At 57.7% G+C, this 57,671-nt stretch carries 53 protein-coding genes (1 of these 53 only partly in view); 30 read left to right on the plus strand and 23 right to left on the minus strand.

Annotation, left to right across the window (positions count from 1 at the left end; genetic code table 11):
* Both FS819_RS22660 and alr read right to left on the minus strand, forming a co-directional pair.
* Positions 1-75: the 5' end (the start) of a D-amino acid dehydrogenase gene (locus FS819_RS22660; protein ID WP_156549499.1), read on the minus strand. It extends 1,191 nt beyond the left edge of the window; 75 of the gene's 1,266 nt are visible here — the first part of the coding sequence; the start codon lies at positions 73-75; its stop codon lies off the left edge, out of view.
* 17 nt (positions 76-92) lie between these two features.
* A complete protein-coding gene (gene alr / locus FS819_RS22665; protein ID WP_156549501.1) occupies positions 93-1,217 on the minus strand; it encodes an alanine racemase in 1,125 nt (374 codons plus the stop codon).
* Between the two features lie 124 nt (positions 1,218-1,341).
* On the opposite strand from alr, the gene FS819_RS22670 reads away from it, so the two are divergent.
* The 12 genes from FS819_RS22670 to FS819_RS22725 all read left to right on the plus strand — a co-directional run bounded on the left by FS819_RS22670 (position 1,342) and on the right by FS819_RS22725 (position 13,124).
* Entirely contained in the window at positions 1,342-1,809 is a 468-nt protein-coding gene (locus FS819_RS22670) for an Lrp/AsnC family transcriptional regulator (RefSeq protein ID WP_174083564.1), read from the plus strand.
* 100 nt (positions 1,810-1,909) lie between these two features.
* The gene (locus tag FS819_RS22675; protein ID WP_156549505.1) at positions 1,910-2,602 is read left to right on the plus strand and encodes a GntR family transcriptional regulator; all 693 of its coding nucleotides are present in this window, start codon (positions 1,910-1,912) and stop codon (positions 2,600-2,602) included.
* Between the two features lie 101 nt (positions 2,603-2,703).
* Entirely contained in the window at positions 2,704-3,306 is a 603-nt protein-coding gene (locus tag FS819_RS22680) for an amino acid synthesis family protein (protein ID WP_156549507.1), read from the plus strand.
* Between the two features lie 14 nt (positions 3,307-3,320).
* Positions 3,321-4,157, plus strand: a complete 837-nt coding sequence (locus FS819_RS22685; protein WP_156549509.1) for an alpha/beta fold hydrolase — start codon at positions 3,321-3,323, stop codon at positions 4,155-4,157.
* Between the two features lie 31 nt (positions 4,158-4,188).
* On the plus strand, positions 4,189-5,109 hold the full coding sequence (locus FS819_RS22690; RefSeq protein WP_156549511.1) for a flavin reductase family protein: 921 nt from the start codon (positions 4,189-4,191) through the stop codon (positions 5,107-5,109).
* A gap of 3 nt (positions 5,110-5,112) precedes the next feature.
* Positions 5,113-6,150: an LLM class flavin-dependent oxidoreductase gene (locus tag FS819_RS22695; protein ID WP_156549513.1), complete on the plus strand. Its 1,038-nt coding sequence runs from the start codon at positions 5,113-5,115 to the stop codon at positions 6,148-6,150.
* Positions 6,151-6,154: 4 nt separating this feature from the next.
* Positions 6,155-7,618: an aldehyde dehydrogenase gene (locus FS819_RS22700; RefSeq protein WP_156549515.1), complete on the plus strand. Its 1,464-nt coding sequence runs from the start codon at positions 6,155-6,157 to the stop codon at positions 7,616-7,618.
* 80 nt (positions 7,619-7,698) lie between these two features.
* On the plus strand, positions 7,699-8,709 hold the full coding sequence (locus FS819_RS22705) for an ABC transporter substrate-binding protein (protein WP_156549517.1): 1,011 nt from the start codon (positions 7,699-7,701) through the stop codon (positions 8,707-8,709).
* 122 nt (positions 8,710-8,831) lie between these two features.
* A complete protein-coding gene (locus tag FS819_RS22710; protein WP_156549519.1) occupies positions 8,832-9,698 on the plus strand; it encodes an ABC transporter permease in 867 nt (288 codons plus the stop codon).
* 1 nt (position 9,699) lies between these two features.
* The gene (locus tag FS819_RS22715) at positions 9,700-10,500 is read left to right on the plus strand and encodes an ABC transporter permease (protein ID WP_156549521.1); all 801 of its coding nucleotides are present in this window, start codon (positions 9,700-9,702) and stop codon (positions 10,498-10,500) included.
* Positions 10,497-11,573 (plus strand): ABC transporter ATP-binding protein, encoded by a 1,077-nt coding sequence (locus FS819_RS22720; protein WP_156549523.1) that lies wholly within the window; start codon positions 10,497-10,499, stop codon positions 11,571-11,573. The genes FS819_RS22715 and FS819_RS22720 overlap by 4 nt, the downstream gene beginning before the upstream one ends.
* A 159-nt stretch (positions 11,574-11,732) precedes the next feature.
* Complete coding sequence (locus FS819_RS22725; protein WP_156549525.1) at positions 11,733-13,124, plus strand: NAD-dependent succinate-semialdehyde dehydrogenase; 1,392 nt, start codon at positions 11,733-11,735, stop codon at positions 13,122-13,124.
* Positions 13,125-13,225: 101 nt separating this feature from the next.
* Here FS819_RS22725 and FS819_RS22730 read toward each other — a convergent pair whose 3' ends face one another.
* The 8 genes from FS819_RS22730 to gbd form a co-directional block, all read right to left on the minus strand.
* A complete protein-coding gene (locus FS819_RS22730; protein ID WP_156549527.1) occupies positions 13,226-14,050 on the minus strand; it encodes an amidohydrolase family protein in 825 nt (274 codons plus the stop codon).
* Positions 14,051-14,070: 20 nt separating this feature from the next.
* Positions 14,071-14,496 carry an RbsD/FucU family protein gene (locus FS819_RS22735; protein ID WP_156549529.1) on the minus strand — a complete coding sequence of 142 codons (426 nt, stop codon included), beginning with the start codon at positions 14,494-14,496 and terminating at the stop codon, positions 14,071-14,073.
* 19 nt (positions 14,497-14,515) lie between these two features.
* A complete protein-coding gene (locus FS819_RS22740; RefSeq protein WP_156549531.1) occupies positions 14,516-15,547 on the minus strand; it encodes an aldo/keto reductase in 1,032 nt (343 codons plus the stop codon).
* Positions 15,548-15,563: 16 nt separating this feature from the next.
* A complete protein-coding gene (locus FS819_RS22745) occupies positions 15,564-16,571 on the minus strand; it encodes an ABC transporter permease (protein WP_156549533.1) in 1,008 nt (335 codons plus the stop codon).
* A 3-nt stretch (positions 16,572-16,574) separates the two neighbouring features.
* On the minus strand, positions 16,575-17,567 hold the full coding sequence (locus FS819_RS22750) for an ABC transporter permease (RefSeq protein ID WP_156549535.1): 993 nt from the start codon (positions 17,565-17,567) through the stop codon (positions 16,575-16,577).
* A complete protein-coding gene (locus FS819_RS22755; protein ID WP_156549944.1) occupies positions 17,564-19,072 on the minus strand; it encodes a sugar ABC transporter ATP-binding protein in 1,509 nt (502 codons plus the stop codon). The genes FS819_RS22750 and FS819_RS22755 overlap by 4 nt, the downstream gene beginning before the upstream one ends.
* Positions 19,073-19,158: 86 nt before the next feature.
* Positions 19,159-20,196, minus strand: coding sequence for a sugar ABC transporter substrate-binding protein (locus tag FS819_RS22760; protein WP_156549537.1), 1,038 nt, complete (start codon positions 20,194-20,196; stop codon positions 19,159-19,161).
* Between the two features lie 41 nt (positions 20,197-20,237).
* Positions 20,238-21,350, minus strand: a complete 1,113-nt coding sequence (gene gbd, locus FS819_RS22765; RefSeq protein ID WP_156549539.1) for a 4-hydroxybutyrate dehydrogenase — start codon at positions 21,348-21,350, stop codon at positions 20,238-20,240.
* Positions 21,351-21,640: 290 nt separating this feature from the next.
* Here gbd and FS819_RS22770 point away from each other — a divergent pair, with 290 nt between their 5' ends.
* The 5 genes from FS819_RS22770 to FS819_RS22790 all read left to right on the plus strand — a co-directional run bounded on the left by FS819_RS22770 (position 21,641) and on the right by FS819_RS22790 (position 27,521).
* Positions 21,641-22,330, plus strand: a complete 690-nt coding sequence (locus tag FS819_RS22770; RefSeq protein ID WP_156549541.1) for a GntR family transcriptional regulator — start codon at positions 21,641-21,643, stop codon at positions 22,328-22,330.
* Positions 22,327-23,859, plus strand: coding sequence for a UxaA family hydrolase (locus tag FS819_RS22775; protein ID WP_156549543.1), 1,533 nt, complete (start codon positions 22,327-22,329; stop codon positions 23,857-23,859). The genes FS819_RS22770 and FS819_RS22775 overlap by 4 nt, the downstream gene beginning before the upstream one ends.
* A gap of 109 nt (positions 23,860-23,968) precedes the next feature.
* Entirely contained in the window at positions 23,969-25,534 is a 1,566-nt protein-coding gene (locus FS819_RS22780) for a GMC family oxidoreductase (RefSeq protein WP_156549545.1), read from the plus strand.
* A 33-nt stretch (positions 25,535-25,567) separates the two neighbouring features.
* A complete protein-coding gene (locus tag FS819_RS22785) occupies positions 25,568-26,365 on the plus strand; it encodes an SDR family NAD(P)-dependent oxidoreductase (RefSeq protein ID WP_156549547.1) in 798 nt (265 codons plus the stop codon).
* 31 nt (positions 26,366-26,396) lie between these two features.
* Complete coding sequence (locus FS819_RS22790; protein WP_156549549.1) at positions 26,397-27,521, plus strand: glycerol dehydrogenase; 1,125 nt, start codon at positions 26,397-26,399, stop codon at positions 27,519-27,521.
* A 24-nt stretch (positions 27,522-27,545) separates the two neighbouring features.
* Here the strand turns inward: FS819_RS22790 and FS819_RS22795 are convergent, their stop codons facing one another.
* The gene (locus FS819_RS22795) at positions 27,546-28,949 is read right to left on the minus strand and encodes a sensor histidine kinase (RefSeq protein WP_070163281.1); all 1,404 of its coding nucleotides are present in this window, start codon (positions 28,947-28,949) and stop codon (positions 27,546-27,548) included.
* Positions 28,946-29,626 (minus strand): response regulator, encoded by a 681-nt coding sequence (locus tag FS819_RS22800; protein ID WP_070148534.1) that lies wholly within the window; start codon positions 29,624-29,626, stop codon positions 28,946-28,948. The genes FS819_RS22795 and FS819_RS22800 overlap by 4 nt, the downstream gene beginning before the upstream one ends.
* Positions 29,627-29,795: 169 nt before the next feature.
* On the opposite strand from FS819_RS22800, the gene FS819_RS22805 reads away from it, so the two are divergent.
* From FS819_RS22805 to FS819_RS22825, 5 genes are all read left to right on the plus strand, one after another.
* Positions 29,796-30,863, plus strand: a complete 1,068-nt coding sequence (locus tag FS819_RS22805; protein WP_197434135.1) for an ABC transporter substrate-binding protein — start codon at positions 29,796-29,798, stop codon at positions 30,861-30,863.
* 252 nt (positions 30,864-31,115) lie between these two features.
* Positions 31,116-32,060, plus strand: a complete 945-nt coding sequence (locus tag FS819_RS22810; RefSeq protein ID WP_156549552.1) for a Bug family tripartite tricarboxylate transporter substrate binding protein — start codon at positions 31,116-31,118, stop codon at positions 32,058-32,060.
* The gene (locus FS819_RS22815) at positions 32,057-32,551 is read left to right on the plus strand and encodes a tripartite tricarboxylate transporter TctB family protein (protein WP_070163282.1); all 495 of its coding nucleotides are present in this window, start codon (positions 32,057-32,059) and stop codon (positions 32,549-32,551) included. The genes FS819_RS22810 and FS819_RS22815 overlap by 4 nt, the downstream gene beginning before the upstream one ends.
* 22 nt (positions 32,552-32,573) lie before the next feature.
* Positions 32,574-34,091 (plus strand): tripartite tricarboxylate transporter permease, encoded by a 1,518-nt coding sequence (locus FS819_RS22820; RefSeq protein WP_156549553.1) that lies wholly within the window; start codon positions 32,574-32,576, stop codon positions 34,089-34,091.
* A 291-nt stretch (positions 34,092-34,382) separates the two neighbouring features.
* Positions 34,383-34,550, plus strand: coding sequence for a hypothetical protein (locus FS819_RS22825; RefSeq protein WP_087729627.1), 168 nt, complete (start codon positions 34,383-34,385; stop codon positions 34,548-34,550).
* 94 nt (positions 34,551-34,644) lie between these two features.
* Here the strand turns inward: FS819_RS22825 and FS819_RS22830 are convergent, their stop codons facing one another.
* The 4 genes from FS819_RS22830 to FS819_RS22845 all read right to left on the minus strand — a co-directional run bounded on the left by FS819_RS22830 (position 34,645) and on the right by FS819_RS22845 (position 38,712).
* A complete protein-coding gene (locus FS819_RS22830) occupies positions 34,645-35,706 on the minus strand; it encodes a DUF475 domain-containing protein (RefSeq protein WP_156549555.1) in 1,062 nt (353 codons plus the stop codon).
* Between the two features lie 396 nt (positions 35,707-36,102).
* The gene (pcaF, locus tag FS819_RS22835; RefSeq protein ID WP_156549556.1) at positions 36,103-37,308 is read right to left on the minus strand and encodes a 3-oxoadipyl-CoA thiolase; all 1,206 of its coding nucleotides are present in this window, start codon (positions 37,306-37,308) and stop codon (positions 36,103-36,105) included.
* A gap of 10 nt (positions 37,309-37,318) precedes the next feature.
* Positions 37,319-38,008 carry a 3-oxoacid CoA-transferase subunit B gene (locus FS819_RS22840; protein WP_156549558.1) on the minus strand — a complete coding sequence of 230 codons (690 nt, stop codon included), beginning with the start codon at positions 38,006-38,008 and terminating at the stop codon, positions 37,319-37,321.
* Positions 38,005-38,712 (minus strand): 3-oxoacid CoA-transferase subunit A, encoded by a 708-nt coding sequence (locus FS819_RS22845; RefSeq protein ID WP_070163287.1) that lies wholly within the window; start codon positions 38,710-38,712, stop codon positions 38,005-38,007. Before FS819_RS22845 ends, FS819_RS22840 begins: the two co-directional genes overlap by 4 nt.
* Positions 38,713-38,863: 151 nt before the next feature.
* On the opposite strand from FS819_RS22845, the gene FS819_RS22850 reads away from it, so the two are divergent.
* The gene (locus FS819_RS22850) at positions 38,864-39,619 is read left to right on the plus strand and encodes an IclR family transcriptional regulator (RefSeq protein WP_156549560.1); all 756 of its coding nucleotides are present in this window, start codon (positions 38,864-38,866) and stop codon (positions 39,617-39,619) included.
* On the opposite strand, the gene FS819_RS22855 is transcribed toward FS819_RS22850, so the two are convergent.
* Positions 39,594-40,520 carry a helix-turn-helix domain-containing protein gene (locus tag FS819_RS22855; protein WP_156549561.1) on the minus strand — a complete coding sequence of 309 codons (927 nt, stop codon included), beginning with the start codon at positions 40,518-40,520 and terminating at the stop codon, positions 39,594-39,596. The two genes, FS819_RS22850 and FS819_RS22855, sit on opposite strands and share 26 nt — an antisense overlap.
* 116 nt (positions 40,521-40,636) lie before the next feature.
* On the opposite strand from FS819_RS22855, the gene pobA reads away from it, so the two are divergent.
* Positions 40,637-41,809, plus strand: coding sequence for a 4-hydroxybenzoate 3-monooxygenase (gene pobA / locus FS819_RS22860; protein ID WP_070163288.1), 1,173 nt, complete (start codon positions 40,637-40,639; stop codon positions 41,807-41,809).
* 8 nt (positions 41,810-41,817) lie between these two features.
* Here pobA and pcaQ read toward each other — a convergent pair whose 3' ends face one another.
* Positions 41,818-42,738 (minus strand): pca operon transcription factor PcaQ, encoded by a 921-nt coding sequence (pcaQ, locus tag FS819_RS22865; RefSeq protein ID WP_156549563.1) that lies wholly within the window; start codon positions 42,736-42,738, stop codon positions 41,818-41,820.
* 92 nt (positions 42,739-42,830) lie between these two features.
* On the opposite strand from pcaQ, the gene pcaD reads away from it, so the two are divergent.
* From pcaD to FS819_RS22890, 5 genes are read left to right on the plus strand one after another with little or no spacing between them, the layout of a single operon-like run.
* Positions 42,831-43,622, plus strand: coding sequence for a 3-oxoadipate enol-lactonase (gene pcaD, locus FS819_RS22870; protein WP_156549564.1), 792 nt, complete (start codon positions 42,831-42,833; stop codon positions 43,620-43,622).
* 43 nt (positions 43,623-43,665) lie between these two features.
* The gene (gene pcaC, locus FS819_RS22875) at positions 43,666-44,070 is read left to right on the plus strand and encodes a 4-carboxymuconolactone decarboxylase (RefSeq protein WP_156549566.1); all 405 of its coding nucleotides are present in this window, start codon (positions 43,666-43,668) and stop codon (positions 44,068-44,070) included.
* Between the two features lie 52 nt (positions 44,071-44,122).
* Entirely contained in the window at positions 44,123-44,863 is a 741-nt protein-coding gene (gene pcaH, locus FS819_RS22880) for a protocatechuate 3,4-dioxygenase subunit beta (RefSeq protein WP_156549567.1), read from the plus strand.
* A 1-nt stretch (position 44,864) separates the two neighbouring features.
* On the plus strand, positions 44,865-45,482 hold the full coding sequence (pcaG, locus tag FS819_RS22885) for a protocatechuate 3,4-dioxygenase subunit alpha (protein WP_156549568.1): 618 nt from the start codon (positions 44,865-44,867) through the stop codon (positions 45,480-45,482).
* A gap of 8 nt (positions 45,483-45,490) precedes the next feature.
* On the plus strand, positions 45,491-46,549 hold the full coding sequence (locus FS819_RS22890) for a 3-carboxy-cis,cis-muconate cycloisomerase (protein ID WP_156549570.1): 1,059 nt from the start codon (positions 45,491-45,493) through the stop codon (positions 46,547-46,549).
* A 168-nt stretch (positions 46,550-46,717) separates the two neighbouring features.
* Here the strand turns inward: FS819_RS22890 and FS819_RS22895 are convergent, their stop codons facing one another.
* Positions 46,718-47,713, minus strand: a complete 996-nt coding sequence (locus FS819_RS22895) for an MDR family oxidoreductase (RefSeq protein ID WP_156549572.1) — start codon at positions 47,711-47,713, stop codon at positions 46,718-46,720.
* Between the two features lie 399 nt (positions 47,714-48,112).
* Here FS819_RS22895 and FS819_RS22900 point away from each other — a divergent pair, with 399 nt between their 5' ends.
* On the plus strand, positions 48,113-50,986 hold the full coding sequence (locus FS819_RS22900) for a DNA translocase FtsK (RefSeq protein ID WP_156549574.1): 2,874 nt from the start codon (positions 48,113-48,115) through the stop codon (positions 50,984-50,986).
* A 225-nt stretch (positions 50,987-51,211) separates the two neighbouring features.
* Here FS819_RS22900 and FS819_RS22905 read toward each other — a convergent pair whose 3' ends face one another.
* From FS819_RS22905 to FS819_RS22920, 4 genes are all read right to left on the minus strand, one after another.
* Entirely contained in the window at positions 51,212-52,258 is a 1,047-nt protein-coding gene (locus FS819_RS22905; RefSeq protein WP_156549576.1) for an ABC transporter ATP-binding protein, read from the minus strand.
* Positions 52,255-53,796 (minus strand): ABC transporter permease, encoded by a 1,542-nt coding sequence (locus FS819_RS22910; RefSeq protein WP_234624708.1) that lies wholly within the window; start codon positions 53,794-53,796, stop codon positions 52,255-52,257. Before FS819_RS22910 ends, FS819_RS22905 begins: the two co-directional genes overlap by 4 nt.
* 235 nt (positions 53,797-54,031) lie before the next feature.
* Entirely contained in the window at positions 54,032-55,021 is a 990-nt protein-coding gene (locus FS819_RS22915) for an iron ABC transporter substrate-binding protein (protein WP_156549946.1), read from the minus strand.
* Positions 55,022-55,341: 320 nt separating this feature from the next.
* On the minus strand, positions 55,342-57,522 hold the full coding sequence (locus FS819_RS22920) for a mechanosensitive ion channel family protein (protein WP_197434116.1): 2,181 nt from the start codon (positions 57,520-57,522) through the stop codon (positions 55,342-55,344).
* Between the last annotated feature and the right edge of the window lie 149 nt (positions 57,523-57,671).

A 57,671-nucleotide genomic window follows, 5' to 3' on the forward strand; every position in this document is an offset into this window, starting at 1 on the left:
TTGATGACCGGCTTTGGCGAGATAATAGGCACTGGTGACGCCGATCACGCCCGCGCCAAGAATGGTAACTTTCATGTCGTTCCCCAATATTCTTATGCGGAAATATAGTCGCGGTGATAGCGATGACCAAGGCTGGTCAGGATTTCATAGGCAATCGTACCCGCCGCTTGCGCCACATCCTCCAAGGTCTGATGTGGCCCGATGACTTCGACGACACTGCCGAGTGTCAACACACCGGGTGGCAGGGCTGAAATATCGACCGTCATGCTGTCCATCGACACCCGCCCGACAATCGGCAAACGGATATCACCATAATAGGCGGCGCCCCGGTCGCTCAAACAGCGCGGCAGGCCATCCGCATAGCCAATGGCAAGGGTGGCCAGCCTGGTTTCCTTGGTGGCCACATAGGTCGCGCCGTAGCCGACGCAGGCTCCGGCTGGTACCGTTCGGGTCTGGATCACCTTCGCATCGACCCGCACCACCGGCTTCATGCGGCACCCTGCCAGATCGCTGGGTACTGCTCCGTAAAGTGCGACGCCGGGGCGGACCAACGCGCCGTGAAACTGCTTGTCGATAAAGATGCCGCCTGAATTGGAAAAGCACAAGGGAATGCCTGGGAATTGCGTCAGTCGCTCGCGCATGACCGAAAATTGAGCGGCATTCTGGCTGCTGGCGCTGTCATCGGCAGAGGCGAGATGGCTCATGATGAAGCGGATGGAGAGGCCGGATAACAGGGAGGGATTGCCCGCGAGAACAGTCGCTTCCTCTGGCGAAAAGCCGAGCCGCGACATGCCGGTATCAAATTGCAGGATGGCGGGCAGGGTCCGTCCAAATTCGCTTGCCGTTTTCGACCAATTGGCAAGCTGCTCTAACGAATTCAACACCGGCATGAAGCCATTTGCCGCTGCAAAAGGTTCTGCGCCCGGCTGCAAACCGTTGAGAATGAACAGTTCGGCACCCCCGGGCAAATGCTGCCGCAGGCGAGCTGCTTCCTGCACATGCGCCACGAAGAACTTCCGGCATCCGGCCCGGCAGAGGGCGGGCGCGACGCGGGCGGCTCCAAGGCCATAGGCATCGGCCTTGACGACAGCGGAGGTTTCGGCCGGGGCGGCTTCAGCGGCCAATTGGCGGTAATTGTCGGCAAGCGCGTCGAGGTCGATTACAAGACGGGCGGAAAACGCATCGGCATTCAGGTCGTGGCTGATAGACATATCCATAACTGTACCCCGTTTTTCTTCGATGATATTGAAACATCCACGAAATTTCCGGGCGGTTTATCGGCAGCTCTTGTGCTTTGTGAATTTTTGCGCAATTTTCTGCGAAGAAAATGAGGATTATTGCGTGAGTGGTATCGACGCCATCGACCGGGCCATTATGCGCCAATTGCAGCTGAATGCGCGCATCAGCAATGCCAGTCTGGCGGCGGCTGTCGGGCTCTCCGCCTCAGCCTGCCTGCGACGTGTCGCACTCCTTGAAAAGCAGGGTTATATCAGCGGCTATACGGCCATTCTCGGCAAGTCTGACAAGGACGATGGCATTGCCGTGATCATCAACATCACACTCGATCGGCAGACAGAGGATCATCTCAACCGCTTTGAGGCCGCTATCCGGAAATATCCGGAAATCCAGGAATGTTTTCTGATGACCGGCGGATCGGATTACCTCTTGAAACTGGAGGTGGACAGCGCCCATGACTTTGAGCGAATCCATAAGGAAATCCTCGCCAAACTACCCGGCGTAGCACGCATCCACTCCAGCTTTTCCATTCGCAATGTACTGAAAACCCGCCATGCCAAGCCTAAATCGTGATGGTGTCATTCCTGCTTGTCATTTTGGCTTTTGGTAGACCATAATACGGGTGAATTGCCTGTTCTTGATGAGCGGTCTGGTTGCCGGGAAGGCTTAAGGAATGACAGAGACCATAAAGGTGGAGCGCCCAACCAAGACGCTCAGGGAACTGGCGCTTGAGAAAGTCCGCGACGCGATCATCAGCGGCTATTTCAAGCCGGGCGACCGGCTGGTCGAACGTGATCTCTGCGCGCAGCTTGGGGTCAGCCGAACCGTGGTGCGCGAAGTGCTGCGGCATCTGGAGTCCGAGGGTCTGGTCAGCAATCCCCAAAGCAAGGGGCCGATGGTGGCACTGCTGGATGTCGATGAAGCCCGGCAGATCTATGAAATCCGTGCGGCTTTGGAAGGCATGGCGGCGAAGCTTTGTGCAGAGAGGGGAGATCCGGCTATCGTGGCTGGCTTGTCAGAGGCGCTGGACGCGATCAAGGACGCCTATGCTCGCCAGGACATGGCGGATGTCTTGAAGGAAACGACGCGATTTTACGAGACTTTGTTTACCCGGATTGACAGGCAGATTGCCTGGGGCGTGGTAAGACAAATGACCGTGCGGATCAACCATTTGCGCTCGATGACCATTAAGACCGATGGCCGGGCGACAGAGGGGCCAGCCCAGATGCAACGGATTGTCGAGGCCATCCGCAATGGCGACGGACCCGCTGCTGAGCAGGCCGCAATTGATCATGTGCAGCGCGCCTCTGAGATTGCCGTCGCTGTGCTTGCTGAGCAGGCCAGATCCGCAGTTGAGATCAAATAATGTTATTCTCTTGAAGAAAAAATAATTCCTGATCGACAAGTCGCTTGACTCTGAAATAGCTTGGCATACCATAATACCAACATTGATATTTGAGGTAAGCTATGTCCCTGCAAATCCGCAAAACTCTTCTGCATGTGGAGACCACTTTAGTGGAAGGAGGCAAGGCCGCGCCCAAGCCGCTGAAACTCTACGCGGCCTTCGCCGTCGTTAAAAATCCCTGGGCTGGACGCGGTTTTGTCGAAGATCTGAAGCCGGAAATTCATCAATGCGCCCCGGTTCTCGGCGAGCTTCTGACTGGTATGATCCTGGAAGCCGTTGGCTCCGGCGAGGCGGTCGAGGCCTATGGCAAAGTTGCCGTTGTCGGTCTTGATGGCGAGATCGAGCATGCTTCGGCGCTGATCCATACGTTGCGGTTCGGCAACCATTACCGCACAGCGGTGGGGGCCAAATCCTATCTCGCCTTCTGCAACACGCGCGGTCCGGCCAATGCGCCGATCATGATCCCATTGATGGACAAGAATGACGAAGGCCGCCGCTCCCATTATTTGACGATCCAGACGGCGATTGCCGATGCGCCAGCCGCTGACGAAATTGTCGTCGGGCTCGGCGCATCTGTCGGCGGAAGGCCCCATCACCGGATTGGTGACCGCTATCAGGATCTGAAAGATTTGGGCCAGGATGTCGCCAACCCGGCCGGCGTATAAGCGGGGGCGATGAGATGGAAATGGCAGCAATGCGTGGCACGGCCCCATCGCCATTTCCGGCGGTCGAGCGCCGCATTACCCCTGATGGAACCGCGTATGTGGAGCAAGGCAGCGGCGAGCCGCTGGTGCTGGTTCATGGCGTCGGCATGCGGTTGGAAGCATGGTGGCCGCAAATGGCAAGCCTTTCCGCCAGCCATCGGGTCATCGCCGTCGATATGCCGGGCCATGGTCAGAGTCTTGCCTTGCCGAAAGGCAGTGAGCTGCCGGATTTCGTTGCCTGGCTCGGTCGGTTCCTGGAGGAAGTCGATCTTGGGCCGGTCAACTTGGCCGGTCATTCGATGGGCGCGTTGATTGCAGGCGGTGCCGTCGCCAGCTTTCCGCAGAAAATCCGGCGCGTGGCGCTCGTCAATGGTGTCTACCGGCGTGACGTGTCTGCTAAGGCTGCGGTTCTTGCTCGGGCAGAGTCGATTGCCGCCGACGGCATTGATATTGAAGGGCCGTTGAAGCGCTGGTTCGACAGCGACGCCGTAAGCCTTGCCGCTCGCGCTCTGACCGAGCAATGCCTGCGGCAAATGAATGTCGATGCCTATGCCACCGCTTACCGTGCCTTTTCCAATGGGGATGAAACCTACGCGGACTGCTGGCCGCAGGTTTCCTGTCCGGCCCTGTTCTTGACGGGTGCCGGCGATCCGAACTCGACGGTTGAAATGGCGCAGGCCATGGCGGGGCAGGCGCAAGAGGGTATGGCCAGGATCGTTCCCGGCCATCGTCACATGGTCAATCTCACGGCACCGCAAGAGGTGCATGACATCATGGCCGCGTGGCTGGCGTTACCGGAGGCACGTCAATGAGTGCCGATAAAACCAACAGTGAGGCGCGCGGATGAGCGAAGCGATAATCGACCCCCGCAGCCTGCGCGATGCCTTCGGCGCTTTCGCCACTGGCGTCACCGTTGTCACCACGTTTGGTTCTGACGGTTCTACCATCGGCTTTACCGCCAATTCCTTCACGTCGGTGTCGCTAGATCCACCTTTGCTGCTGGTCTGTCTTGCCAAAACCTCGCGCAATTTTGAGGTGATGACCAGGGCCAAAGGCTTTGCCGTCAATATATTGTCTGACGGGCAAAAGGACGTGTCCAACACCTTTGCTCGGCCTGTCGAAGACCGGTTTGCAACTGTGGACTGGCAGCTTGGACCCCATGGGTCGCCTGTGTTTTCCGGGACGTCTGCCTGGTTTGATTGCAGTTTGGAACAGGTGATTGAGGCAGGCGACCATGTCGTGCTGCTGGGGCGGGTACGGGCATTCGACAAAAGCGAGTTGAACGGGCTTGGCTATGTGCGCGGTGGTTATTTCACACCGGCCCTTGCCGAAAAAGCCGTCAGCGCCGCAAGCGATGGCCCGCTGCATCTGAGCGCCGTTATCGAGCGTGATGGCGAGGTGCTTCTGGTGGGCGAGGATGGCCGCAGCCTGCCGGGTTGTCATGCGGTTAGCGGCGAGCCGTTGCAGGATTTGAAAGCCCATCTTGAACACCTGACCGGGCTCGGCATTACCATCGGGTTTCTCTATTCCGTCTACGAAGACAAGAGCGAGGCATGCCAGCATATCGTTTACCGGGCCTTTGCCGGTCCCGGCGCGCCGAAATGCGGCAATTTCATCGCGGTTGATCAGCTTGCCGGTGCGGGCGGCTCGGCCACGGCGGATATTCTCAATCGCTTCGCGGCGGAAAGCTCGCTTGGCAATTTCGGCGTCTATGTTGGCAATGAGACGGCAGGCCGGGTTCACTCCATTGCCAGGAAGGCTTGATCCATGAAGTTCTCTCTCTTCGTCCATATGGAACGGCTCGATGCCAGCCAGAGCCATAAAAGCCTCTATGAGGAATTTCTGCAACTCTGCGAGATCGCCGATAAAGGCGGTATGCATGCGATCTGGACCGGCGAACACCATGGGATGGATTTCACCATTGCGCCCAACCCGTTCGTGACCATCGCCGATCTGGCAAACCGGGTGAAAAACGTCCGCCTTGGAACGGGAACGGTGATTGCACCCTTCTGGCACCCGATCAAGCTGGCGGGCGAGGCGGCGATGACCGACCTGATCACCAATGGCCGATTGGATATCGGCATCGCCCGGGGTGCCTATTCCTTTGAATATGAGCGTTTGATGCCGGGCTTGGATGCCTGGACCGCTGGCCAGCGGATGCGGGAACTGATCCCAGCCGTCAAAGGCGTCTGGGCTGGCGACTATGCCCATCAGGGAGAGTTCTGGTCCTTCCCGGCGACTACCTCGGCACCGAAACCTTTGCAGGAGCCGATCCCGCTTTGGGTGGCGGCGCGTGATCCCAATTCCCATGATTTTGCCGTGGCCAATGGCTGCAACGTGCAGGTGACGCCGCTGTGGAATGGCGACGGCGAAATCGAAACTCTGATGCAACGGTTTAACGACGCCTGCGACAAGTCTCCCGATCTGCCGCGCCCAAAAATCATGTTGCTGCTGCATAGCTATGTCGGCTCCAGCGAGGCCGATATCGCCCAGGCAGCCAGGGAGTTGAGCACCTATTACAATTACTTCTTCGCGTGGTTCAAAAACGAACGTCCGATCCACCAGGGCCTGATCGAACGGTTGAGCCAGGAGGATATCGACGCCAACGCTCTGCTGGCGCCCGAGGTGATGCGGGCCAATATGGCCGTCGGCACGGCAGACGAGGTCATCGCCCGGCTGAAACGCTACGAGGCGCTGGGCTATGACGAATTTTCCTTCTGGATCGACACCGGCATGAGCTTCGAGCGCAAGAAAGCCTCGCTGGAGCGTTTCATTGCCGATGTCATGCCAGCCTTTGCGGAGTAAAGCGATGCAGCGTTTCCAGCTTTACATCGATGGCGCCTTCAGTGACGGCGAGGCGCGGTTTGAAAGCCTCGATCCGGCCACTGGCGAGGTCTGGGCCGATATGCCGGAAGCGCGCGAAGCGGATGTGGACCGCGCTGTCGAAGCGGCCCATACCGCCCTCTATGAAGGGCCATGGGCAAAAATGACCGCCACCCAGCGTGGCAAGCTGATCTACCGGCTGGCCGACCTGATTGCCGCCAATGCGCCAAGGCTGGCAGAGCTGGAAACCCGCGATACCGGCAAGATTATCCGCGAGACAAGCTCGCAAATTGCCTATGTCGCAGATTACTATCGCTATTATGCTGGGCTCGCCGACAAGATCGAAGGTTCGACACTTCCCATTGACAAGCCGGATATGGATGTCTGGCTGCGGCGTGAGCCGGTCGGTGTGGTGGCTATGGTCATTCCGTGGAACAGCCAGTTGTTTCTCTCGGCGGTCAAGATCGGTCCGGCTCTAGCGGCTGGCTGCACGATGGTGGTGAAAGCCTCGGAAGACGGTCCGGCCCCGATGTTGGAATTTGCCCGGCTGGTGCATGAGGCGGGATTTCCGCCCGGTGTTGTCAATATCATTACCGGCTTCGGGTCTGCTTGCGGTGCAGCACTCACCCGTCATCCCAGGGTTGCACATGTGGCCTTCACCGGTGGGCCGGAGGCAGCGCGGCACGTGGTGCGCAATTCGGCGGAAAATCTGGCCTCGACCTCGTTGGAACTGGGCGGCAAGTCGCCGTTCATCGTCTTTGCCGACGCCGATCTTGAAAGTGCTGCCAATGCGCAGGTCTCCGGCATTTTTGCCGCCACCGGCCAATCCTGCGTTGCCGGATCACGGTTGATTGTTGAGCGATCGGTCAAGGATGCATTCCTGACCCGGTTGAAGGAGAAGGCCGAAGCAATCCGCATCGGCAGTCCGCTGGATATGGCAACGGAGGTCGGACCGCTCGCCACCCGCCGCCAACAGGATCATGTCGATGCGCTGGTGAAGGCCTCGCTTGCCGCAGGCGCCCGGCTGGTGACGGGAGGGCAGCGCCCGGATGGTCCAGGCAATTTCTATCTGCCAACCATTCTCGATTGCGATGGCGTCAACTCTCCATCTCTGGCGCAGGAATTTTTCGGACCTGTCCTTTCTGTGGTGTCCTTCGAGAGCGAGGCGCAAGCGCTGCATCTGGCCAATGACACAGCCTATGGCCTGGCATCCGGCGTTTTTACCCAAAACCTGACACGTGCTCACCGGATGATACGCGGGCTTCGAGCTGGCGTCGTCTGGGTCAATACCTACCGCGCCGTTTCGCCGATTGCACCGTTTGGCGGCTTTGGCCTGTCCGGCCATGGGCGGGAAGGCGGCATGGCCGCGGTACTGGATTATACCCGCACCAAGACGGTCTGGCTGAAAACCTCAGACGACCCGTTTCCCGATCCGTTCGTGATGCGGTGATAAGAACATGCCCCGGATGGATGGCCCAAAAGAAGCAACCGGCATCCGGGTAAGGCACAATCAAACAAGGACAAGGGAACATGAAAAACACAACCATTATCGCATCGCTGGCTTTGCTTTTGGGCGTCTCCGGTCACGCACTGGCCGCTGACATGGTGTTCACCAGTTGGGGCGGCACCACGCAGGACGTGCAAAAATCCGCCTGGGCGGATAAATTCACGGCAAAAGAAGGCATCAACGTCCTTCAGGACGGCCCGACCGATTACGGCAAGATCAAAGCCATGGTCGAGGCCAAGGGCGTGAACTGGGACGTCGTCGATGTCGAGGGCGACTATGCCATTCAGGCGGGCGACAAGGGTCTGCTGGAAAAGCTCGACTTTAAGACCATCGATAAGACAACGCTCGATCCGCGTTTTGTGACGGATTATTCGGTCGGCAGCTTTTATTATTCCTTCGTGGTCGGCTGCAACAAGGACGCTGTCGCCGCTTGCCCGAAAAGCTGGACGGACCTGTTCGACACCAAGAAATTTCCCGGCAAGCGCACTTTCTACAAATGGTCGGCTCCGGGCGTAATCGAAGCCGCGCTGTTGGCGGATGGTGTGACGCCGGATAAGCTTTATCCGCTCGATCTCGACCGCGCTTTCAAGAAGCTCGACACGATCAAATCCGACATCATCTGGTGGTCGGGCGGTGCGCAGTCGCAGCAATTGCTGGCCTCTGCCGAAGCCCCGTTCGGCTCGTTCTGGAATGGCCGGTTGACGGCGCTGGCCGCGACCGGTGTCACGGTTGAAACCTCCTGGGCGCAGAATATCACGGCAGCCGATGCGCTGGTCGTGCCGAAGGGCACCAAGAACAAGGAAGCGGCGATGAAGTTCATCGCTTTCGCAACCTCGCCCGCGGGTCAGGCCGAGATGGCAGCAGGGACCGGTTATGCGCCTGTGAATACCAAGTCACCGGCGCTGATGGACCCCGCCATCGCCAAGACCTTGCCGGACCAGCAGACCGCATCGCAGGTCAATGCCGACATGGCGTATTGGGCCAAGCATCGTGACGAGATTGGTGAGCGCTGGTACGCTTGGCAGTCGAAGTAAGCCATACTCTAAAGTAAGGCATTTCCGGCACCGTAAACATCCGGTGCCGGAGCGTCCTCAGCGTTGCGGCATGATGCATCCTCCAAATGCACGATGTCGGACGGGTTTCGCAAGGAAACGGCATGGCGTCCCCGACCTCGACCATTGAACAGCCCCATAGAAGCCGGTGGGGTTTCGGCAATAAAGCCGCGACCCTGCCGGCGCTGGTGTTGATCCTGATTTTCTTCGTTCTGCCGGTGTTGGCCTTGCTGACGCGCTCGGTGACGGAACCGGTGCTTGGCCTTGGCAATTACGGCGCATTGCTGGGAAGCGCGACCTATCTGAAAATCTTCTTCAACACGTTTTTCGTCTCGGCCCTGGTCACGGCAATCTCGCTCTTGATTGGCTTTCCGGTCGCCTGGGCGCTGGCGATCATGCCGCAACGATTGGCGTCAGTGATCTTTGCCATCGTATTGCTGTCGATGTGGACCAACCTTCTGGCCCGCACCTATGCCTGGATGGTGCTGTTACAGCGCACCGGGGTCATCAACAAAACGCTGATCAGTCTCGGCGTGATCGATACGCCGCTGGTGATGGTCAACAACCTCGTCGGTGTGACCATCGGGATGAGCTACATCATGCTGCCCTTCATCATCATTCCGCTCTATGGGGTGATCCGCAAGATCGATCCGGCGCTGTTGCAGGCGGCGGCACTGTGCGGCGCGACCCGCTGGCAGGCGCTGGTGACTGTGCTGCTGCCGCTTGCCATGCCGGGCATGGTGTCGGGCGGGTTGATGGTGTTCGTCATGTCACTTGGCTATTTCGTCACACCGTCGCTGCTCGGCGGCACATCCAATATGATGCTGGCCGAACTGATCGCCCAATTCGTCCAATCGCTGGTTAATTGGGGCATGGGCGGTGCGGCGGCGCTGGTGCTTCTGGTGGTGACGCTGAGCCTCTACGCTCTGCAACTGAAGCTGTTCGGTGCAGCCGGTGAGGGAGGGCGCTGACATGCTTTTGAATTTCAACAGCCTTGGCACCTGGAAATGGATTTTGCTGGTCATCACGCTGCTGACAGCGGCTTTTCTCCTGCTGCCGATCCTGTTCATCGCGGCTCTGTCCTTCGGCTCCTCGCAATGGCTGATTTTTCCGCCACCTGCCTGGACCACCAAATGGTATGGCCAACTGTTTGCCGATCCGCGCTGGCTGGATGCGGCGTGGACCAGTTTTCACATCGCTGTCATCGTCACGATCCTGTCGGTGATCATTGGGCTTTGTGCGTCCTTTGGGCTTGTACGCGGACGGTTTTTGGGGCGGGATGCGCTGCGGGCGCTATTCATGACGCCGATGATCCTGCCTGTCGTGGTGCTGGCGGTGGCGCTCTATGCATTTTTTCTGCGCATCGGGCTAAACGGCACGACACTCGGCTTCGTCATTGCCCATCTGGTTGTCGCCCTGCCATTCTCTGTTCTGGCGCTGACCAATGCATTGGAAGGCTTTGATAAATCTATCGAGGATGCAGCGGTGCTGTGCGGTGCCTCGCCGCTCAAGGCGCGGCTGTTGATCACGCTGCCCTGCATTGGTCATGGATTGTTTTCTGCGGCGGTGTTTTCCTTCCTGACCTCCTGGGATGAGGTCGTTCTGGCGATTTTCATGGCAAGCCCGACGCTGCAAACCTTGCCGGTCAAGATCTGGGCAACGCTGCGTCAGGATCTGACGCCGGTGATTGCCGCTGCCTCCACCCTTCTGATCGTCGTCACCATCGCGTTGATGTTGATCACCGCCCTGGTGCGCAAAGGACTGAAAGCATGACGCCTTTTCTGGAAATTCGCGGTATCCGCAAGCAATATGGCCCGGTGGTCGCGGTTCAGTATGTCAATCTTGAGGTGGCAAAGGGCGAGTTCATGACTTTTCTCGGTCCTTCCGGGTCAGGCAAGAGCACGACGCTTTATATTCTCGCCGGTTTCGAACAGCCGAGTGCGGGTGATATGCTGCTATCGGGCAAGAGCGTGTTGCAGACCCCGTCGCACCAACGCAATATTGGCATGGTCTTCCAGCGCTACACACTGTTTCCCCATTTATCGGTCGGTCAGAACATCGCCTTTCCGCTGAAAATGCGCGGCTGGTCTAAGGCTGACATCACCGAGCGTGTCCGCAAGATGCTGCAATTGGTACGGCTGGAAGGCTATGAGGATCGCAAACCGGCGCAAATGTCCGGCGGTCAGCAGCAGCGCGTGGCGCTGGCACGGGCCTTGGCCTATGACCCGCCGGTGCTTTTGATGGACGAGCCGCTTTCGGCGTTGGACAAAAAGCTGCGCGAGGAAATCCAACATGAGATCCGCCGTATCCATCACCAAACGGATGTCACCATCCTTTACGTCACCCATGATCAGGAAGAGGCACTGCGCCTTTCCGACAGGATTGCGGTGTTTTCCAAAGGGGTGATCGACCAAATCGGTACCGGTGCCGAGCTTTACGCCAATCCGGCGACGCGGTTTGTGGCGGAGTTTATCGGTGATAGCGATTTTATGCCCTGCGTGGTGACTGATACCAGGGACGGTAAGGCTGAAATCCGCATTGGTGATCATCTGGCAATCGGAAATATTCCGCTGCATGGAAAAGCACAGAGTGGAAGCAACGCCATGCTGATGCTGCGCCCGGAGCGATTGACCCTGCTTTCGGCTCAAGGACCGGGAACGCTTGCTGCCAAGATTGAAGACATTACCTTTTTGGGTAATACCATTCAAATCGCGCTATTGAGTGAAGGTGGCCATGGCCTATCGGTGCGTCTGCCCTTCGGCCATGCCGCACTGGATGGATTGACGATCGGTGCGCCGGTTGCGCTGGGGTTCGATCCGGCATCAGCGCATGTTTTCGCAGAATAGCGCTTTGGGAGAACCGCTTCCTGAAAATGCTATAACCTACAACTTTTACGATCTTGATTAGGATCAACAGCCAGAACCACCTTCAGCGCTATCATTACCTCATCGACGCGACCGATGTCGGTAATGCGCGCCGCAGCAATGACTGCAAAGGACGGTTCCATGGCTTACGCAACAACCAATCCCTACACTGGCGAAACTCTTATCACTTTTCCCGAAGCAACCGACGCTGCCGTTCAGGCGGCCATTACGGCGGCGGATGCCGCATTTCAGCAATGGCGACAGACATCCTTTGCCGAGCGGGCCAAGGTCATGCATGCCGCCGCCGAAATCCTGCGCGGACAGACGGATGATTATGCCAAGCTTTTGACCCTGGAAATGGGCAAGCTTATGTCTGAAGCACGCGCCGAGGTGGGACTGTCTGCCGACATCCTCGATTACTATGCCGTCAATGCCGAGCGCCTGTTGAAGCCGGAACAGCTTCCCGTCGCCCATAGGGCTGAAGGTGAGGCGATCCTGGTGCATGAGCCGCTGGGCGTGCTGCTGGCCATTGAGCCCTGGAATTTCCCCTATTACCAGATCGCCCGGATCATCGCGCCGCAGCTTTCAGCCGGGAATACCATGCTGTTGAAGCATGCGTCGAATGTGCCGCAATGCGCAGCAGCTTTTGAGCGGTTGATGCTGGAGGCCGGTCTGCCGAAGGGTGGGTTCACCAATCTTTATGCGACGCGGACCCAGGTGGAAATGATCCTCAACGACCCGCGCGTCCATGGTGTGGCTTTGACCGGTTCGGAAGGCGCGGGTGCCACGATTGCCGCACAGGCAGGGCAGGCGCTGAAAAAATCCACCATGGAACTGGGAGGCGCCGATGCCTTCTTGGTGCTGGCCGATGCGGATCTGGAAAAGACGGTGAAATGGGCGGTCTTTGGCCGTCACTGGAATGGCGGTCAGGTCTGCGTCTCGTCCAAGCGGATGATTATTGTCGATGCGGTCTATGATGCTTTTCTGGAGCAATATAAAACCGGTGTCGCCGGGCTGAAAGCAGGTGATCCGTTCGATCCGCAAACAACGCTTGCGCCGCTGTCCTCGCAAGGGGCTGCCGACGAAATCCGTCAAAAGATTGCCGAAGCGGTTTCCCATGGGGCGACGGCCACGGAAGTCGGGCCGCCGGTGCCAAATCAGGGCGCTTTCGTGCAGCCAACCATCCTGACCGATCTGGCCGACGACAATCCCGCCCGTTATTGGGAATTTTTCGGCCCGGTCTCCATGCTGTTTCGCGCCAAGGATGATGATGACGCAATTCGCATTGCCAATGATACGCCCTATGGTCTGGGTGGCTCTATCTTTACCCGCGATACCGCGCGCGGTGTAGCGCTTGCCCACCGGATCACCACAGGCATGGTGTTCATCAACCACCCGACCATGGTCAAGGCGGACCTGCCGTTCGGCGGCGTCAAGCGTTCGGGTTATGGCCGTGAATTGCTGGGCCTCGGCATCAAGGAATTTGTCAACCACAAGCTGATTGATGTCGTGGATATCGATGCACCGTTCTGAATTTAACTTGTAAAATCAAACGCTCACCTCGGTCTGTTTATAAGACCAAGGTGGGCGTTTGACGTTAAGGGACGTTTTGCCCCTTCGTAGAGACATCCGATTCAAACACCGTAAAAACGGCGCGCATTGGTCTCGAAAATCAGTGTGAGATCCTCAGGGCCGAAATGGGCGGACAACAAGGTACGGGCTAGATTGGCAACTTCGCCATAGCTGGCGGCCAGCGTGCAAACCGGCCAATCGCTGCCAAACATCAGCCGGTTGGGACCGAAACATTTGATAACATGGTCCACATAGGGCCGAAAATCGTCAAGCGCCCAATCCGTATTGGCTTCTGTGACCATGCCGGAAACCTTACAGCAGACCTGGTTGAAACCGGCAATTTCCGTCATATGGTCGCGCCAGGGGTCAAGCGAACCCTTGGCAATCTCCGGCTTGGAAATATGATCGACCACGGCCTTCAGATCCGGCACTTGTTTCAATGCCGCGATCACATGCGGTAAATGGCGCGGGAAGGTCAGAATATCGAAAGGCAGGCCGCTATCAGCAATGGCTTTGAGGCTATCGATCACCTTCGGGCGCAGGATATAGGCGTCGTCGGCCAAGCTTTGCAGCATGGGACGGATGCCGATGAAATCAGGATTGGCACGGTAGTGTTTCAGCCGGGCGGCAAAATCATCGGCTCCCAGATCGAGCCAGCCAACAACACCTGCAACAAAATCAGTCTTTGCGGCGATTGTCAGCAGAAAATCGGTCTCTGCCTGGGTTTCCGCCGCCTGAACCAGAATGGTCCGGGTTATTCCGGCCCGGCGCATCTCGCGTTCCAGATCTTTTGGCAGGAAATTGCGATAAATCGCTCCGAGATGAGGCGTCAGCCAGCCGTAATCGCCACGGTCGACTTTCCAGAAATGTTGATGACTGTCGAGCATCCGAAACTTTCCATTCTGGCTTAAGCGGGACGAACCACGCCCTTCTTCAGGATGATATTGCCGTACAGTCGCCGCTCGCCGGTTGAGATCACCGCAAAGGCGGCTTTGGACCGGTCGTAGAAAGCGAAGCGATCGATGAGATCCAGCTCGATTTTGCGATTTTCGGCACGCTCAATCAGTGTTTCGAACTCGGCATAGATGGCAGGCCGCTCGCCCGGCGCGTCCATGACGCCAGCTGGATATTCGACAAAGTCATCAAGCGGCATCAGCGAGAGAATGGCCTCCACCACAGCACATGCGTCGATGCCCGGCATCTGCACCAGACGGTTGGCGGCGGTGATGGCGGGGAAGTTGGCGTCGGCTATAACGATTTCATCGCCATGGCCCATATCAGCGAGGATCGCGAGAAGATCGCCGGTCAAAAGCGGGTTGATGGTTTTCAGCATGGTCGTCCTCCGGGGTAGGTTAATGGCTTATAAGGCCTTCGGCGCGCAGTTGCGCCCAAAGATCCTCGGGAATGTCCTGTTCGAACCAGCCAATATTGGTGGAGATCTGCTCTGCGGTTTTTGCGCCGATCACCACGCAGGTTGCAGCCGGATGGCGCAACGGAAACTGGATAGCGGCGGCGGGTAGCGGCACGGCGAAACTGTCGCAGATGACCCTCAGCCTTTCGGCCTTATCGACAATATCCTGCGGAGCATCGGCGTAGTTGAATTTTCGGCGGCCCGTGGTGGAGGCAAGAATACCGGAATTGAAAACGCCTGCGACCACCAGCGCCATGCCGCGTTTCTGGGCCAATGGCAGAAACTGCTGTTCCGCATCCTGGTCCAGCAACGTATAGCGGCCCGCCAGCATGGAACAGTCGAGGTCAGCTTCTTCGAGCGCATCGCGGATGATCTGCCATTCGTTGACGCCAAGGCCGAAGCCTTTGATGTCACCTGCATCGCGCAATTGCGTCAATGCCCGGAAGCCGCCCCCCTTGGTCAGCGCGGACCAGTGATGCTCGTGCAGATCGGCATGGGTGATGCTGCCGATGTCATGCACATAGAGAATGTCTGGATTGGTAAAGCCCAGCCGCTGCTGACTGTCATCGAAGCTGCGCATGATGCCGTCATAGCTGTAGTCGAATACCTCGCGGAAATCCAAGCCGTTCCACCAGCCTGGATCGAGCGGGTTTTTCGGCGGAGCCGGGGGAAGCTTTCGGCCTGCACGCTGCGTGGTCATCAATCTGCCGACCTTGGTGCTGATCGCCCAGTCTCGTTGTTCGGGATTTTTCTCCCGCAACAACGCTCCAACAAGATGTTCGGAGCGGCCATTGCCATACATGGGGGCGGTATCGAAATAGCGGATACCAGCTTCCCAGGCATGATCCAGCATGGCGGTGGCATCGTCCTTGGAGACCGCTGCATATAGTCCGCCAAGAGGGGCCGTGCCGACGCCAAGCGCAGTGACAGTCAGGCCGGTCTTGCCGATGGGGCGTTTCTCAGTCGCTTTCATACTATTTTCCTTGGCTTTAAATGTGGGCGCGTGTCTTGCGCCTTGCCCCGACAACCGTGGCGACACCGCATAGCAGGAGCAGGCCGCGCACGATCTGGCGTTGCGCATCCGTCCAGCCGAGTAGGGCGGCACCGCTTAAAAGCGTGGCCAGTAGGAGAACGGCGGTGACGGTGCCGATGACATTGGGTTTGCCGTATTTCAGCGCCATGCCTCCCAGCAGAACCGAGGTCAGGCCGTCAATGAAATAGGAACTGCCGATATAGGGCTGACCGGACGAGAGATCGGCTGTCAGCAGGATACCCGCCAGCGCCGACACAAGGCCAGACAGCACGTAGAGCATCAGCAATAACCGGTTGACTGGCACGCCCGCTTCGATCACGGCGGCGCGGTTCTGTTCCATGGCATAGAGATAATGGCCGAAGGTCAGCCTTTCCTGGATAAACCAGGCACCGGCATAGAGAAGCGCGACGATCACCGTCAGCAGCGGTATGATGCCGAAATTGACATGCAGGAGAGAGCCGACAAAGCTGGTGGATGAGAGGGAAATCGATGTGCCAAGCCCGATGGCGGCGGCAATCGATCCGGCCAGCCCGCCCGTGGCAATGGTGATGACGAGGGCCGGAAGCTTGAAGATCGCCACAAGCAGTCCGTTTACCAGACCAAAGACAAGGCCGACCAACAAACCCGCAAGGCAGGCCACCGCCCAGCCTTGGCCTGATGCTACCAGGGCTGCCACGACCATATTGGCAAGCGCTGCAACGGACATGAAGCTGACATCGATTTCACCTGCTGCAATGATCCAGGTCAGCCCCAGAAACATCAGTGCCGCGATGCTGGCCGAGCGCAGCATGTCATTGATGTTACCACCACTGACGAAGCTGGGGCGCAGCCAAGCGAACAGAACAATAAGCAGCACCAGCAGCAGGAATAATCCGTAGCGCAGGAAAAATCCCTGCATGTCCACCCGGCCTGGAGTTGCGGCACTTTGCACAGTCGTCATGGTGATATCCGTTGCGTTTTTCATCCACTATCTCCCGTTTTTACCCGCTGCTTTTCGGCCAAAAATGTCGCCAAGCAGCGTTGTGAGCTTCGGATCGAAAATGCCAATGGCGAGGATCAGCACGGTGCTGACAATGGCGTCACTGTAATAATAGGGAATGGCAAGCAGGGTGAAGCCGTTCAGCATGGCCGACATCAACAGCGCTCCGGCAAGCGTCGCTGGAATGGAGGGGGAGCCAAACAGGGCCGCCCCGAGGTAAACGGCGGCAAAGGCTGGCATCATCAGCTGGTTGCCCGCCGTCACATTGGCTGCCCCCGATGAGGCAACCAGCAGCGTGATGCCAAGACAGCTCAGCGCGCCGCAAAGGCCGAAGGCCGTTAGGATATAGGTCTTCACTCTAATGCCGGAAAACACCGCCGAACGCCGGTTTTCGCCTGTCGCGTAAAAGGCCCTGCCAAAGCGGGTGCAGTGCAGGATAACGAAGGCCACGATGGCCGTTGCCAGCAGGATGACCACGGGCATGTCGAGCGCCAGGAATTTTGAATCGTTCAGGTCGAGGATGCCCGACATGAAGAAATTTTCCGAAATTGATGTGCCGTTGCTGTAGAAATAGGACAATCCGACAGCCACGCCGCCGGTGGCTATGGTGGTGACAATATCGGGCAGCCGTAGATAGGAAATGACCGTGCCGTTGATCAACCCGGCCATCAGCCCGACGCCGATGCCGCCCAGCACACTCGCAGACAAGCTGTAGTCATTGGCAAGCAGCCAGCCGAGTGTCATTGCGCCCAAAGACGCGACGCCTGGAAAGGAGAGGTCAAAGTGGCGAACCACAATGACGAAGGTCAGACCTATCGCCGTCAAGCCATTGACCGACATATGGCGCAGCAGGGCGTGCAGGTTGTTTTCGGTCAGATAGGCGGGAGCGAAGGACTGAAAGACCGCCGCAATCGCGCAAAGCAGGATAAGGAAGGCGGAAAGCCGCAAGGCGAGCGGCGAGGATTTGAACGAGGCAATCATGATCGTGCTCCCATGATTCCGGCAGACAGAAGTTGGTCGCGGCTGGGGCGCTGGTCGGCGACGGTGACAGGGCGGCCTTTGTAAAGGGCGATCATCCGGTCGGCGACGCCATGCACCTCGTCGCAGTCAGACGAAATCACCAGTACACCCGCATGCTGCGACAGTTCCCGCATCAGCGCATAGAGCGTGGCACGTGCGCCGATATCGACGCCGACCGTTGGTTCAACGAAGATATAAATGTCAGCATCGCGGTAGAGCCCCTTGGCGATGACGATCTTCTGTTGGTTCCCGCCGGAAAAGGCGCTGGCCGGGCGGTCCAGTGTCATCGGGTGAAGGGCAACACGGCGGGCCAACTGCTCGGAAATCTTGCGGCTGGAGGAGAATTTCAACAGCCCGCCTAAAAACGAGGCTTTCTTCAGATGCGCTAATGTCATGTTGAAAATCACATTGCGCGACAGGGTAAGGCCTTCGGTGCGGCGGTCGCCGGGAACCAGGAAAATGCCCTTGCGCAGGGCGTCATGCGGGTCTTTCAACGTCACCGGCTTGCCCTTGATGCGGATCGTTCCTGCGTCGGGGCGGATAACGCCGAACAGCGCTTTTGATAATTCATCTGCGCCGGAGCCAACGAGGCCGAAAATACCGAGGATTTCGCCGCGCCGCAGGGTGAAGCTCACGCCGGAAAACAGACCCGGTCTTTCAAGACCCGCGACTTCCAGAAGTGCTTCCCCTGCGGCGCTCGCGGCCTTGGGAGGAAAGATATTGCCCGGCTTTTCATCCAGCATCAGTTCGGGAATGGATATGTTGCCGTCGCGCGCCTCACGGCAGGTGAAGGTGGCAACGCGCTTTCCTGCCCGGAACACGGTGAAGCGGTCGCCGATCTCGAAAACCTCTTCCAGCCGGTGGGTGATGTAGATAATGGCGATGCCTGCCGCCTTCAGGTGCCGCATCAGTTGGAACAGGGATGTCTTTTCGCGCTCGGTCAGCGTCGAGGTCGGCTCATCGAGAATGAGGATGCGGATATCCTCACGTCTGAGCGCATGCAGAATGGCGACTATTTCTCGGTCAACGGCAGGCATTTCGCCGACGCGCTGGTCGAGATCGACTTCGATAGGGAAACGCTTCAGCAGCAAGGCCGCCTCGGTTTTCAGGACTTTGCGATCTATACGGCGGCCAAGACCGGCTTTGGACGATTCTTGACCGAGAAAGATGTTTTCCACGCCGGTGAAGTCATCGACCAGTTCCGGATGTTGCTGCACAGACGCGATGCCGCAGGCAATTGCCGCTGCCGGGCTACCGAGTTCCACCGTCTCCCCGGCGATAGCGATTGTACCCGCATCCTTGGAATAGACGCCGGAGAGGATCTTGATCAAGGTCGATTTGCCCGCGCCATTGATGCCCAGCAGGGCGTGGATTTCGCCGGCATCCAGCGAGAAATCGACATTGTCCAGCGCCTTGACGACGCCGAACCGTTTTTCGATTCCCTTCATGTCGAGAATGGCTGTCATATCCTGCACCCGCGCCTTTCCGGCTGTATTTCTGGCCGGCTTTCTTTATGGAGCCGGCAGGCCTGGTGGCCTGCCGGAGTGACAGATTAAAGCGCGCGCGCCCAGCCAAGCTTGATGGCTTCGCCCGGTTGGTCGTAATTGTCGGGAATGTCCTTGAGTGGCTTCAGACTGTCCTCGGTCACCGCATAGGACGGGGTGATGACGAAGCGCGGTGCCTTGCGGCCTGCGACGACCTCATGAGCATAAAACGCATTCATATAGGCCATTTCGTAGAAGCTCTGGGCCATGGTCATGGCAAAGGGCGAACCGGCCTTGATATATTCAAAGGACTGGCGGCCACCATCGATGCCGGTGATGAACACCTTGCGGCCTGCGGCGCGAATGGCGAGTGTGCCTTCGGAGGCTGCGCCATCCCAGGCACACCAGATGGCATTTAATTCAGGATTGGCCGTCAGGATGTTGTCCACCACCTGACGGGGCGTCGTTGTGCCGCCCAAGGCGAAGGCGATTTCTGAAACGACCTTGATATCCGGAAAGCGGACGAAGACCGACTTTGCGCCCAAGGTGCGCTGGTCCCAGGATTCGTTGGAAGGCAGGCTGACCAGGGCGACCTGTCCCTTGCCGTTCAGCCGTTTGGCAATATATTCCGCTCCGGCTGCCCCGAGGCCGAAATTATTCGACATGGCGGTGGAGGTTACCGTGGTGTTGGGGACGTAGCTGTCGCCACAGAAAATCGGAATGCCAGAGGCAACCGCAGCCTGCACAGCAGGCGAGATCGCGGCGGCATCAGCGGGCGTGATAAATATGGCCGCTGGCTTTGACGCCACGAAGGAAGCGATCTGATCGGCCTGTTTCTTGATGTCGTAATTGGCATCTGCAATGGTCAAGGTTCCGCCCAGGCGCGAAACGGCATCCTTATAGCCATTGACGATATGGCGACCCGATTCCCAGACGGTCCAGCCAAGCGAGGCACAGAATTTCAGATCCTCGGCACCCGCCAGGCGCGGCTTGCTGAGGGCCGCTGCCACGGTGAGGGCTGCGCCTGCACTCAATACGCCACGGCGGCTCAGTTTCAGATCGCCCATAAACCGGCCGCGATCCTTGGTTTCCTCAAAGTCAGACATTGTGTTCTCCTCCCACTCGATTGTTTTCGTTGCCTCGGTTTTCAGGCCGATTCCTGGAGCAACGCCAGGTAATCCTCCCGGCTGGCGAGCCGGGGATTGGTGGCGTGGCAATGGTCTTTCAGGGCTTCTCCGGCGATTTTTTCCATCATAGCGTCGGTCACGCCCATGGCTTTCAGGCCGGAGGGCATGCCGATATCCTGGTTCAGCGATGCCGTGACTTCATCCGGCGCGCCACCCATGATGTCCGCCATCACCTCCCATTTCGCGCCGATAACGGAGCGGTTGAAGCGCAAGACGGCGGGCATCAGCACTGCATTCAACGTGCCATGGTGCAGATTAAGCTCGCGGATCGCGCCCAGCGGATGGGTCAGCGCATGCACGGCACCGAGACCTTTCTGGAACGCCATGGCGCCTTCCAGCGCAGTCATCATCATGTCCCAGCGCGCCTGCCGGTCGCTTCCATTGGCAACCGCCTTTCGAATGGCAGGAAAGCCGCGCTTCAAACCGTCGAGCGCAATCGCATCGGCAGGCGGATTGACGGATGGACCCATATAGGTTTCCAGGCAGTGGGAGAGGGCATCCATGCCGGTTGCTGCGGTCAAAAACGGCGGCAGGCCATAGGTCAGTTCCGGGTCGCAGAGCGCAATGGAGGGCAGCATGTGACCGCTCAATATGCCGAGTTTTCGGCCTTCCCTGGTGATGATGACGGCAGCGCGCCCCACTTCCGAACCGGTGCCGGATGTGGTTGGTACGGCAATCATCGGACAGATGCGCCCGTGGATTTTTGAGGCGCCGCCTTCCACAGCAGTATATTGCGCCAAGGGTGCCGCATGACCGGTCAGAAGCCGGACGGCCTTGGCCAGATCGAGCGAGGAACCGCCGCCAAGACCGACAATGCCGTCGCATCCGGCGCTTTTATAGAGGTCATAAGCCTGGGTGACGGCCTCTTCTGTCGGATTGGCCGGAGTGTCGTCAAACACCGCGGGTGTTTCATCAAACAGGCTGAGGACTTTCGCAACCAGACCAGTCGAAACCAGTCCTTTGTCTGTTGCGATCAGCGGCTTTTTCACGCCGAGTTCAGCCAGCAACGCAGGCAATGTTGAAATTGCGCCTTCGTTGAATTCAATCCGTGTCAGATAATTGATTGTCGCCATGATCCGCTTGCATCCATAGTTTGTCAGCCGAAGTGAGACACAGATCTCCCGTCGCCATTGCATCACGCAAGGCGCAAACAGTGTCGGCCAGAATCGTCATTCCCAAATTTTGAAAGCGCCTGCCGGCCTCCTCGCCAGCTCGGTTTAGTCCTCCTGGCTGCGGGCTGAAAATTTCACTTGCACCGCCAACCAATATATGAGTTATCTAAGTCAGATGATTATTCGCCTGTCAACAGGCTTTCGAAAACTTCTCTATAGGCGATAAAGTGCCCGAAATTGTTGAGATAGCGATGCGCACGGATAAGATGAAGACAATTCCAAAGGCTGAACAGATATATTGGTTGTTGCGTCAAGCCATCGTCCATCTGGAGATGCAGCCTGGGGCAATCATCTCGGAAAAAGATCTATGTGCGGAATTCGGTGTGTCGCGCACCCCGGTTCGAGAGGCCTTGCAGCGGCTGGCGGATGAGGGGCTGGTGGATGTGTTTCCCCATTCCGGCACCTATGTCAGTCGTATTTCCTTCACTGTGGCGGAAGAGGGCTTTGTCATTCGCCGGGCGCTGGAAATCGAAAGCGTCAGAAAGGCCGTGGCCAATGTGACCGATCGCGACGTCGCGCAACTGAAGTCGATCATCTCGCAGATGCAGGCCATTCTCGATAGCAATCAGCTGGAAAAATATCTGGATTGCGACGATGCCTTTCACAGCGCCATTGCCACGATCAGCGGCTATCCACGCATCTGGAAGTTCATCACGCTTGCCAAGGTTCATCTCGACCGTATGCGCCAGCTCAGCGCACCTGTGCCGGGCCATCTGGCTGTTGTGACCGAGCAGCACGACACAATCGTGCGGGCGCTGGCTAGCCGCAATGCCGATCAGGCCGAACTGGCCATGCGAATCCACCTGGATTCCTCCTTCGCCGTCATGGCCAAAATGCATGAGGACCAGGGCGCGCTTTTTGATGGAAAGGAAGGACCATGACAGTGACTTCGGTTTCTTCGCCGCTGCTCAGGCTGAATTTGCGTGACAATGTGGCCGTTGCCCGGTTGACTCTGGAGCCGGTGGCGCTTCCAGCGCTTGGCGGCGTGCAGCTTTCGGCCCGGATCACCCAGGGTCACAAGGTTGCCATCACGGCCCTTCAGCCGGGACAGGCCATTATCAAATACGGCCAGATCATCGGCTTCGCCACGCAACCTATTGCGGTTGGTGATCATGTCCACACTCACAATATGGCGATGGGGGATGTGGAACTGGCCCACGAATTTTGCGTGGACGCGCAGGAGCCTGTTTTTGTGCCACAGCCCGCGACGTTTATGGGTTATCAGCGGGAAAATGGTGAGGCCGGTACGCGCAATTACATCGCCATCGTCTCTTCGGTGAACTGTTCCGCCACCGTGGCCAAGGCCGTGGCGCAGCATTATGCCCAGCCGGGCATGCTCGGTGATTTCGCCAATGTCGATGGGGTGATTGCGCTGACCCATGCGGGCGGCTGCGCCATCAATACGGCGACGGAGGGTTATCTCTATCTCACGCGCACGCTGGCCGGATATGCCACCCATGCCAATGTGGGCGGTGTGGTGATGATCGGCCTTGGCTGCGAAACCAACCAGATACCAGCTTTGCTTGCCGCTCATGGCCTCAGCGAGAGCGGCAGATTTCACACGTTGACCATTCAGGCAACCGGCGGCACACGCAAATCCATCGAAGCAGCGATTGCAGCCATCGATTCAATGTTGCCCGCCGTCAATGCCTTAGAGCGCACGCCGCAACCGGTGTCGAAGCTGAAATTGGCGCTCGAATGCGGCGGATCGGATGGTTATTCCGGCATTTCCGCCAATCCAGCGCTTGGCTATGCCGCCGATCTGCTGGTCCGCCATGGTGGTACGGCATGTCTGGCTGAGACGCCGGAAATCTACGGTGCCGAACATCTGTTGACCCGGCGGGCAAAAAGCCCTGATGTGGCCCAAAAGCTGCTGGAGCGCATCGAATGGTGGCGTGATTATGCGGCGCGGGGCAGGGCCGAGCTGAACAACAATCCATCCCATGGCAATAAGGCCGGTGGGCTGACCACAATTCTGGAAAAATCGCTGGGTGCGGTGGCCAAAGGCGGCACGACCAGGCTCAACGCCGTCTATGAATATGCCGAGCGCATCACCGAACCCGGTTTCGTCTTCATGGATACGCCCGGCTATGACCCGATTGCTGTGACCGGTCAGGTGGCGGGCGGCTGCAATGTCATCTGTTTCACCACCGGGCGCGGTTCGGTGTCCGGTTTCAAACCGGCGCCATCGCTGAAGCTCGCCACCAACACGCCAATGTATGAGCGGATGCAGGAAGACATGGACCTCAATTGCGGCACCATCGTCACCGGCGATGAGACGGTGGAGGCGGTCGGGCAGCGGATTTTCGAGGCTGTGGTTGCCACCGCGTCGGGCGAGCGGACAGTGAGTGAGATCTACAATTACGGTGACAATGAATTTGTCCCCTGGCAGGTCGGGGCGATCATGTAACACCAACGAGCATTGGAGCAAGTTCAAGCCTTGGTAGAAATGCGCCTTTCGGGGGGAAAGGCATTCATTCAGACGCAGGTGCAGCCAAAGGCAGGCACGGGAGAGAGACATGAGTGAGTTGAAGCGATTTTACGACGTGATCATTATTGGCTCGGGCGTCGGCGGCGGCGCGCTGGCGAACCGGTTGGCAGAAACGGGCCGCAATATCCTGATGATCGAGCGCGGACCACGCTTGCCGCGTGAAGACGATAATTGGAGCGTCGATGCGGTCTTCCACCAGAAGAAATATGCAACGACAGAAGAATGGCGCGACAAGGACGGTCAGTCTTTCCGCCCCAGCACGTTTTATTATGTCGGCGGCAACAGCAAATTCTTCGGTGCGGCCACCCTGCGCTTTCGCCGGGAAGATTTTGAGGATTTGGCCCATGAAGACGGCGTCGCACCTGCCTGGCCGGTTTCCTACGACGAGTTCGAACCCTATTATGCTGTTGCTGAACGGTTGATGGGGACGCATGGAACGGCGGGCATAGACCCGACCGAGCCGCCGCGCTCCGGCCCCATGCCACATCCGGCCATCGGCCATGAACCGGAAATCGCCTTCTTCGAAAAAAAGCTGAAAGAAAGAGGCCTGCATCCCTTTCCGCTGCCGATTGCCATTGATTACCATCAGGGCGGCAGCTGTATCCGATGTCGGACCTGCGACGGCTTTGCCTGCAAGCTGGGCGCCAAGGGAGACGCCGAAGTGCGCCTCGTTAATCCGGCGCTCGCCCGTGGCAAAGGTAAAATCGAGCTTGTTACGGAAGCCTTTGTGCATCGGTTGCTGACCGATCCGACTGGCAAGAGAGTGACCGGCGTTGAACTGACCCATGGGGGTGAAAAAAAGCGGATCGAAGCCGATCTGTTCGTCTCCAGTGCAGGGGCGATCAATTCGGCAGCCCTTTTGCTGCGATCAGCCAATCAGGCCCATAAGCGCGGCATCGGCAATAGCATGTCCGACCAGCTCGGCCGCAATTACATGGCGCATAACAATACCGCGCTGATGGCGATTTCACCCTTCAAGAAGAACCGCGTCATTTTCCAGAAATCCATGGCGATCAATGATTACTACCTCGCCAATGCCGAAAAGCCTTATCCACTTGGCAATATCCAGGGGCTTGGCAAATTGCAGGGGGGCATGCTGACCGCCGGTGCGGCCTGGGCGCCGGAATGGTTGATGTCATTGTTCGCCGACCGCAGTGTCGATTGGTGGCTGATGTCGGAGGATCTGCCCGATCCTGAAAACCGCGTCACCGTCGATCCGGATGGCCGCATCCGTTTGAGCTACACGGCCAATAATCTCAAATCTCACAATGAACTGGTCAAGGTCTGGTCGCGGCATATGCGCTCGCTGGGCTATCCGCTGATCATTACCAACAAGATGGATATCAAGGTATCCATGCATCAATGTGGCACTGCCCGTTTCGGCAAGACGCCAGAGACATCCGTGTTGGACACGCATTGCAAGGTTTGGGACGTCGATAATCTCTACGTCGTCGATGCGTCCTTCCTGCCGTCCTCCACTGCCGTCAATCCCTCGCTGACCATTGTCGCGCAGGCGCAGCGCACCGCTGAACATATCCTCGCCCGCTGGGGCGAAAGCACCGTTACGCCACAGGCTTCGCAGACCGTGGCCTGACTGGAAAAACAAGACAGATAGGGAGGAGCCTACATGTCAAACACAGCATCCGATTACCGCCATATGTTTGATCTGACCGGACGCAAGGCCATTGTTACCGGCGGGTCGCGAGGCATTGGCAAGGGGCTGGCCGAGGCGCTGGCCGCCCATGGCGCCGATGTCGCCATTGTCGTGCGCTCGACGCTGGACCGTGCCGAAGAACTGGCCGCCAGTCTCAGGACACAAGGGCGCGATAGTTTCGCCCTGCAAGCCGATGTCGCGCAAGAGGCGGATGTCGAGCGCATGACGCAGTCTGTGGTCGATCGGTTCGGGCGCATCGACATTCTCATCAACAATGCTGGTATTGTTCTGCCAGCCGCAGCGGAAAATTGCAGCCTGGATCAATGGCGCCAGACGATGGCCGTCAATCTGGACGGCGTTTTCCTTGCCTCCAAACATGTTGGACGGCAAATGATCGCGCAGAAAAGCGGATCGATTATCAATATTGGTTCGATGTCGGGCCGGATCGTCAACTGGCCGTTCCGTCATGCCGCCTACAATGTTTCCAAGGCTGGCGTTCATATGTTGACCAAGGCGTTGGCAACGGAATGGGCCGAACACAATATTCGCGTCAATGCGATTGCGCCGGGCTATATTCGCACGGAACTGACCGATGATGTGCTGCGGGAACATCCCGATGTCGTCAGGGATCATTGGGCAAAAGGTGCCGTGCAAAACAGAATCGGTTCCGTCGAGGAACTGGCTGGTTCGGTGGTTTATCTGGCCAGCGACGCCAGTTCCTTCACCACAGGTGAAATCATCACCATTGATGGCGGCTTGACGCTGCGTTGATCATTGCATTTTTCGAAAAAGGATAAAGACCATGACGTCAAGAGGCTATGGCGGACCGCTGCGGTATGTTCAAGGGCCGGGTGTCATCGATGAGATCGGGCTTTACATCGCGCCGCTGTCAAACTCGGCACTGATCGTCATCGATGGGTTTTTCTGGGATACTCTTCGCCCGGAAGTGGAGAAAAACCTTGATGCCCATGGGGTGAAAAGCCACTTCATGAAATTTTGCGGCGAATCCACGGATAAGGAAGTTGAGCGCGCCGTGGGCCTTGGCAAAACCGCTGGCGCTGGTGTCATTATTGGGATTGGCGGCGGTAAGGCGCTCGATACAGCCAAGATTTCCGCACTTCATATTGGTGCGCGCACGGTGACGGTCCCGACCATCGCTTCGACGGATTCTCCGACCAGTGCGCTTGGCGTGATTTACAGCGAGGACGGCGTCTATGACCGGGTGGTGCGGTGCGGCCGCAATCCGGATGTTGTTCTGGTCGATAGTGCCTTGATCATCAAGGCGCCCGTCCGCTTTCTGGTTTCGGGCATGGGGGATGCTCTATCGACCTGGTATGAGGCGCGGTCTAATTTCGAAAGCCATTCGAACAATTATATCGGCGATGGCTATGCAACAACTGCGGCGGGGGCAGCGATTGCCCGGCGTTGCCATGAGGTCCTGATGCGCGATGGGCGGGCTGCCTATGCTGCCGCCATTGATGGCAAACTGACGCCAGCGGTGGAAAATATCATCGAGGCCAATACGCTTTTGAGCGGTCTTGGGTTTGAAAATTGCGGTGTCTCCGGCGCGCACGGCATCCATGATGCGCTGACCGTGCTGGAGCCGACCCATCATTTCTTCCACGGCGAAAAAGTCGCCTTCGGTATTATCGGTCTGTTGGTGCTGGAAAATCGGTCGCTGGACGAGATCAACGAGGCGATCGATTTCTGCCAGGACCTGAAATTGCCGACCATGCTTGGCGATCTCGGGTTGGAGACGGTGACAGCGGAAGACCTGCTGAAAGTCGGTGAGATTGCCATGGCCCCAGCCAGCGTCATTCACTCCGTTCCGGTGAAGCTTAATCCGCGTCTGATTGCAGACTGCATCTGGACAGCGAGTAAACTGGCCGAGACCCGCAAGCAGTCGAGAATGGGGAGGATGCTTTGATTCTCCTGCAGGATCTTCTAACGCTTATGCGTGTGCTGCTTTTGCCGCCTTGGGAAATGTGACCGATACTGTCAGGCCGCGCCCCTCGGATGTGTCTTGAAGCGTGAGTTTGGCGTTAAAGAGATTGGCTATTTCCTCAACGATCGGCAGGCCCAGTCCGAGACCCGGGGAGGGGTTCTGCTCTCCCCGGGCGAACCTTTGGCGCACGATGTCGCGCCGTTCGGGGGCGATGCCCGGACCATTGTCTTCGACGGACAGGATCACGTTCTGCGTATCCTCTCGGATGCGCACCGTGACTTCCGCGCCATGCCCGGCATAGGCCAGGGCATTGGCGATCAGATTGCTGAGTAACTCCCCGATCAGCAAAGGTTCAGCTAGCACGAAAGCAGGACCGTCCTGGCCCTCGAACCCAAGATCGATGCCGGCATCGGCGGCGCGTGGCACATGTTCGGCGGTGATCGCTTGTGACAGATGAGCAAGATCGATCCGGGGCGGTATTTGCCGATCGTTGGAGCCAACGGCATCGACACGGGCCATCAACAGCAGTTGCGCCAGAATATGCTCAGCATGGGCAAGAGCCTCATCGCCCTTGCGCGCCGCTGACTGTGCATCCTCAATGTTTGTGGCGCGGGCAGAAAGCGCCAGTTGCGTGCGAATGATCGCCAGCGGCGTTCGCAACTGGTGGCTGGCATTGCCGGTGAAATGACGAAGCGCATCCAGCGCCGATTGTAGCCGGACCATGAAGGAATTGACGGTTTCAACGAGGTTTTCGACTTCGCGGGGAACGGATTGCTCGATAGGATGCAGATCGTTCGGACTGCGCTCGGAAATGGCCTCTCCCAGCCTGTAAAGCGGGCGTAGAGAATAGGTGACGGCGACCCAGACAATGGCGCCAGCACCGGCGATCATCAATAGCAGTCGCAGCGCTGAACGCAACAGAATGGCCTGGGTGAGCTGATTGCGCGCAATTGTCGTCTCAGCCACGGTGACCACGAAGGGAAGAGAATCGATGCCGGTCGAGGCCGACCGTTGCAGGGCCGCGATGCGGATCGGCTCGTCGCGAAAAGCTGCGTCCATATACACAGCCGATTGCCCCTGGAAATCAGAAACGGTCGGCAGGTTCTGGTAGCCGGTGATGAAACTGCCCCCTGGACCATCGACGCGGTAGAAGACCCGGTCCTGCGCCCCTGATGTCAGCATTTCCAGCGCGACATAGGGAATATCGACCGCCAACTCACCATTTTCAGAAACAATGACCCGTTCAGCAATCGCCAAGGCCGACCCGGCCAGAACCCGGTCGGAGACGGTATCGGCAGTTTTGACCGCCTCGTAATAGGTGTCGATCAGAGCGACTGCGCCAATGAGTGCAGTCGATAGCAACAGCCAGCCCAGCAAACGACGACGGAGCGAGTAGGCGACCCCGGTCATGCCGTCTCGGTCATGGTTTTTTCGAGGTAATAACCGATGCCGCGCGCAGTGCGCACGGTAAGACCGTGAGGGGCTAGCCGTTTGCGCAACCGGCTGGCATATTGCTCTATGGCATTGGCGCTGAGATCGTCGTCAAAGGCGGCCAGCGATTGGATGATGGCTTCCTTGGCCACGACTTTGCCTGCCCGCATGAACAGCACTTCCAGCAGTCCGAGTTCCCGGGCGGGAATGTCGAGGGGCACGCCTGCTGCCGAAAAGCTGCGCGAATTCAGATCGAGCGAAACCGCTCCGTAGCTGATCATTGAAGATCGCAGGCCAGCTTGGCGGCGTAACAACATGCGCACACGCGCTTCGAACTCGCCGATATCGAAAGGCTTGATCATGTAGTCGTCAGCGCCGAGATCCAGGCCTTTGACCTTGTCTTCCGGTGTGCCGCGCGCCGTCAGGATCAGGATTGCCACCTTGTCATGGCGGGCGCGCACGCAGCGCAGCACCTCTATGCCGTCCATTTCCGGCAGGTTGAGATCCAGAATGACAAGATCGAAGTTTTCCGTCGCAATCGCGGCGTCGGCAGACGCGCCGTCGCTGACGGTATCGACCGCATAGCCGGTGCCGCGCAGAATGGCAGACAGGCCGTCGGCCAGAGCCTTATTGTCTTCAACGAGCAAGATGCGCACTGGGGAATGTCTCCTCACTCATTGCTCTAGCACTTTATATTTGATCTGGAATACGATGAATTGCTGAAAATGACACTTCGCATTCCAATTCGGGGTCTTTTGAAGCATTTATGCTATGGTGCCGTCCATGATGCTTGTGAACAACGCTGGGCTGCGGCATGATCCGTTTATGCGTTTTATCATCTTCATTTCAATCCTGCTGGGCCTTGCGTTTCCAGCCGCTTCCGGGCCCGTCTTGTTCCCTGCCTTGTCAGGCGATGCAAAAGCCCCCGAGCTGCTTGTCTATTCTTCGCTTGATGAGCCGATGGCAAAGCAGATCATTGCAGGCTTCCAGGCGAAAAATCCCGATATCGCGGTGCGCTACGAGGATATGCTGACCAGCGAAATCTATGACCGGATCGTCCGGGAAACCGATGCGGGCAAGACGACAGCGGATTTTGCATTTTCATCGGCGATGGATCTGCAAGTCAAGCTCAGCAATGACGGCTATGCCCAACGCAGTGACCTGCCGATGAGCGCCAGCTGGCCCGCCTGGGCAAATTGGCGCAATACCGCGTACGCGCTGACATTCGAGCCTGCGGTTTTCGTCTATCACAAGCCGAGTTTCGCCAATCAGAAGCCGCCCTCGACGCGGGCGGAATTCGTGGACTACCTGAAAAGCCAGGGAAATGCCGTTTTTGGCCGGATCGGCACCTACGATATTGAGCGTTCAGGGGTCGGCTTTCTGTTCATGGCTCGTGACCAGGAGCAGTTTGGAGATATCTGGTCGGTGATCCGCAGCATGGGCACGGCGGGCGTCAAGCTCTACTCCAACAGTTCAGCCATTCTGGAGCGGGTCGCCGATGGACGATTCGTGCTGGGCTATAATATTCTGGGCTCCTACGCCGCCGACTGGGCGTCGCGCCATCCCGATGTCGGCATTGTATTGCCCAAGGATTATACCGTGGTGATGTCGCGAATCGGGCTCGTGCCACAGGCGGCCGCATCGCCGGAGCTTGGTCGGCGCTATCTGGAATTCTTCATGTCGAAGGAAGGGCAGGGCATTATGGCGCGCGAGCTGCATATTGCGGCGGTCAATCCGGATGTTGGCGGCGAAAACACCGCCAATACCATGCAATCCCTGCTGGGCGCACAGCTGCGGCCCGTCCCCGTCAGTCCCGGCTTGATGGTCTATCTCGATCAGGTCAAGCGCATGCGTCTCATCGCCCGCTGGAACGAGGTTTTACGGCTGCAATAACCCATTCAATTGTGGGGTGTGCGCCGCCGTTTGATAAAATGCAGTGCAATGTCAGCTCGATGACAGCTTTGTATGGTGCGTTCCAGGTCTTGATTATCCGTGGAGGCGGATGATTACGGCTTGAGGGAGGATACTCAAGGGATGGACGAGCACGGTGTCTTGCCGCAGCTCGCAGGAGGGTCCCGTGAAATACTCTTCCTTCGGCATCGACGAACACTGCGCATCGAAGCGCACTCGCAGGAGGAAATTACTTTGAAACAGTTCATTCTCGCCACCATCCTGGCCGGAGCCATGGCACTGCCGGCTGCTGCGACTGATTACACCATTATCGCACCTGCCAATCCCGGCGGCGGCTGGGACCAGACTGCCCGCTCCCTCCAGACTGTCATGCAGAAGGAAGGCATCTCGAAGCGGGTTCAGGTCCAGAATGTGCCTGGTGCCGGCGGTACCATTGGTCTTGCCCAGTTTGCCAGTCAGCAAAAGGGCAAATCCAATGCCCTGATCGTCGGCGGCTATGTCATGGTGGGCGCAATCCTGACCAACAATGCACCCGTCACATTGAAGGATGTCACACCGATTGCCCGCCTGACCGGCGAATATGAGGCGGTCGTGGTTCCTGCTTCCTCACTGATCAAGAATGCTGCGGATCTGGTCGCCGCGCTGAAGGCAGATCCGGCCAAGGTGTCCTGGGCTGGCGGTTCTGCCGGCGGTGTCGATCATATCGCGGTTGGCCTGATCGCCAAGGCCGCTGGGGTCGATCCGACCAAGATCAACTACATCGCCTATTCCGGCGGCGGCGAAGCATTGGCGGCTATTCTGGGAGCACAGGTGACCGCTGGTATTTCCGGCTATGGCGAATTTGAATCCCAGGTCAAGTCGGGAACGCTGCGGCTGATCGCCATTTCGAGCGCGGAGCGTATTGCCGGTATCGATGCGCCGACATTGAAGGAATCCGGTCTCGATGTCGTGGTTGAAAACTGGCGCATGGTAGCAGCCGCTCCTGGGCTGTCGGCCGAACAGAAAGCGGCTGTTTCTGCCGATATTGATAAACTGGCCAAGTCTGAGGGCTGGAAAGACGTGCTGAAGACCAAGGGCTGGCAGGATACCTATCTGGCTGGCGATGCCTTCAATGCGCAGCTTGACAAGGATATCGCCGCGACCTCGACAATCCTCAAAGATATCGGTCTGGTGAAATGAGCAGTGGCTTGACCCCCTTGAACAACGAGAAGCGCCGCCCCGATTGGGCGGCGCTTGCAATCGCGGTCTGTCTCGTTGCCATCGCCGGTGTCATTCTGTGGGACTCTGCCCGGCTTGGCGCTGTTGCAGGCTATTCGCCCGTCGGGCCTGCGACCGTTCCCTATGCCATCGCGATCTGTTTGATCGGATTGGCGATCTGGACCGTGTTCGAGGCATGGCGCGGTGAGTTTCCAGAGCGCGAAAAGCAGGAAATCGCCCCGGTGATATGGGTCGTGGGTGGTCTTGCAGCGCAGATGCTTCTGCTCGATGTTGCGGGCTTCTCCATTGCGACCGGCCTGCTTTTTGCTGCTACGGCCAGGGCCTTCGGCAAACGTAAATTGTGGTTCTCGATACCGATAGGCATAGCGCTCAGCCTTGCGGTCTGGCTGGTCTTTGCTGGCCTGTTGCAATTGTCGCTGCCCGCCGGGCCGCTGGAAAATCTGTTTTTCTGATACCCGACAGGGACTTACCTTCATGAGTACATTTGAATTCCTGATGCAGGGTCTTGTCGTTGCAATGCAACCGATGAACCTGTTCTATGCCTTGATCGGGGTGACGCTTGGCACCGCCGTTGGCGTGTTGCCGGGTATCGGACCCGCATTGACCGTGGCGCTGCTGCTGCCCGTGACCTACCAACTCGATCCTGCTGGCTCGCTGATCATGTTTGCTGGCATCTATTACGGCGGCATGTATGGCGGCTCGACCACGTCGATCCTACTCAATACGCCGGGCGAAAGTGCCTCGATTGTCACGGCGCTGGAGGGCAACAAGATGGCCCGGGCCGGGCGCGGCGGGCCCGCTTTGGCAACGGCTGCCATCGGCTCTTTCGTGGCCGGGCTTCTGGCCACGATTGCTCTCGCACTTGTCGCCACGACCATCGTCAAGCTTGCCCTGGTGTTTGGCCCGCGCGAATATTTTGCGCTGATGGTGCTTGCCTTCGTGACCGTGTCCTCTGCGTTTGGTGACTCGGCATTGCGGGGGCTGACCTCACTTTTCATTGGTTTCACACTGGCTATTGTCGGCATCGACCAGTTGACGGGTCAGACCCGAATGAGTTTCGGCGTGCCGGATCTCTTGGATGGGGTCGAGGTCACGACTCTGGCGGTTGCCATGTTTGCCATTGGCGAGACCTTGTACATTGTCGCCCAGGGGAATCTTGGTCCCGATAAAGTCGAAGCGGTGAGAGGATCGGTCTGGATGAGTGCTCAGGATTGGGCACGGTCCTGGAAGCCTTGGTTGCGCGGCACAGCGATCGGGTTTCCGATTGGGGCCATGCCGGCTGGCGGCGCTGAGATTGGCACCTTCCTGTCTTACGCCACTGAAAAAAAGCTGACGAAATATCCTGAGGAATTTGGCAATGGTGCCATCGAAGGTGTGGCTGGTCCGGAAGCCGCCAACAATGCTTCGGCGGCAGGAACGCTGGTGCCGCTGTTGACGCTCGGCTTGCCGACCACGGCAACGGCGGCCATCATGCTGGCGGGTTTCCAGCAGTTCGGCCTTCAACCTGGCCCCTTGCTGTTTGCCACCAATCCGCAACTGGTCTGGGGTCTGATTGCCAGCCTGCTGATTGCCAATTTCATGCTGCTGGTTTTGAACTTGCCGCTGATTGGCCTCTGGGTAAAGCTGCTGACCATCCCGAAGCCCTGGCTTTACGCTGGCATCCTGCTGTTTGCCACACTCGGCACGATTGGCGCCAATCCCTCGGTGTTTGAGCTTGGCATGTTGCTGGCGTTCGGAATTCTTGGCTACGTCATGCGCATCTTCGGTTATCCGATTGCGCCTGTCGTTATCGGCCTCATTCTTGGGCCACTGGCAGAACAGCAATTGCGTCGGGCACTGGCAATAGGGCAGGGCGACTTCACGGTGCTCTTCATGTCGCCGATTGCTGTTGGTCTTTTCCTCATTGCCGCAGCGGCCTTCTTCATTCCGCTGATTATGAGGATTCGTGGAAGAGGGCAGGTTCTGTCGCAGCTTGCTGCCAACGAAGATTGAGTTTCAGTCCGGGCGAAAATGAACAGCCAACAGCCCCCTGCGCCATTATGGCGCGGGGGGCTGTTCCGTTTCATTCGGGCTAATTCTCTGCAACTCTCTCTCAAAATCGGCGGATTCAGGTCTTTTCGGGCGTAAAACAGGGCACGTCGTTGAATGTATCCATAAAATCAGATGGGTAAATCAGCCTGATCTGTTCAGGTTGCATGGCTACAGTGCGTTTGTGTGCATTGAAACAAGCTAATGGAAGGTCCATCTTTGCTTTGTAAGATTTAACAAGGAAAGAGAACGAAAATGGCTTCCCTCCCCCGTAAAGGCTTTATCGGTCGTGCCATCGCCGTGTTCGGCGCAGCAACCGCCGCTGCCGCGGCTGTAGATGGGCATCGCCAGCCGCGTGACCGTGATCTGCGTCTTCTGGGTATCGATCCCCTAAGCTTCCGCAATATCAAGCGCGCTGACTGAGTTTTTTCATATCCGCATGCAAAAGCCCGCCAGTTGTTCAAACTGGCGGGCTTTTTGGTTCGTGAAAAGCTCTTATTTATTCCGTAAAGGCTTTTCAGTCGTTCTGGTGTTCGCGTTTGTTGTAACGGATCGATGACCAAAGCGAGATGCCGATCAGTGCCGCACCGCCGAGACCGGTAACCACTTCGGGAATATGCACCAGCGTCTGGCAATACATGATCACCGAGAGGATCAGGATCGCGTAGAAGGCGCCGTGTTCCAGATAACGATATTCCGCGAGTGTGCCTTTTTCGACCAGCATGATCGTCATCGAGCGAACATACATGGCACCGATGCCGAGGCCGATGGCGATTACGAACAGGTTTTGTGTCAGGGCAAACGCACCAATCACACCGTCGAAGGAGAAGCTGGCGTCGAGCACTTCGAGATAGATGAAAGCGCCCAGGCCACCTTTGGCCGCCGCACTCATCGTTTGCTGCGATGCGTCGAGCAGTCCGCCGACCAATTCGACCGCCAAGAAGGTCAACAGGCCATAGATAGCGCTGTAAAGGAAGGTAATCGCTTCCGCTCCCTCCAGGAACGACGAAAACAGCAGGATCAGCACCAGGACGAAGGCAACTTCAATGCCCTTGATGCTTGCGTATCTCGCCATATGCTTTTCGATAAAGGCGATCCAATGGACGTCTTTTTCCTGATCGAAAAAGTAGTTGAGACCAACCATCATCAGGAATGTGCCGCCGAAAGCAGCAATCGGCAGATGCGCTTCATTCATGATTCTGGCGTATTCCGCCGGTTCAGCAGCTGCCAGTTTCAGTGCTTCGATTGGGCCGATCTGTGCCGCGATAGCGACGATTGCCAGCGGAAACACGATCCGCATGCCGAAGACGGCAATCAGGATACCCCAGGTCAGGAAGCGTTGTTGCCAGACCGGGGTCATTTCCTTCAGCTTGTTCGCATTGACAATAGCATTGTCGAAGGACAGCGAGATTTCCAGAACGGCAAGGACGGTGCAGATGAAGAACACACTGGCCATGCCGCCAAGCGTGCCTGTCATGTTCCAGCCGAGCCAGGCACCGAGTGCAAGACCTGCAATTGTGACGATGAAGGCCCATTTGAAATAGCTGAGAACGGAATTGGAAGGGGTTGCCGTGCTCATGCCCGCACCTCCAAAACACGAGGGAAGAGCGGGGTGGCACGCGAACGAGCACCGGCCATGCCGAAACGATCGCGCGAAAAACACGTGAATGGAATTGTCATTACATTATAATCCGCCGGCCATGATTGCTGGCGGTACCGACATCACGAGAGCGCCGTAAACTCTCGCCAGAGGGGCCCGGCACCATAAGTTCACTCCGCACAGACCGATGTCTGGCAATGCGGCAGCATATGTTAACTACCAGCCATGCGAGCAAGGTCAAGTGCTGTTGTGTAAATGCCAACAACCATCGCACAGATAGGCATTCGTAACGTCTGATGAAACGGCGCTAAAGATGAAAAAGGTGGAGAAAGCATCCTCCACCTTCATCTGTCGTCTTGCCGGTTAGATACCGGATTACACCCGCTCCAGCGCCACTGCGATGCCCTGGCCCACGCCAATGCACATGGTGGACAGCGAGTAGCGTCCGCCGCTGAGCGACAATTCCAGCGCTGCCGTGCCGGTTATGCGTGCGCCGGACATGCCGAGCGGATGGCCGAGGGCAATCGCTCCGCCATTGCGGTTGACCCGTGGATCGTCATCGGCAATGCCAAGCTGGCGAAGGGTTGCCAGTCCTTGAGAGGCAAAAGCCTCGTTCAGCTCGATCACATCCAACTGTTGTTGAGTGAGGCCGAGCCGGTCCAGCAGCTTCTGGCTGGCGGGGGCCGGGCCAATACCCATCACCCGGGGCGGCACACCGGCAGTCGCGCCGCCGAGAATACGGGCAATTGGCGTCAGGCCGTATTTGCGTGCCGCAGCTTCGGAGGCGATGATCAGAGCGGCGGCACCATCGTTGACGCCGGACGCATTGCCGGCGGTTACCGTGCCGCCTTCCTTTTTGAAAGGCGTGCCAAGCTTTGCCAGTGTTTCAATCGTCGTGGCGCGGGGATGCTCGTCCTTGTCGACAATCACCGGGTCGCCCTTGCGCTGGGGAATGGTCACCGGGGTGATTTCCTGGCCCAGGCGGCCATTGGCCTGCGCTTCCGATGCCTTGTTTTGGCTTCTGACGGCAAAGGCGTCCTGGTCTTCGCGGGAGATCTTATAATCTTCCGCAACGTTTTCGCCGGTTTCCGGCATGGAATCGACGCCATATTGCTTTTTCATCAGCGGATTGACGAAGCGCCAGCCGATGGTGGTGTCATAGATTTCGGCATTCCGGGAAAAGGCAGTCTCTGCCTTTGGCATGACGAAAGGCGCCCGGCTCATGCTTTCGACACCACCGGCAATCATCAATTCCGACTCGCCTGACTTAACGGCGCGGGCCGCCGCGATCACGGCATCCATGCCTGAACCGCACAGCCGATTGATGGTCGTGCCGGTTACTGAGACCGGCAGGCCTGCCAGCAGCAGTGACATGCGCGCCACGTTGCGGTTATCTTCACCGGCCTGGTTGGCGCAGCCGAAGATCACGTCATCGACCGCTTCCCAGTCCAGATTGGTGTGCTTTGCCAGGAGAGCCTTGAGCGGCACCGCGCCAAGGTCATCGGCGCGAACCGAGGAAAGTGCGCCGCCAAACCGGCCGATGGGGGTGCGGATATAATCGCAGATAAAAGCTTCGGTCATCGGGGTCTCCTCAAAGCGCGGGTACTGTGAGATCGGCAATTGGCCCATCGACATGCAGCTTTGCGCCGGTCATTGCCTGCAATTCGTCCAGCGTCATGGCGGCGAGCATTTCGCGCACCACGAAATGGCCCTTGGCGATATCGATCACCGCGTGGCTGGTATAGACACGGGTAATGCAGCCGACGCCTGTCAGCGGGAAGGTGCATTTGTCCAAAAGCTTGAACTCGCCCTTTTTGCTGACATGTTCGGTGATGACGAAAACCTGTTTTGCGCCATGCACCAGATCCATGGCGCCGCCCACGGCAGGCACACCCTTGCTGCCGACCCGCCAATTGGCGAGATCACCATTTTGCGCGACCTGATAGGCGCCGAGAATGGCGACATCCAGATGGCCGCCGCGCACCATGGCAAAGCTGTCGGCATGGTGGAAAAATGCAGCGCCCGGCTTCAGCGTCACTGCCTTTTTGCCTGCGTTGATCAGATCCCAGTCTTCCTCACCTTCCGCCGGTGCTTCGCCGAAATTCAGGATGCCGTTTTCCGTGTGGAAAATCGCCTGACGGCCCGGCGGCTGGTACTGCGCCACCATTTCGGGAAAGCCGATGCCGAGATTGACATAGGCACCGTCGGCAATGTCCTGCGCGGCGCGCCAGGCGATCTGGGCATTGGAGAGCTTGATGTCTTCGCGAGTGTCTATTGTCATGCGTAGGCCACTCCGGCGCGGATCAGCGCTTCTTCCTGTTGCGGGTTGGCGACTTCAACGACGCCATCGATGAAAATGCCGGGCGTAACGATGATTTCGGGATCGATCTCGCCGGGGGCAACAATCTTGGAGACCTGCACGATGGTTTTGGTCGCCGCCATGCACATCAACGGATTGAAATTGCGACCCGCCTTGCTGTAGGTCAGGTTGCCATGCAGATCGCCGAGATGGGCTTTGACAATGGCAAAATCCGCCTTCAGCCAGCGTTCCTGCACGTAATGACGGCCATCAAACTCGGCAATCACCTTGCCCTCGGCAAGTTCCGTACCGTAACCGGTTGGCGTATAGAAAGCCGGAATTCCAGCCCCGCCAGCGCGAATACGCTCTGCCAGCGTGCCTTGTGGCACCAATTCCAGCTCGATTTGTCCCGCCAGATACCGGTCCGTGAAGGCACGTGGATCGGACGAGCGCGGAAAAGAGCAGATCATCTTCTTGACCATGCCCGCATCAATCATTGCGGCGATGCCGATCCGGCCATTGCCTGCATTGTTGTTGATAACCGTCAGGTTTTTCGGCCCCTTGTCGATCAGGGCGTGAATGAGTTCGATAGGCGCGCCGGAGCCGCCAAAGCCGCCGATCATGACGACGGCACCATCATTTATACCGGCAACGGCGTCTGCCGTGCTGGCGATTGTCTTATCCATGGGATTCTCCCGTTTGCGATTGCGCCAGAGAAAAGTCAGGCGCGCCTCCGACAAGAAAGATAGGACTGGAGCGATCACCTCGCAACAAGTTTGTGCGATAATTGACATTTGTTCGAATATCGCACAAACTAGCGCGACTGAGGAGAGCATGATGCGCGAAACGGATATCATGGGCGGGTTTGCCAAAGGCCTGAAGATCATCGAGGCTTTCGAGGAGGCAGCACCGCGCCTGTCCATTGCGGAAGCAGCAAAGTTGTCGGGCCTAGACCGGGCAACTGCCCGCAGATGTCTGCTGACGCTTTCTCAGTTGGGCTATGCCGATTATGACGGTAAGTTTTTCTCCCTGACACCAAAGATCCTGCGGCTCGGTCATGCCTGGCTCTCGGCGACCCCGTTGCCTGCTATTCTCCAGCCGCATCTCGATCAGCTCAGTGAAAAAGTTGGGCAGAGTGCGTCGGCGAGCGTTCTCGATGGCACAGAGATCGTCTACATCGCCCGCGCCTCACAACGGCGCGTCATGTCGATCAATCTTATGCCGGGAAGCCGCTTGCCAGCCTATTCTGCCTCTATGGGGCGGGTTTTGCTAGCCGGAGTGAGCGATACGGAGGTTAGGGCCGTTCTGGAGGCGTCGGTGTTGAAGGCCAATACGGTGTTCACCCGAACTGACCCGGAAGACCTTATTGCCGAAATTGCCCATGTGCGCCGTCAAGGCTATGCCATCATCGATCAGGAGCTGGAAATCGGCCTTTGTTCTATTGCGGTCCCGGTTTACAATAGCCGGGGCCAGATGGTGGCGGCTATCAATATCGGTGCGCCCGCCGCCCTTATTCCCGCATCGGAAATGGCTGAGCGCTATCTGCCGGCGCTGCTGGCGACACAAGCTATTCTGAAGCCGTTACTTCGCTGATCTCTGCCTGCGCGCGGTCGCTCAGGTTTTGGAGTTTCTGCCGTTCCGCCAGGCGCCAGGCTCGGGGCGTCAGGCCGGTTTCCCGGGTGAAAAAACGGGTAAAATAGGCGGGATCGGTAAAGCCGTGGTTGAGTGCGATAGCCTGAATACTGGTTTGGCTGAAGATCAACTCCTGCTGGGCGATTTCCAGCTGCTTGCGAGCGATCAATTGTTGCAGGGTTGCGCCGGTTCCAGCCTTGGCAAGCCTGTTCAGATGGGTGGGTGAAAGGCCCATTTCCCGTGCGTAGAAGGCCGCGGTTTTGTGGCTGCGAAAATGAGCGGCAATCAGTGCGGTAAGCTTTTCCATTCGCCGGTCATTGGCCGTTAGCGTCAACCGATCTGAAGAGGCGTCCGGTGCGGCCTGCCTTGCCAGCAGAAGCACGACGGTCGCAAGATAAGCCTCAAGTAACCCGTTGCGCCCCGGCTTTATGCCAGCATATTCTTCGGCGATCCGTTCCATCAATAGGCCGATTTCGGATGCGCACGGCTCGCCTTCTAAAGGCATATGGAGAGGCAGAGGCAAAGCCTGTTTCAGACTGGTTCGAACGGCAAGCGGTAGGGCGGCTGGCAGAACGGTGATAATCATGCCCTTGATTGCACGCGAAAACCGAAATCCATGGCTAAACAGCGGTGGAACGACGATGGCGGCTGGTGGGGTAATGCCGATCACTTCGCCGTCCAGCGTGGCATCTCCCTGGCCCTCCGAAATGTACAGAATTTGCAGAAAATTCTCGTGTCGGTGGAGGTCGATCTCGAAGCGATACAAACTGCTGCGGGAAAAAAGTGTTTCGCAATGCAGCAAAAACTCACCGGAAACCGCGGTTTTTTCGCCATATAGCTTGTAAGTGGGTATCGCGGCCATGGTTTCAGCATCCTTCATTCATGGTCGAATAGTGCAATTTTTGGATTGAAAAGTCCATTGAGCTGAAGGGACGAAACGGTCAGTTTCTTGATCAGGAGCAAATTCGGGAGGATATCATGCGTACTCAAGTCGTCATTATTGGCTCAGGCCCTTCTGGCTTGTTGCTGGGGCAATTGTTGCATCGCAAGGGCATAGAAACCGTCATCATCGACCGCGTCGGCCGCGACTATATTCTTGGCCGGGTCCGCGCCGGCGTGCTGGAACAGGGTATGGTGGGCATGCTGGAAAAGGCCGGTGCTGCCGATCGCCTCCATCGCGAAGGTCTGCCGCATGACGGTTTTTCGTTGGCATTCGATGGGCGTGATCACCGCATCGATCTCTTTAATTTGACCGGCGGCGACCGGGTTATGGTCTATGGCCAGACCGAAGTGACCCGCGATCTGATGGACCAGCGCGATGCAGCCGGTGCCTTGACCATCTACGATGCCGCAAACGTTGAACCGCACGATTTCTCGGGCGAAAGCCCCTATGTCACCTATGAGAAAGACGGCGTCAGCCACCGGATTGACTGCGATTTCATCGCTGGCTGTGACGGGTTTCATGGCGTTAGCCGCAAATCGGTGCCCCAGGGCGCCATCAAGGAATTCGAGCGGATCTATCCATTCGGCTGGCTGGGTGTGATGGCCGAGGTGCCACCGGTGGCCCATGAGTTGATTTATGCCAACCATCCGCGCGGCTTTGCGCTGTGTTCCATGCGGTCCAACACCCGTAGCCGCTACTATGTGCAGTGCCCGCTGGAAGACAAGGTTGAAGACTGGAGCGACGACCGGTTCTGGGATGAGTTGCGCCGCCGTCTTCCGGCAGAGCATGCCGAAGCCATGGTGACCGGGCCATCCTTCGAGAAATCGATTGCGCCTCTGCGCTCTTTCGTCACTGAGCCTATGCGGTTCGGCCGATTGTTCCTGGCCGGTGACGCCGCCCATATCGTGCCGCCGACTGGTGCCAAGGGGCTTAATCTTGCTGCCAGCGATATCCACTATCTCAGCGAAGGCCTGATTGAATTCTACGCCGATAAGTCCAGCGCCGGGATTGATGATTATTCGGTTCGGGCGCTGGCGCGCGTCTGGAAGGCCGTGCGGTTTTCCTGGTGGATGACCACCATGATGCACCGTTTTCCTGATACCGGCGATTTCGGGCAGCGCATTCAGGAAGCCGAGCTGGATTATCTCGTTCACTCCCGTGCCGCATCTACGTCATTGGCTGAAAACTATGTCGGCTTGCCTTACTGATCAGGCAATCAAGGCATAATGGCTGCTGCCGCATCACGGATTGCTTGCATAAGCAGTGATTGCGGCAGCGTTGCCATGGCGTCGGCGCGGACGGTCAAGCCAACCGGACCGCGTGTCGGGGAGCAATCTATCGGCAGGGCGCAAATCGTCCCTTCTGCGATGTCGCCCGCCACGACACCCTCGGAAATCACCCAGATGGCATCACTGATTTTCAGAAAGGCTCGGCCAAAGGAATCGGAGACAGTTTCGATCTGGTTGGGCAGGGTGGCTACACCATTTGCGATCAGGAAATAGTCAACCAAGGGGCGGATGATCGAGTTGCGGGTTGGCATCAGCACTGGAAACTCACGCATCCGCTCAAACGGTGCCGTTTCGCCCGTCAGCAATGGATGGCCGGACCGGACGACGAAAACCACGGGTTCCGAATAGAGATGCTCGAAGGAAAATCCTGCCATTTTCTCAGGTGCTGCTAATCTGCCAACCACGAGGTCCAGTTCTCCAATGCGCAATTGTTCGAGCAGGACTGAATTGTCGCCGGTGACGATCTTGATCGGGCTTCCGGTATTTTCCGTCAGGAACGCGGTCATGGCCTGGGGCATGATGCGGGTGGCAACAGTGGGCAAGGCACCGACCCGCACCGGCGGCCCAGCCTTGGCCGCTTCTTGGGAAACCGAATCAACTGCATGGCGCAAGGCCGCCAGCGTTGCGCCCGCATGGCGCAGAAAGACCTCACCATAGCGCGTGATGCGGATGCCGCGTCCCTCGCGCTCAAACAGGCTGACCCCTAAGATTTCTTCCAGCTCACGAACCGTTTTGGTGACCGCAGGCTGGCTGACATGCAATAAATTGGCGGATTTCACCACGCTTTTCTGGCGCGCAACCTCGACAAAGGTTTGAAGATGGCGAAACTTGATGCGCTGGTCGATCATATCTCTCATAACCTGAGGGTTATCAATGGCGGCGATAATGTCATTTTACTTAACCGATTTGCTGTCGCAAGATCAATTTCGGAGGATACGGTATGAAATTTTTAAAGACGACGGATGCGGTTATTCACTACAACACGGTTGGCCTAGAGAGCGGCAAGCCGGTGATTGCGTTTGCCAATTCACTCGGCACGGATTTCCGGATCTGGGACGAGGTTATGGATCGGCTCCAGGATCGTTACGCCTTTGTGCTGCATGACAAGCGCGGTCATGGCCTGTCGGATCTCGGCAATCCTCCCTATTCGATGGCAACGCATGTCGATGACATGGCCGCATTGTTGGACCATCTTTCGTTGAAGCAGGTGATTGTCGTTGGGCTTTCTGTCGGCGGCATGATTGCGCAGGGGCTTTACGCCAGCCGTCCGGATCTGGTGCGGGCGCTTATCCTCAGCAATACCGCCCATAAGATCGGTTCTGCTGAAATGTGGAACAACCGGATAGCGACCATTCAAAACAACGGTATCGGGTCCTTGCTTGAGCCGATTATGGAAAGATGGTTCACGGCACCGTTCCGCACGACGGATAATTCGCTTTATGCGGGCTGCTGCACGATGTTGCTGCGTCAGCCAGTAGAAGGCTATTGCGGTACATGCGCTGCACTGCGCGATGCCGATTTCACTGAGCAAGCACCGGCCATCACCGTTCCAACGCTTTGCGTTGTGGGTGACGAGGATGGCTCGACCCCGCCGGCTCTGGTGCAATCTCTGGCGGACTTGATTGCGGGCAGCCGGTTTTCGGTCGTGTCTAAGGCGGGTCATATCCCCTGCCTTGAGCAACCGGACGCCTATGTTGCGGCCTTGCTGCCATTTTTGGATGAGTTAGCCTGACACTGAAGGCAAGATACAAGATAGTTGCGGAGACAGAGCAGACATGACGGACAAAACAGACACGGCATCAGAGGCGCATCGGCGCGGTATGAAAACCAGGCGTTCCGTGCTGGGTGACGCCCATGTGGATCGGGCAACAGCGGCGGCAACCGCCTTCGATCAGCCCTTCCAGACGATGATTACCGAGGGTGCGTGGGGAACCGTGTGGTCGGGCGACCAGTGGTCGAAACGCGAGCGGTCGATGGTAACAATTGCGCTTCTGGCGGCACTTGGTCAGGACGAGGAAGTGGCGATGCACATTCGCGCCACGGTCAATACCGGGGCAACCCGCGAGGATATTCGCGAAGCGCTGATGCATGTGGCGATCTATGCGGGCGTTCCGGCCGCAAACCATGCGTTCAAGATCGCCAAGGGCGTTTACGCGCAAATGGATTCCGAAGCAGCCTGAGCTATAACTGGCACCACGAAGCCTGCGACGGAGAAACTTGAGGAGGAAAGACATGAAAAATTCCCTACCGGAAACCGGGCCATTTTTTGCCCGTGACCGGGATATGCATCCGGTGGCCTATGCCCCCTGGTACAAGACCAGTGTGCTGCGCTCACCGCAGCGGGCGCTGATTTCGCTTGAAGGCACAAAGAGCGAAATTACCGGACCGGTCTTCGGGCACAGCCTGTTGAACGAGACCGATAACGATCTGATCCTCAACTATGCCAAACCAGGCGAAATGGCGATTGGCCAGCGCATTCTGGTGCATGGCCGGGTGCTGGACGAGCGTGGGGTCGGTGTAAACGGTGCCCTGGTCGAATTCTGGCAGGCCAATGCCGGTGGGCGTTATCGTCACAAGAAGGAAACCTATCTGGCAGCGCTCGACCCAAATTTCGGTGGGGTAGGGCGTACCATCACCGATGAGAACGGCTATTACTGGTTCAAGACCATTAAGCCCGGTGCCTATCCCTGGCCGAACGGCGTCAATGATTGGCGCCCGGCGCATATTCATTTTTCCATTTTCGGTCATGGTTTTGCCCAGCGGTTGATCACCCAGATGTATTTCGAAGGTGATCCGATGATCTGGCTGTGTCCGATCGTCAAAACCATTCCGGATGAAGAGGCGATCAAACGCCTGGTGGCGCCGCTTGATATGAATGCGGCTATCCCGATGGACATGCGCGCCTATAAATTCGATATCGTCTTGCGCGGACGCCGTTCCACATTGTTTGAAAATCGCAAGGAGGGCAACTGATATGGTACAGCCTCTCGGTTACCTGAAGGAATCGCCCTCGCAGACGGCGGGTCCGTACGTTCATATCGGTTGCACACCGAATTTCTCCGGCATTGAAGGCATCTTCAAAGAAGATCTTGGCTCCGGTCCGCTTTATAACGACAAAACCCGTGGCGAGCGTATCACCATTCGCGGTTATGTTTATGATGGTGGCGGGAATGCACTGAAAGACGCGCTGATTGAAATATGGCAGGCCGATAGCGATGGGCTTTACAACAGCCCGTCCGAAACCGGCGGCAAGGCCGATCCGAATTTCCTCGGTTGGGCTCGTTGTCCAGGCGATATGGCAACCGGGGAATTCGTCTTTCACACCATCAAGCCGGGCAAGGTTCCCTTTGCTGGAGGGCGTTGGATGGCACCGCATGTGACCTTCTGGGTCGTGGCACGCGGGATTAATATCGGCTTGCAGACACGCATGTATTTCCCGGAGGAAGAGGCGGCCAATGCCGAAGATCCGCTTCTGGCGCGTATCGAGCACAAGGTGCGTATTCCGACACTGATTGCCAAAAAGCAGGGCAATGATTACGTGTTCGATATTCACCTGCAAGGCGAAAACGAAACAGTCTTCTTCGATATCTGATTGGCATCATGAGCATTTCCCCATTTGAACACCCCTTCCTCTCCGGCCTGTTTGGCGATGAGGCTTTTGCGGCCTTGTTTGCCGGGCAGGCAGATATTGCCGCCATGCTGTCCTTTGAGGCGGCGCTGGCCACGGCTCAAGGTGAGGCCGGGGTGATTGAGCCGGGGGATGCCACGGCGATCCAGTCGGGCCTTGCCCGTTTCACAGCGGATCTCGATGCCTTGAAAACGGCCACGGCACGCGATGGCGTGGTCATTCCCGAATTGGTCGGCCAGATGCGCAAAGCTGTCGGCGGGACAAGCGCAGCAAAACTGCATTTTGGCGCGACCAGTCAGGATGTCATCGATACCAGCCTCGTGCTGCGTCTGAAGATGGCGGCGGGACTCCTCGACGAGCGGTTGGCGGCATTGATCGCTGGGTTCGAGCAGTTGGATGCCGCTTTTGGGCAGAGTGCTCTGATGGGCCATACCCGCATGCAAGCGGCCATCCCGATTACGGTCTCAGACCGGATCGCTGCCTGGGCTGGACCTTTGCAACGGCACCGCTCCCGCTTGCAGGCTTTGCTTGGCGATGGTTTTGCCCTGCAATTTGGAGGTGCTGCGGGAACATTGGAAAAGCTCGGCGACAAAGGCCCTGCGGTGCGCGCCAGACTGGCCGAACTGCTTGGCCTTGAGGATGCGCCGCAATGGCATAGCCAGCGCGACCGGATCGTCGCCTTTGCCGATCTTCTGTCGTTGATTTCAGGCAGCCTTGGCAAATTTGGCCAGGATGTGGCGCTTCTGGCGGAAATGGGCGGTGAAATTCAATTGACCGGCGGCGGCGGCTCCTCGGCCATGCCGCATAAGCAAAACCCTGTCGGTGCGGAAACGCTGGTAACGCTTGCCCGTTTCAATGCCGTACAGATTGCTGGCCTGCATCAAAGCCTTGTGCATGAACAGGAACGCTCTGGAGCCGCCTGGGCCTTGGAATGGTTGCTGCTGCCGCAGATGGTTGTGGCGACGGGGGCCGCCACAAAAACCGGTCTGCAATTAATCGGCGCCATCGCCCGGCTTGGTAAACCTGCCTGATATCCGGCGGAACAGTGAAACCCGCCGTTTGCCTAATACGATGACTCGTTGAAGAGTGCTCATCGGATTCCTTCTGCAAATATCTCAAACGGTGCAAGCATTTGAGATATTCGCAATGCCTACCAAGGCTAGGATGTGCGAGCATCTTCGAGCCTTGGTATAAAATGACTATTTCGTCACATCGATCACCACCCGGCCACGGGTTTTTCCAGCAAGGATCGCCTCAGCCAGTGTGGGTAAATTGGACATTGGTTCGATGGTTGTCATAGCTGCCAGGTGGTCGCGGTTGAGGGTTTTATCGAGAAACTCCCAGGCGCGAATACGTTTTTCCATCGGCGTCATGACGGAATCGATGCCAAGCAGGGCCACCCCACGCAGGATGAATGGCATGACTGTGGCAGGCAGGTCGGCACCGCCAGCCAACCCGCAGGCTGCAACGGCACCATTGTAGACCGTTTGGGCGATGACATTGGCAAGTGTGGTGGAACCAACGCTATCGATTGCACCGGTCCAACGTTCTTTTTGTAAGGCACCGGCCTTTTGCGCCAAATCAGCTCGGTCAACGAATTGGCTGGCCCCAAGCGCTTTCAGGTAATCATGGGTTTCAGGCCTGCCAGAGGATGCCGTTACCTGATAACCCCGCGAAGCCAAAAGGCTGACGGCCATGGAGCCAAGGCCACCGCCAGCCCCTGTCACCAGAACCTCACCATTTCCCGGCTTAATTGCCTCCCAATCTTCCAGGGCTAACACGGCCAGCGCTGCGGTATAGCCAGCCGTGCCGATGGCCATCGCATCTTGCAATGAGAAGCCTTCAGGCAGCCGCAGCAACCATTCCGGTTTGACCCGCTGGTAGCGGCTATAGCCGCCGCCTTCGGTTTCAGTCATGCCAAACCCGTTGACGACCACGCGGTCACCGGGTTTCCAATCCGACGAGCGCGAGTCCACCACCGTTCCGGCAAGATCGGCACCGGCGATGATAGGCGTGCGCCGGGCAATCCGACCGGCGCCCGTAAAGGCCAATCCATCCTTATAGTTTAAGGTCGAATAGGCAACTTCCACCAGCACATCGTGATCGGCCAGATCCGCCAGCGTCAATTGCCGAAAGACGCCTTTTGGCTTGCCCTCGACGGTATCGATGACGATTGCGGTGAATGGTTCGGTCATGATGGTCTCCTCGCTATCCGTGCCGTGGAATCTGCCATGTCCAGTCCGGCCTGGCTACTGCCGATTCGTCTAAGCTGATGGGGAAACCAGTGGCATTCCTTCGAGAACGATGAAGAATGGGGTGGTCCCCGTCGCCCTGCTTCTCGCCAGACGAATTAAATGGGTGCGCAGGCCTAACCGAGGCGAAAAAATTTCTGACTGCGATTATCCCCTGTTTTCAAGGCGCTGAAGGTGGGCTTTGATCTGTGCTCTTCCTGTCACTCATTGAAAAACAATGGGTTATACGCGGGGTTTCGCAAGGCTTTGCCCACATATGATGCGGCTTGGAAAGGAGTGATTAACCTTTATTTTTTACTTCTATAGGGGACAAGAACCATTCCAAATGAACTGTTAGGCATCATGCGCGTTCCAACACAGAATAGTCCCCGTTCTTCCGATCAGACCGGTCATGACGATCCGCAGTCTGGTGTGGTGCCTTCTGCCGATCAGGCGCGTCTGGCCGGTCCGAACGGACCGCTGGAGCCATGGCAGTCTGCCTTCGTCTTGGGGCCGAATGTGCGCTTTACCCGCACACCGGAAGCCGCCATTAACAAGCGCCGGGAAGCTGAGGCCGCAGCCGAGCAGGCGGCGGTGGTTGCTGCCCTGCAGAAAGCTGTCGATCAGGCTCGCGTATCCACGCCTGCCGCTACCTCGTCTCCTGATCTGGCGTCCAGCACGGCGATGCCCGCCTCTGCTGCTGCTATTGGTGCTGATTCCACTGCGCAAAATGCCAGCTTTTTTGGATTGCCGAAGACGGGCAGTCCGCTCATCGTGCCGCGCCGTGCGCCGCCGCCTAGGCCGGTGAATGCGCGTCCGCCGCGGCCCGTTGCAGAGGTGCCCGTGGCTGAACCTGTTCAGGATCATGAGTCTGCCCAGGCTGAGGTGGTTCAATTGCCGCAGATCGTAATTGCCCCACAATTTTCGCCGGAGACGCTGGTGCGGCCCTTGCCGAATTCACAGAGAATCGAATCTATCGGTGCGGAACTGGCGCAATTGCCGGAGGCGCTACGGTTGCGTCAGGCGGCGGCAGCTATGCGCATGGCAGAGAATATCGAGTTGAACCTGCGCAATGAGAGCCTGTCGGTCGCCGCTGCTGAGGAAAACTCCGCGGGTGAAGCGCAGGCGGCGCCTGTTGTCGCTACAGCGCAGCTGTCGGTGTCCGATTTTGCATTTTTCGAAATGCTCTCCGATCCCTTCGATCTATCCACCGAAGTGGAGGCTGCCCCGGTTGTTTTGGCGCCGGTATGGACGCCTATTCCCGCAACGGAACCCGCATCACAGCCGGTTAGCGGCTCGGTGGCTGCGCTTTATCGGGAGATCCGGGTGCGCCATGGCGCGGAACAGGCCATTTCCGTGCCTGCTCCTGCAATCGTTGTCGAAGAGAATGCTGAGCAGCCTGTTCTGCCTGCACCCGTCGTGGAGCATGTTGTTGAACTCGCCGCAGAGCCCGAAATTGTTGCTGACGTAGCAGAAGCGGCTTCTGTCGATCTAGCCCCTTGGGAAGAGCCTGCTCAGCCGGTGGAAGTCGTTCCAGACCTTTCTTTTGTTGAAGCTCAACCGATCGTTTTGGCGCCTGTGGCGGTCGCTCGTCCCGTTTCGGAAGCCATCAGGGCCAATCGCGCCATTGGCGGCTTGGAAATGAACCGTCATCATCCCTTCGATGGTGATTTCGTATTCCCGTCGATCAGCCTGTTGCAGGAGCCGCCGGCTGCCCGTGCCGAGGCCATGTTGCCGGAAGCGCTGGAGCAGAGCGCCGGTTTGCTGGAAAGCGTGCTGGAAGATTTCGGCATTCGCGGCGAGGTCATCGACGTGCGCCCCGGTCCTGTCGTGACACTGTATGAATTTGAACCGGCTCCGGGCATCAAATCGTCGCGGATCATCGGCCTTGCCGATGATATCGCCCGCTCGATGTCGGCGCTCTCGGCCCGTGTTGCCGTCGTCCCCGGTCGCAATGTCATCGGCATCGAATTGCCCAACGCTGTGCGAGAAACCGTTTATCTACGCGAACTGATCGAATGCGAGGATTATTGGGAAAGCCGGTTCAAGCTGGCGCTTTGCCTCGGCAAATCGATTGGCGGCGAACCTGTTATCGCTGAACTCGCCAAGATGCCGCATCTTCTGGTGGCAGGCACGACGGGTTCAGGCAAATCGGTGGCGATTAACACGATGATCCTGTCGCTGCTCTACCGGCTAAAGCCGGAGGAATGCCGTTTGATCATGGTCGACCCGAAAATGCTGGAGCTCTCTGTTTATGATGGCATTCCGCATCTTCTGACCCCCGTCGTGACCGATCCGAAAAAGGCCGTCATGGCGTTGAAGTGGGCGGTTCGCGAAATGGAAGACCGCTACCGCAAGATGTCGCGGCTCGGCGTGCGCAATATCGATGGCTATAACGCCCGTGCTGCCCAGGCGCGCGAGAAGAACGAGGTGATTACCGTCAGCGTCCAGGTCGGATTTGATCGTCATTCGGGCGAGATCCTCTATGAGGATCAGGATCTCGACATGTCGCACATGCCCTATATCGTCATTATTGTTGACGAAATGGCCGACCTGATGATGGTGGCGGGCAAGGAAATTGAAGGCGCAATCCAGCGTCTGGCGCAGATGGCGCGCGCTGCGGGCATTCACCTGATCATGGCGACCCAGCGGCCGTCCGTTGATGTCATCACCGGCACGATCAAGGCGAATTTCCCGACCCGGATTTCCTTCCAGGTGACATCCAAGATCGACAGCCGCACCATTCTGGGCGAGCAGGGTGCGGAACATCTGCTGGGCCAGGGTGATATGCTGCACATGGTTGGCGGTGGCCGGGTCTGCCGCGTCCACGGTCCGTTCGTCTCGGATGCCGAAGTCGAGCAAGTCGTGGCGCATCTGAAAACGCAGGGTCGTCCTGAATATCTCGGCACGGTGACCGAGGAAGACGGCGGCGAACCCATGGCCAGCGCACCGGCCGTTGAAGAGGCTTACGACCGCGCCCCGGTTGGCGGTGGTAGCGATGAGAGCGATGAGGTCTATGAAAAGGCCGTCAAGGTGGTACTGAGGGATCAAAAATGCTCTACCTCCTATATCCAGCGTCGTCTTTCGATTGGCTATAACCGCGCCGCTTCACTGGTGGAACGCATGGAGCGAGAAGGTCTGGTTGGTCCAGCAAATCATGTCGGCAAGCGGGAAATCATTGCCGGTTCTTCATCTGATCCAGTTGGGAGCGGCATAGGTTTTGATGACGTCGATTGACGTGAGAGACCGATGACGACTGCGTCATTCCTGATGATGGAGATGATGAGAGTTTGTCAGGGAAAAATGGAACCCGGTTTTCCCGAAAAGACAAACGAAAACAAAACAACCTAGGATCTGTCTGGTTCAATCTGAACCTGACAGATCCTAGGCGCAGAATGCATATCAACGCCGTGCCTCAGACAGAGGCACGGCGTTTTGCATTTTAACAGCTAATCATACGGCTTATTCTGGCGGCAGGACGTGGGCGCTGCCGATGACGGTCAAATAGGAGAGATCGCCCGGCATTGGCAGATCAAGGCGCGACATCCTCACGGAAAGGGTTGGCGTTGCCGCATCGTTACCCTGCAATTGCAAGGTCACCGTGCCGCTCGCACCGGAAAACTCGACATCCAGCACCCTCACTGGCCTGCTTGCATCTGTCATCACCGGTTTGATGCAGATCTGTTCCGGGCGTAACATGATATCGCCGTTGCCGGTGTTGTCGTCTTCCACCGGGATTGCTCCAAGCGCACAATTGGCTTTCCCGGCTGCAAATATTGCGGGAACAACGATGGCTTCGCCCAGGAAAAGCGCCGTTTGGCGGTCAATTGGGCGCTCGTAAAGGTCTCTGGGGGCGCCAGCCTGCACCAGCTTGCCGTCACGCAAGACTGCAAGCTGATCAGCGAAGGACAGTGCCTCTGTCTGGTCGTGGGTGACGAGAATGGTGGTGATCCCGGCTGAGGCAAGCAGTTTCGACACTGCCTTGCGCATGGTTTCCCGCAAACCCGTGTCCAGTGCGGAAAACGGTTCATCCAGCAACATTAATCGTGGTTGACGGCCAAGAGCGCGCGCCAGTGCCACCCTTTGCTGCTGGCCACCTGAGAGTTGATGAGGACGCCGGGCCAGCATGGTGGGATCGAGCTCGACCATTTCGGCCAAATTCCTGATCCGCTCATCGCGGTTCTTCAAGCCGCGTTCAAATCCGAAGCCGATATTGTCGGCAACACTCAGATGAGGAAACAGCGCGCCATCCTGAGAAACGATGCCGATGCCGCGCTTATGGGCAGGCTGCATGAAGCCCGGCTCAGCCTGAAGCGCGCCGCCAAGGCTGATCCGGCCCGAATCTGGCATTTCAAAGCCGGCGATCAGCCGCAAAAGCGTTGTTTTTCCCGAGCCGGAAGGTCCGACAATGGCGGTGCGACTGCCGGCGGGAATAGCCAGCGAAACATCGTTCAATGCCTGCACATGACCATAGTGTTTGCTGACGGATTGAATATCGAGAAAAGTCATTGGCCAGCCGTGCGTTTGGATTGCGACTGCAAAAGCAGGGTAAGGGGCAGGGAGAGGACCACCATCATCAGGGCGAAGGGCGCCGCTGCCACATAGTCGATTTCGCTGGTCAGTGACCAGAATTTGGTGGCAAGCGTGTCGACGCCATTGGGGGCGAGCATCAGCGTAGCGGTCAGTTCATTGGTGATGCCCATGGCAACCAGCGCGATACTGGCGGCGGCTCCGGGGGCTGCCAGCCGCATCGTGGTCAGCCAGACAGCCTGAGTCGGGTTTTTGCCAAGGCTCATGGCGGCCCTTTCCAGCTCCACCGGCGCTTGCGAAATGCTGGAGCGCAAACCAACCATGGCACGCGGCAGGAAAAGCAGGATATAGGCAGCGATCAGCGTTGCGAATGTCTGGTAGAAGGGCAGCGCGACTCGAACGGTAATGGTCACCAATGCCAATGCCACGACGACGCCGGGCAGAGAGCCGACGTAATAATGGCAGGCCTCCAGCAGCTTTTGCAGGCGTCCGGGTGCGCGCACCGACAACCAGGCCATCGGTGCTGCGGCCAGCATTGAGAGAATGCCGCCGGTCAGTGCCAGCACGATGGTCTCAAAGAAGGCGGCGCTGACCATGTCATTCTGCCAGACCCGCAAACCGCCAATATAGAGCCACCGCAACAGTGTGTAGACAGGAACGCCAAGCGCCAGCGCCGTCACGCTGAGCAGCAGCAACAAGGCTGGAACGACAAAGCCGCCCAGCTCGTGACGCGGAGACGGCCGGATGGCGCCGGAGCCGACACGTGCATAGCGTTCGCTGCCCCGCAAAAGCCCGTCAAGACCCAGGAGCAGCAAGCAGCAGAACACCAGAACGCCGCTCAGCATATTGGCGGCGGGGCTGTTATAGGCCGATTGAAACTGGTCGACGATGGCGGTCGCAAAGGTGTCGAACCGGATCATTACGAACAAGCCGTATTCGGACAACAGGTGCAGCGCCACGAGCAATGCGCCCCCGAGAATGGCCAGACGCAATTGCGGCAAGACCACGCGGAAGAACACTTGCCACGGTCCAAGGCCTAGGGAGGCTGCGGCATCCTCGATGGCCGGATCGAGCCGACGAAGAGAGGCGGCAACAGGCAGGTAGAGAAACGGGAAATACGCGAGCACCGAAATGAACACAGCGCTCCACAGCCCATGCATGCCGGGTGAAATGCCGATCCAGGCATAGCTGTGCACGAAAGCCGGAACAGCAAGCGGTGTCACCATCAGCCAGGACCAAAGCCCGGCCCAGGGCAGGCGTGTCCGCTCGATCAGCCAGGCGAGGGCCACGGCAAGCACGATGGTAATGGGAATGGTTGCTGCTTCCAGCAGGACCGTATTGATCAGCAGGTCGCCGACACGACCGCGAAAGACCAGGGCTTTCACCGTCTCCCAGCCGACATCGACTGTGACCCAGGCGATAAAACCAAGTGGCACAAGGCTGAAGGCGGCGACGAGACCGGCAATCGCCAGCAGACCGATATGCCCGGCGGGCCGGTGCTGGCGCCCTGCCGTTATCTTTGTCTGCGCTTTTGGCGCTGTTTGCCTATTGTCCTGCAACAACGGTATTCGATCTTCTTGTTATGGCAATATCGATGCGGGCGGTGTCTGGAAAAGCCAAAATCACTCTAAAAAAGGCAATCGCCGACTGGCGATTGCCCTAAGCCTTTCTTGAGGGAAAGACAATAGTTTCGAAGTGAAGGAGACGCCTTGCAGTCGGCGGGGCCGGTTGCCGTAATAGGTGCCTTCTGTTTTAGAGAATGCCGGCTGCCGTCATCATTTCAGTGACCTTCTTGCTGTTCAGCTTGGTCGGCTCAACCTTCGGAGCGTCCAGATCCTTGATCGGCACCAGCTTGGCATTCGATTCCGCACCCTTGCCCACGGCATATTCATAAGACGTGCCGGTTTTCAGGATCGCCTGACCTTCCTTGCTGGTGATGAATTTCAATAAGGCCTGGGCATCCTTCATATGTTGGGTGGACTTGATGATGCCGCCGCCGGAAATGCTGAGAAAGGCGCCCGGGTCCTGATGCTTGAAATAATGCAGTGCCACGTTACCGCTGTTTTCTGCGGTCTTGGCCTGATCGCCGAACCAGTAATAATGATAGATCACCGCGCCTTCGACTTCACCGGCATTCACAGCCTTCATGGCAACGCTGTTGCCCTTGTAGAAGGTCGCATTTTCCTTCAAGGCCTTCAGCCACTTGGCGGTCGCTTCCTCACCCTTCAGCTCCAGGAGAGCGCTGACGATGGCCTGGAAATCCGCACCGGAGGGAGAGGCTGCCCAACGGCCTTTCCACGCCGGATCGGCAAGATCGAGCAGGGATTTCGGCAGCTTGTCTTCGCTGAGCTTGGTCTTGTCATAGGCAAACACCGTGGAGCGGGCGGCAATGCCGACCCATTGGCCATTGGCGGGGCGAAACTCTTCCGGAACCTGCGACAGCGTATCGGCATCAACAGGAGCAAACAGCCCAGCTTGATCAACCAGCGCCATGGCTGGTGAATTTTCCGTCAGAAACACATCGGCGGGTGAGGCTTCGCCTTCCTGCAAGAGCTGATTGGCAAATTGCATGTCGCTGCCCTGGCGCATCGTGACCTTGATGCCCGTCTGCTTGGTAAAGGCTTCGACCCATTCCCGGCCCAGGCTTTCATGCTGGGCATTGTAGACCACAATGCCATCGCCATCGGCGGCGAAAGCCGGTGCAATTGCAGTCGTGGTGAACAGGGCGGAAAGAACAGCCATAGCGCTCAAGCTAGAAATACGAGAGATTTTCAAGTCAGTCTCCTTGTCGAAGGGCAGAAGGAAGTCACAAATCTGACCCTTGGTTAGGTAAGCTGAGTATTGAAGTCAAGTTACTCTCGGTTGGAAGGTCTGCGGCTGCTGAACGGTTTAGCTGTATCTTCTGTCTAAAATGACGGTTGCCAACGCCTATTCGCATGGGAATGAAGGGCCTGACGACCGTTGTCGCATTACGGTTGCAATCAGTCTTGCATTTCTGATCACGATGAATTGTACCCTGCAGAAGGGAACCGTCGATTGGAGAAGGTTAATCCAAACGCCTATCAAGGCGCGTTGGCGGCTTTTGCGGATAGGGTTGAGGCCGCAGCGGCATCATTGATCGCCGTTCCATCGGAGCGCACGACAACAGCATTGGAGGCCAGATTGAGACCAGCCGCCTTGAATGCTGCGAGCAGACGCTTGATGCCTTCGCGCTTGATCAGGCTGGGATTGCCGGGCCGACACGTGAACTTGAAGCGGATGACCATGGAATTTTCGTTGACCTCTTGAATGCCTTGCATCTTGAGAGGAATGAGAAAATCACCCGCAAATTCCGGCTCTTCCAACAGGGATAGACCAACTTTCTTGGCAGTCTTGCGGATCATTTCCAGATCGGCGTCGCGGTCGAAGCGCAATTCGAATTTAATCGTGCCCCAATCGCGACTGTAATTGGTAACGGCGGCGATCTGGCCGAACGGCACTGTATGCACAGGGCCATTGTGGTGGCGTAAACGAACCGAGCGCAGGGAAATCTGTTCAACAGTGCCCTGTAGCTTGCCGACATCGATATATTCGTCGATCCGGAAGGCATCTTCCGCCAGGAAGAAGATGCCGGAAACGACATCCTTGACGAGGGCTTGCGAGCCGAATGATACGGCCAGGCCAAGCACACCGAAGCCCGCGAGAAGCGGTGCCACGTTCACACCGAGGGAGGTCAGGATGACGAGAAACGCGACCGCCAGGACGGCCCCCATGACCAGATTGCGCACGACAGGCAGAACCGTCGACAATCGGCTGGTGGTTTTCTGTTCTCCATCATCCTCGTGACCCGGCAGTTTGACAGTATTGACTGGTGAAATGGTGTCAAAAAACTTCCAGAGGAAGCCGCAGACAAAGGCGCTGCAGACAATGGTAATGCCAAATTGTTGCAAATGATTCAGCCAATAGGAGGCATCCACCCCCGCATTGGCCAGAAGCGGTTGCCACAAGATGACGGTGATGTGAATTCCAATCAGCCAGATTGCGCCGGAAAACGGGATGCGCAACGCCCAGAGCAGGACCGAGTGGAAACCCGGACCATAGACGGCTTCCCGTCGTATTGCCAGATATTGAAACAAGCCAGAGACACCGCGATGCAGGATGGGAATCAGTATGAACACGATTTGGCTGATGCCCGACACGCGCACCCAGAGGACGTTTTGAGCCGTGCCGGCGACCAGAAGACCGAGCAGCCATATAACAATTGTGGAGACGATATAGAAATTGGCGATGAGATTGCCGGTAATACGCTGCCATCCGTTGGCATGGCCGGAATGAGAATTGGCGATGTCGCTCCGTCCGACGATAAACCAGACCAGCAGATAGGCGGTGATGATGGTGGAACTGAGGAACAGCCAGCCATCCACCGCCATCGGGGCTAGCCCGCGGGCGTCGGCAAGATTGAGGCTGCTATGGGTAAAGCCGGACAGAAAGCCGAAGCCGACCATCATTTTTAGGTGCCAGGATGCGTCGGCAATATCGAATAACGGTTCGAATCCGTTGATTTTGGCGAAGAGCAGGCGGCCGAAACTGGCAAAGATCGCGGTCGTCATGGCAATATGAATGAAGCTGGAGGTTACCTCTTTGCCAAATGAGCCGGAGACCATGCCCATATTGGCGCCATTGCGCGCCAAAACCACGAAGATGACGACCGCAAGCAGATCTCCAGCAAGCCGCAGGACTGCAAATAAGGCCTTGGCAAGTGGCCCACGATCTGGACCAAGACGCGGCATGAGCCGTGCGAACGCCGTCAGGAACACGGTGGCCGTCGCGAGCCCGGCAACGATCGCGCCGGCGGCCGTCAGGCTGAGTTCCTTCATCCCCGTTTGCTCTTCATGCAAAGATTGCATGCTGTTGCTAAACGCCGCTGGCAAGCTTTGCAGGCCGGTCAATGCGACGGTCCCGCCGCGCCGAAGGGCAGTTGCCACTTCCCCGTAGGCAGCCGTCATCATGTCGGCTTCCATGGTGGCGGAACCCGTCTGCGGAGTTTGGGCAGTGGTTACTTCAGGTGATGGGGACGATACAGGGGTGGTTGCGGGTAGGGCTTGCTGGGGCACTAGATTGTTCTGTTCTGCTGCAGCTTTGGCCGGAACCTTAGCGCTGTCTTGCGCGGCAACCCCTGACATTAATCCAATGGAAAGGCTTGAGAGGAGGAGAATGGCGATGATCAGGCCGGTATGCCGGCACTTTGCGATAAGCTGTGTCATCTCTTCCCCCCGGCGTTTAGCCATCCGGCTATGCTATGCCTTGGGAAGTATTAGCGCGATTTTCTGAAAAATCAGCAAAGCCATCGCGATGTGATCGGAATTTTCATGCAAAAATGGCGCGAAACCGAGTCTCGCGCCATTTTCCAGTT

The organism is Allorhizobium sp. Av2 (genome assembly GCF_021462805.2).
GTDB lineage: Bacteria > Pseudomonadota > Alphaproteobacteria > Rhizobiales > Rhizobiaceae > Allorhizobium > Allorhizobium vitis_G.

Bases quoted from the DNA above. Each gene is read 5' to 3' on its own strand.
- alr (WP_156549501.1), bottom strand. From the start codon at position 1,217: ATGGATATGTCTATCAGCCACGACCTGAATGCCGATGCGTTTTCCGCC.
- FS819_RS22675 (WP_156549505.1), top strand. From the start codon at position 1,910: ATGACAGAGACCATAAAGGTGGAGCGCCCAACCAAGACGCTCAGGGAA.
- FS819_RS22680 (WP_156549507.1), top strand. From the start codon at position 2,704: ATGTCCCTGCAAATCCGCAAAACTCTTCTGCATGTGGAGACCACTTTA.
- FS819_RS22685 (WP_156549509.1), top strand. From the start codon at position 3,321: ATGGAAATGGCAGCAATGCGTGGCACGGCCCCATCGCCATTTCCGGCG.
- FS819_RS22690 (WP_156549511.1), top strand. From the start codon at position 4,189: ATGAGCGAAGCGATAATCGACCCCCGCAGCCTGCGCGATGCCTTCGGC.
- FS819_RS22695 (WP_156549513.1), top strand. From the start codon at position 5,113: ATGAAGTTCTCTCTCTTCGTCCATATGGAACGGCTCGATGCCAGCCAG.
- FS819_RS22700 (WP_156549515.1), top strand. From the start codon at position 6,155: ATGCAGCGTTTCCAGCTTTACATCGATGGCGCCTTCAGTGACGGCGAG.
- FS819_RS22705 (WP_156549517.1), top strand. From the start codon at position 7,699: ATGAAAAACACAACCATTATCGCATCGCTGGCTTTGCTTTTGGGCGTC.
- FS819_RS22710 (WP_156549519.1), top strand. From the start codon at position 8,832: ATGGCGTCCCCGACCTCGACCATTGAACAGCCCCATAGAAGCCGGTGG.
- FS819_RS22715 (WP_156549521.1), top strand. From the start codon at position 9,700: ATGCTTTTGAATTTCAACAGCCTTGGCACCTGGAAATGGATTTTGCTG.
- FS819_RS22720 (WP_156549523.1), top strand. From the start codon at position 10,497: ATGACGCCTTTTCTGGAAATTCGCGGTATCCGCAAGCAATATGGCCCG.
- FS819_RS22725 (WP_156549525.1), top strand. From the start codon at position 11,733: ATGGCTTACGCAACAACCAATCCCTACACTGGCGAAACTCTTATCACT.
- FS819_RS22730 (WP_156549527.1), bottom strand. From the start codon at position 14,050: ATGCTCGACAGTCATCAACATTTCTGGAAAGTCGACCGTGGCGATTAC.
- FS819_RS22735 (WP_156549529.1), bottom strand. From the start codon at position 14,496: ATGCTGAAAACCATCAACCCGCTTTTGACCGGCGATCTTCTCGCGATC.
- FS819_RS22740 (WP_156549531.1), bottom strand. From the start codon at position 15,547: ATGAAAGCGACTGAGAAACGCCCCATCGGCAAGACCGGCCTGACTGTC.
- FS819_RS22745 (WP_156549533.1), bottom strand. From the start codon at position 16,571: ATGAAAAACGCAACGGATATCACCATGACGACTGTGCAAAGTGCCGCA.
- FS819_RS22750 (WP_156549535.1), bottom strand. From the start codon at position 17,567: ATGATTGCCTCGTTCAAATCCTCGCCGCTCGCCTTGCGGCTTTCCGCC.
- FS819_RS22755 (WP_156549944.1), bottom strand. From the start codon at position 19,072: ATGACAGCCATTCTCGACATGAAGGGAATCGAAAAACGGTTCGGCGTC.
- FS819_RS22760 (WP_156549537.1), bottom strand. From the start codon at position 20,196: ATGTCTGACTTTGAGGAAACCAAGGATCGCGGCCGGTTTATGGGCGAT.
- gbd (WP_156549539.1), bottom strand. From the start codon at position 21,350: ATGGCGACAATCAATTATCTGACACGGATTGAATTCAACGAAGGCGCA.
- FS819_RS22770 (WP_156549541.1), top strand. From the start codon at position 21,641: ATGCGCACGGATAAGATGAAGACAATTCCAAAGGCTGAACAGATATAT.
- FS819_RS22775 (WP_156549543.1), top strand. From the start codon at position 22,327: ATGACAGTGACTTCGGTTTCTTCGCCGCTGCTCAGGCTGAATTTGCGT.
- FS819_RS22780 (WP_156549545.1), top strand. From the start codon at position 23,969: ATGAGTGAGTTGAAGCGATTTTACGACGTGATCATTATTGGCTCGGGC.
- FS819_RS22785 (WP_156549547.1), top strand. From the start codon at position 25,568: ATGTCAAACACAGCATCCGATTACCGCCATATGTTTGATCTGACCGGA.
- FS819_RS22790 (WP_156549549.1), top strand. From the start codon at position 26,397: ATGACGTCAAGAGGCTATGGCGGACCGCTGCGGTATGTTCAAGGGCCG.
- FS819_RS22795 (WP_070163281.1), bottom strand. From the start codon at position 28,949: ATGACCGGGGTCGCCTACTCGCTCCGTCGTCGTTTGCTGGGCTGGCTG.
- FS819_RS22805 (WP_197434135.1), top strand. From the start codon at position 29,796: ATGCGTTTTATCATCTTCATTTCAATCCTGCTGGGCCTTGCGTTTCCA.
- FS819_RS22815 (WP_070163282.1), top strand. From the start codon at position 32,057: ATGAGCAGTGGCTTGACCCCCTTGAACAACGAGAAGCGCCGCCCCGAT.
- FS819_RS22820 (WP_156549553.1), top strand. From the start codon at position 32,574: ATGAGTACATTTGAATTCCTGATGCAGGGTCTTGTCGTTGCAATGCAA.
- FS819_RS22825 (WP_087729627.1), top strand. From the start codon at position 34,383: ATGGCTTCCCTCCCCCGTAAAGGCTTTATCGGTCGTGCCATCGCCGTG.
- FS819_RS22830 (WP_156549555.1), bottom strand. From the start codon at position 35,706: ATGAGCACGGCAACCCCTTCCAATTCCGTTCTCAGCTATTTCAAATGG.
- pcaF (WP_156549556.1), bottom strand. From the start codon at position 37,308: ATGACCGAAGCTTTTATCTGCGATTATATCCGCACCCCCATCGGCCGG.
- FS819_RS22840 (WP_156549558.1), bottom strand. From the start codon at position 38,008: ATGACAATAGACACTCGCGAAGACATCAAGCTCTCCAATGCCCAGATC.
- FS819_RS22845 (WP_070163287.1), bottom strand. From the start codon at position 38,712: ATGGATAAGACAATCGCCAGCACGGCAGACGCCGTTGCCGGTATAAAT.
- FS819_RS22850 (WP_156549560.1), top strand. From the start codon at position 38,864: ATGCGCGAAACGGATATCATGGGCGGGTTTGCCAAAGGCCTGAAGATC.
- FS819_RS22855 (WP_156549561.1), bottom strand. From the start codon at position 40,520: ATGGCCGCGATACCCACTTACAAGCTATATGGCGAAAAAACCGCGGTT.
- pobA (WP_070163288.1), top strand. From the start codon at position 40,637: ATGCGTACTCAAGTCGTCATTATTGGCTCAGGCCCTTCTGGCTTGTTG.
- pcaQ (WP_156549563.1), bottom strand. From the start codon at position 42,738: ATGATCGACCAGCGCATCAAGTTTCGCCATCTTCAAACCTTTGTCGAG.
- pcaD (WP_156549564.1), top strand. From the start codon at position 42,831: ATGAAATTTTTAAAGACGACGGATGCGGTTATTCACTACAACACGGTT.
- pcaC (WP_156549566.1), top strand. From the start codon at position 43,666: ATGACGGACAAAACAGACACGGCATCAGAGGCGCATCGGCGCGGTATG.
- pcaH (WP_156549567.1), top strand. From the start codon at position 44,123: ATGAAAAATTCCCTACCGGAAACCGGGCCATTTTTTGCCCGTGACCGG.
- pcaG (WP_156549568.1), top strand. From the start codon at position 44,865: ATGGTACAGCCTCTCGGTTACCTGAAGGAATCGCCCTCGCAGACGGCG.
- FS819_RS22890 (WP_156549570.1), top strand. From the start codon at position 45,491: ATGAGCATTTCCCCATTTGAACACCCCTTCCTCTCCGGCCTGTTTGGC.
- FS819_RS22895 (WP_156549572.1), bottom strand. From the start codon at position 47,713: ATGACCGAACCATTCACCGCAATCGTCATCGATACCGTCGAGGGCAAG.
- FS819_RS22900 (WP_156549574.1), top strand. From the start codon at position 48,113: ATGCGCGTTCCAACACAGAATAGTCCCCGTTCTTCCGATCAGACCGGT.
- FS819_RS22905 (WP_156549576.1), bottom strand. From the start codon at position 52,258: ATGACTTTTCTCGATATTCAATCCGTCAGCAAACACTATGGTCATGTG.
- FS819_RS22915 (WP_156549946.1), bottom strand. From the start codon at position 55,021: ATGGCTGTTCTTTCCGCCCTGTTCACCACGACTGCAATTGCACCGGCT.
- FS819_RS22920 (WP_197434116.1), bottom strand. From the start codon at position 57,522: ATGACACAGCTTATCGCAAAGTGCCGGCATACCGGCCTGATCATCGCC.